This window comes from Streptomyces sp. NPDC001093, from assembly GCF_040298985.1.
Classification (GTDB): Bacteria; Actinomycetota; Actinomycetes; order Streptomycetales; family Streptomycetaceae; genus Streptomyces.
This window is the reverse complement of record NZ_JBEPBF010000062.1, coordinates 1-47,171: the sequence shown is the minus strand read 5'-3', so window position 1 is coordinate 47,171 and position 47,171 is coordinate 1. Positions and strand designations below refer to the sequence as shown.

41 protein-coding genes and 4 pseudogenes are annotated in these 47,171 nt (G+C 68.7%); 24 read left to right on the top strand and 21 right to left on the bottom strand.

Going from position 1 to position 47,171, the window contains the following annotated elements; all coding sequences use genetic code 11:
• The first annotated feature begins 230 nt into the window (after positions 1 to 230).
• Both ABT288_RS27575 and ABT288_RS27570 read left to right on the top strand, forming a co-directional pair.
• Positions 231 to 3,596 (top strand): lectin, encoded by a 3,366-nt coding sequence (locus ABT288_RS27575; RefSeq protein WP_351612963.1) that lies wholly within the window; start codon positions 231 to 233, stop codon positions 3,594 to 3,596.
• A gap of 383 nt (positions 3,597 to 3,979) precedes the next feature.
• The gene (locus ABT288_RS27570) at positions 3,980 to 4,918 is read left to right on the top strand and encodes a L,D-transpeptidase (protein ID WP_351612988.1); all 939 of its coding nucleotides are present in this window, start codon (positions 3,980 to 3,982) and stop codon (positions 4,916 to 4,918) included.
• Positions 4,919 to 5,801: 883 nt separating this feature from the next.
• On the opposite strand, the gene ABT288_RS27565 is transcribed toward ABT288_RS27570, so the two are convergent.
• Positions 5,802 to 6,020 (bottom strand): hypothetical protein, encoded by a 219-nt coding sequence (locus tag ABT288_RS27565; protein ID WP_351612960.1) that lies wholly within the window; start codon positions 6,018 to 6,020, stop codon positions 5,802 to 5,804.
• Positions 6,021 to 6,319: 299 nt separating this feature from the next.
• On the opposite strand from ABT288_RS27565, the gene ABT288_RS27560 reads away from it, so the two are divergent.
• Together ABT288_RS27560 and ABT288_RS27555 are read left to right on the top strand one after the other, a co-directional pair.
• On the top strand, positions 6,320 to 6,763 hold the full coding sequence (locus ABT288_RS27560) for a hypothetical protein (RefSeq protein WP_351612958.1): 444 nt from the start codon (positions 6,320 to 6,322) through the stop codon (positions 6,761 to 6,763).
• Between the two features lie 858 nt (positions 6,764 to 7,621).
• Complete coding sequence (locus ABT288_RS27555; RefSeq protein ID WP_351612955.1) at positions 7,622 to 8,209, top strand: carbohydrate binding domain-containing protein; 588 nt, start codon at positions 7,622 to 7,624, stop codon at positions 8,207 to 8,209.
• 661 nt (positions 8,210 to 8,870) lie between these two features.
• Here ABT288_RS27555 and ABT288_RS27550 read toward each other — a convergent pair.
• Positions 8,871 to 10,970 carry a HelD family protein gene (locus tag ABT288_RS27550; RefSeq protein ID WP_351612985.1) on the bottom strand — a complete coding sequence of 700 codons (2,100 nt, stop codon included), beginning with the start codon at positions 10,968 to 10,970 and terminating at the stop codon, positions 8,871 to 8,873.
• 1,151 nt (positions 10,971 to 12,121) lie between these two features.
• Here ABT288_RS27550 and ABT288_RS27545 point away from each other — a divergent pair.
• Complete coding sequence (locus ABT288_RS27545; protein WP_351612952.1) at positions 12,122 to 12,679, top strand: GNAT family N-acetyltransferase; 558 nt, start codon at positions 12,122 to 12,124, stop codon at positions 12,677 to 12,679.
• A 134-nt stretch (positions 12,680 to 12,813) separates the two neighbouring features.
• Entirely contained in the window at positions 12,814 to 13,335 is a 522-nt protein-coding gene (locus tag ABT288_RS27540) for an NUDIX domain-containing protein (protein ID WP_351612950.1), read from the top strand.
• Here ABT288_RS27540 and ABT288_RS27535 read toward each other — a convergent pair.
• Together ABT288_RS27535 and ABT288_RS27530 are read right to left on the bottom strand one after the other, a co-directional pair.
• The gene (locus tag ABT288_RS27535) at positions 13,314 to 13,562 is read right to left on the bottom strand and encodes a hypothetical protein (RefSeq protein WP_450859931.1); all 249 of its coding nucleotides are present in this window, start codon (positions 13,560 to 13,562) and stop codon (positions 13,314 to 13,316) included. The two genes, ABT288_RS27540 and ABT288_RS27535, sit on opposite strands and share 22 nt — an antisense overlap.
• Positions 13,563 to 13,861: 299 nt before the next feature.
• Positions 13,862 to 14,701 (bottom strand): patatin-like phospholipase family protein, encoded by an 840-nt coding sequence (locus ABT288_RS27530; protein WP_351612946.1) that lies wholly within the window; start codon positions 14,699 to 14,701, stop codon positions 13,862 to 13,864.
• 138 nt (positions 14,702 to 14,839) lie between these two features.
• Between ABT288_RS27530 and ABT288_RS27525 the strand changes: the two genes are divergently transcribed.
• Together ABT288_RS27525 and ABT288_RS27520 are read left to right on the top strand one after the other, a co-directional pair.
• Positions 14,840 to 15,496, top strand: coding sequence for a TetR/AcrR family transcriptional regulator (locus ABT288_RS27525; RefSeq protein WP_351612943.1), 657 nt, complete (start codon positions 14,840 to 14,842; stop codon positions 15,494 to 15,496).
• A gap of 683 nt (positions 15,497 to 16,179) precedes the next feature.
• Positions 16,180 to 16,572: a nuclear transport factor 2 family protein gene (locus ABT288_RS27520; RefSeq protein WP_351612940.1), complete on the top strand. Its 393-nt coding sequence runs from the start codon at positions 16,180 to 16,182 to the stop codon at positions 16,570 to 16,572.
• A gap of 288 nt (positions 16,573 to 16,860) precedes the next feature.
• Here ABT288_RS27520 and ABT288_RS27515 read toward each other — a convergent pair whose 3' ends face one another.
• Positions 16,861 to 17,325 carry an SRPBCC family protein gene (locus ABT288_RS27515; RefSeq protein WP_351612938.1) on the bottom strand — a complete coding sequence of 155 codons (465 nt, stop codon included), beginning with the start codon at positions 17,323 to 17,325 and terminating at the stop codon, positions 16,861 to 16,863.
• A gap of 46 nt (positions 17,326 to 17,371) precedes the next feature.
• Here ABT288_RS27515 and ABT288_RS27510 point away from each other — a divergent pair, with 46 nt between their 5' ends.
• From ABT288_RS27510 to ABT288_RS27500, 3 genes are all read left to right on the top strand, one after another.
• Positions 17,372 to 17,980, top strand: a complete 609-nt coding sequence (locus ABT288_RS27510; protein ID WP_351612937.1) for a TetR/AcrR family transcriptional regulator — start codon at positions 17,372 to 17,374, stop codon at positions 17,978 to 17,980.
• A gap of 304 nt (positions 17,981 to 18,284) precedes the next feature.
• On the top strand, positions 18,285 to 19,658 hold the full coding sequence (locus ABT288_RS27505) for an ABC transporter permease (RefSeq protein ID WP_351612934.1): 1,374 nt from the start codon (positions 18,285 to 18,287) through the stop codon (positions 19,656 to 19,658).
• A 26-nt stretch (positions 19,659 to 19,684) separates the two neighbouring features.
• Positions 19,685 to 20,188, top strand: a complete 504-nt coding sequence (locus ABT288_RS27500; RefSeq protein ID WP_351612931.1) for a hypothetical protein — start codon at positions 19,685 to 19,687, stop codon at positions 20,186 to 20,188.
• On the opposite strand, the gene ABT288_RS27495 is transcribed toward ABT288_RS27500, so the two are convergent.
• Entirely contained in the window at positions 20,076 to 20,594 is a 519-nt protein-coding gene (locus ABT288_RS27495) for a transposase (protein WP_450859939.1), read from the bottom strand. The two genes, ABT288_RS27500 and ABT288_RS27495, sit on opposite strands and share 113 nt — an antisense overlap.
• 51 nt (positions 20,595 to 20,645) lie before the next feature.
• Complete coding sequence (locus tag ABT288_RS27490) at positions 20,646 to 21,101, bottom strand: Lrp/AsnC family transcriptional regulator (RefSeq protein ID WP_351612982.1); 456 nt, start codon at positions 21,099 to 21,101, stop codon at positions 20,646 to 20,648.
• 123 nt (positions 21,102 to 21,224) lie between these two features.
• Here ABT288_RS27490 and ABT288_RS27485 point away from each other — a divergent pair, with 123 nt between their 5' ends.
• Positions 21,225 to 21,770: an RBBP9/YdeN family alpha/beta hydrolase gene (locus tag ABT288_RS27485; RefSeq protein WP_351612929.1), complete on the top strand. Its 546-nt coding sequence runs from the start codon at positions 21,225 to 21,227 to the stop codon at positions 21,768 to 21,770.
• Here ABT288_RS27485 and ABT288_RS27480 read toward each other — a convergent pair.
• Positions 21,699 to 22,704 (bottom strand): annotated as a pseudogene (locus ABT288_RS27480) (transposase); the annotation flags it as partial. The gene ABT288_RS27485 and the pseudogene ABT288_RS27480 overlap by 72 nt on opposite strands.
• 174 nt (positions 22,705 to 22,878) lie before the next feature.
• Positions 22,879 to 23,733: an alpha/beta hydrolase gene (locus ABT288_RS27475; protein ID WP_450859930.1), complete on the bottom strand. Its 855-nt coding sequence runs from the start codon at positions 23,731 to 23,733 to the stop codon at positions 22,879 to 22,881.
• 136 nt (positions 23,734 to 23,869) lie between these two features.
• Between ABT288_RS27475 and ABT288_RS27470 the strand changes: the two genes are divergently transcribed.
• The 3 genes from ABT288_RS27470 to ABT288_RS27460 all read left to right on the top strand — a co-directional run bounded on the left by ABT288_RS27470 (position 23,870) and on the right by ABT288_RS27460 (position 26,124).
• Entirely contained in the window at positions 23,870 to 24,346 is a 477-nt protein-coding gene (locus tag ABT288_RS27470) for a MarR family winged helix-turn-helix transcriptional regulator (RefSeq protein WP_351612927.1), read from the top strand.
• 1,234 nt (positions 24,347 to 25,580) lie between these two features.
• Positions 25,581 to 25,835: a hypothetical protein gene (locus ABT288_RS27465; RefSeq protein WP_351612994.1), complete on the top strand. Its 255-nt coding sequence runs from the start codon at positions 25,581 to 25,583 to the stop codon at positions 25,833 to 25,835.
• A complete protein-coding gene (locus ABT288_RS27460) occupies positions 25,783 to 26,124 on the top strand; it encodes a winged helix-turn-helix domain-containing protein (RefSeq protein ID WP_351612926.1) in 342 nt (113 codons plus the stop codon). The genes ABT288_RS27465 and ABT288_RS27460 overlap by 53 nt, the downstream gene beginning before the upstream one ends.
• A 115-nt stretch (positions 26,125 to 26,239) precedes the next feature.
• Here ABT288_RS27460 and ABT288_RS27455 read toward each other — a convergent pair whose 3' ends face one another.
• Complete coding sequence (locus ABT288_RS27455; protein WP_351612923.1) at positions 26,240 to 27,004, bottom strand: MBL fold metallo-hydrolase; 765 nt, start codon at positions 27,002 to 27,004, stop codon at positions 26,240 to 26,242.
• 629 nt (positions 27,005 to 27,633) lie between these two features.
• Between ABT288_RS27455 and ABT288_RS27450 the strand changes: the two genes are divergently transcribed.
• Positions 27,634 to 28,032: a hypothetical protein gene (locus ABT288_RS27450; protein ID WP_351612920.1), complete on the top strand. Its 399-nt coding sequence runs from the start codon at positions 27,634 to 27,636 to the stop codon at positions 28,030 to 28,032.
• Positions 28,033 to 28,048: 16 nt separating this feature from the next.
• On the opposite strand, the gene ABT288_RS27445 is transcribed toward ABT288_RS27450, so the two are convergent.
• Positions 28,049 to 29,005, bottom strand: coding sequence for an alpha/beta fold hydrolase (locus ABT288_RS27445; protein ID WP_351612917.1), 957 nt, complete (start codon positions 29,003 to 29,005; stop codon positions 28,049 to 28,051).
• Positions 29,006 to 29,248: 243 nt separating this feature from the next.
• Between ABT288_RS27445 and ABT288_RS27440 the strand changes: the two genes are divergently transcribed.
• Positions 29,249 to 29,644, top strand: coding sequence for a nuclear transport factor 2 family protein (locus ABT288_RS27440; RefSeq protein ID WP_351612914.1), 396 nt, complete (start codon positions 29,249 to 29,251; stop codon positions 29,642 to 29,644).
• 68 nt (positions 29,645 to 29,712) lie between these two features.
• Here ABT288_RS27440 and ABT288_RS50310 read toward each other — a convergent pair whose 3' ends face one another.
• Positions 29,713 to 29,934, bottom strand: coding sequence for a hypothetical protein (locus tag ABT288_RS50310; RefSeq protein WP_502972833.1), 222 nt, complete (start codon positions 29,932 to 29,934; stop codon positions 29,713 to 29,715).
• Between the two features lie 266 nt (positions 29,935 to 30,200).
• Between ABT288_RS50310 and ABT288_RS27435 the strand changes: the two genes are divergently transcribed.
• Positions 30,201 to 30,443, top strand: a complete 243-nt coding sequence (locus ABT288_RS27435; RefSeq protein WP_351612912.1) for a hypothetical protein — start codon at positions 30,201 to 30,203, stop codon at positions 30,441 to 30,443.
• A gap of 112 nt (positions 30,444 to 30,555) precedes the next feature.
• Positions 30,556 to 30,955, top strand: a pseudogene (locus ABT288_RS27430) (transposase family protein); the annotation flags it as partial.
• 11 nt (positions 30,956 to 30,966) lie between these two features.
• Here the strand turns inward: ABT288_RS27430 and ABT288_RS27425 are convergent.
• The 4 genes from ABT288_RS27425 to ABT288_RS27410 form a co-directional block, all read right to left on the bottom strand.
• Positions 30,967 to 31,740 carry a class I SAM-dependent methyltransferase gene (locus ABT288_RS27425; RefSeq protein WP_351612909.1) on the bottom strand — a complete coding sequence of 258 codons (774 nt, stop codon included), beginning with the start codon at positions 31,738 to 31,740 and terminating at the stop codon, positions 30,967 to 30,969.
• A gap of 591 nt (positions 31,741 to 32,331) precedes the next feature.
• Positions 32,332 to 32,700 carry a VOC family protein gene (locus tag ABT288_RS27420; protein ID WP_351612906.1) on the bottom strand — a complete coding sequence of 123 codons (369 nt, stop codon included), beginning with the start codon at positions 32,698 to 32,700 and terminating at the stop codon, positions 32,332 to 32,334.
• A 2,101-nt stretch (positions 32,701 to 34,801) separates the two neighbouring features.
• The gene (locus ABT288_RS27415) at positions 34,802 to 35,011 is read right to left on the bottom strand and encodes a transposase (protein ID WP_351612903.1); all 210 of its coding nucleotides are present in this window, start codon (positions 35,009 to 35,011) and stop codon (positions 34,802 to 34,804) included.
• A 403-nt stretch (positions 35,012 to 35,414) separates the two neighbouring features.
• Positions 35,415 to 36,161: a hypothetical protein gene (locus ABT288_RS27410; RefSeq protein WP_351612901.1), complete on the bottom strand. Its 747-nt coding sequence runs from the start codon at positions 36,159 to 36,161 to the stop codon at positions 35,415 to 35,417.
• 270 nt (positions 36,162 to 36,431) lie between these two features.
• Here ABT288_RS27410 and ABT288_RS27405 point away from each other — a divergent pair, with 270 nt between their 5' ends.
• Together ABT288_RS27405 and ABT288_RS27400 are read left to right on the top strand one after the other, a co-directional pair.
• Positions 36,432 to 36,998, top strand: coding sequence for a GNAT family N-acetyltransferase (locus ABT288_RS27405; protein ID WP_351612899.1), 567 nt, complete (start codon positions 36,432 to 36,434; stop codon positions 36,996 to 36,998).
• A 454-nt stretch (positions 36,999 to 37,452) separates the two neighbouring features.
• Positions 37,453 to 38,655: a serine hydrolase domain-containing protein gene (locus ABT288_RS27400; RefSeq protein WP_351612896.1), complete on the top strand. Its 1,203-nt coding sequence runs from the start codon at positions 37,453 to 37,455 to the stop codon at positions 38,653 to 38,655.
• Positions 38,656 to 39,019: 364 nt separating this feature from the next.
• Here the strand turns inward: ABT288_RS27400 and ABT288_RS27395 are convergent, their stop codons facing one another.
• The 3 genes and pseudogenes from ABT288_RS27395 to ABT288_RS27380 all read right to left on the bottom strand — a co-directional run bounded on the left by ABT288_RS27395 (position 39,020) and on the right by ABT288_RS27380 (position 41,785).
• Positions 39,020 to 40,522 (bottom strand): ArnT family glycosyltransferase, encoded by a 1,503-nt coding sequence (locus ABT288_RS27395; RefSeq protein ID WP_351612894.1) that lies wholly within the window; start codon positions 40,520 to 40,522, stop codon positions 39,020 to 39,022.
• A gap of 575 nt (positions 40,523 to 41,097) precedes the next feature.
• Positions 41,098 to 41,193: pseudogene (locus ABT288_RS27385) on the bottom strand (IS5/IS1182 family transposase); the annotation flags it as partial.
• A 214-nt stretch (positions 41,194 to 41,407) separates the two neighbouring features.
• Complete coding sequence (locus ABT288_RS27380; protein ID WP_351612893.1) at positions 41,408 to 41,785, bottom strand: winged helix-turn-helix transcriptional regulator; 378 nt, start codon at positions 41,783 to 41,785, stop codon at positions 41,408 to 41,410.
• Between the two features lie 83 nt (positions 41,786 to 41,868).
• On the opposite strand from ABT288_RS27380, the gene ABT288_RS27375 reads away from it, so the two are divergent.
• Together ABT288_RS27375 and ABT288_RS27370 are read left to right on the top strand one after the other, a co-directional pair.
• Positions 41,869 to 42,525, top strand: coding sequence for a nitroreductase family protein (locus ABT288_RS27375; protein ID WP_351612891.1), 657 nt, complete (start codon positions 41,869 to 41,871; stop codon positions 42,523 to 42,525).
• An 877-nt stretch (positions 42,526 to 43,402) separates the two neighbouring features.
• Positions 43,403 to 43,516 (top strand): annotated as a pseudogene (locus ABT288_RS27370) (IS21-like element helper ATPase IstB); the annotation flags it as partial.
• 102 nt (positions 43,517 to 43,618) lie between these two features.
• Here ABT288_RS27370 and ABT288_RS27365 read toward each other — a convergent pair.
• The gene (locus tag ABT288_RS27365) at positions 43,619 to 44,395 is read right to left on the bottom strand and encodes a class I SAM-dependent methyltransferase (RefSeq protein WP_351612888.1); all 777 of its coding nucleotides are present in this window, start codon (positions 44,393 to 44,395) and stop codon (positions 43,619 to 43,621) included.
• Positions 44,396 to 45,909: 1,514 nt separating this feature from the next.
• On the opposite strand from ABT288_RS27365, the gene ABT288_RS27360 reads away from it, so the two are divergent.
• A complete protein-coding gene (locus ABT288_RS27360) occupies positions 45,910 to 46,374 on the top strand; it encodes a lamin tail domain-containing protein (RefSeq protein ID WP_351612885.1) in 465 nt (154 codons plus the stop codon).
• A gap of 94 nt (positions 46,375 to 46,468) precedes the next feature.
• Here the strand turns inward: ABT288_RS27360 and ABT288_RS27355 are convergent, their stop codons facing one another.
• Positions 46,469 to 47,023 carry a DUF3761 domain-containing protein gene (locus tag ABT288_RS27355; protein WP_351612882.1) on the bottom strand — a complete coding sequence of 185 codons (555 nt, stop codon included), beginning with the start codon at positions 47,021 to 47,023 and terminating at the stop codon, positions 46,469 to 46,471.
• Between the last annotated feature and the right edge of the window lie 148 nt (positions 47,024 to 47,171).

Here is a 47,171-nt window from a genome sequence, read left to right as displayed (position 1 = left end):
CCGCGTTGACATCCGTTGAGCTCACGGTTTTAACGCCACCCGGGTGATGGGCAATGTTTTACGGCCGCTTCCCCCAGCGGCCTGACAACGTTGCCTGCCATGACGACGTCCCCGTCCTTCGGCACGTCAGCACCTGTGCGAAGCACGAACCGCTGCGGAGGCAACCGATGGTCCGACCCCGACGTTCAGCTGCGCCACGTAACCGCAAAAGACTCCGTCAACGCCTGGCCGTGATCTGCGTCCTGGGAATCGCCGCGCTCCCGCTCCCGGCGACCGGCGACGCCTATGCCGAGAGCGCCGCGACACCGGCCTTGGCGAAGGACCCCGCGTCCCTCGTCAACCCCCTCATCGGCACCTCGGGCGAGGTGGACACCTTCCCCGGCCCCGACATGCCGGCCGGCATGGTGCAGTGGGGTCCCGACACGACGCCCGACCGCCCCTCCGGCGGCGGCTACGAGTACAACGACGACAAACTGTCCGGTTTCAGCCTCACCCATGTCTCGGGTCCCGGCTGCGGCGTCGCGGGTGACCTGCCCGTCCTGCCGGTGACCGGCACGCTGCCGGGCGACCTCGGCAACGCCTCCGTCGGCTTCAGGCACGACGACGAGCAGACCGGCATCGGGTACTACAAGGTCACCGACGCGGGCGGGGTCACGACCCAGCTGACCGACACCACCCGAGCGGGCCTGGGCACCTTCACCTTCCCCGCGGGCAAGCAGGCGAACCTGCTGTTCAAGCTCAGCGGCGGCGCCACACAGGTGGACGGCACCCGCGTCCAGGTGGTGAACAAGCAGGAGATCAGAGGCTCGATCGACAGCGGCCACTTCTGCGGCGCGAACAACCGCTACACGCTGCACTTCGACATCAAGTTCGACCGGCCGTTCACCGCCGGCGGCACCTGGGTCGGCAGCACCGTCAACCCGGGCGCGACGTCGCTGAAAGCGGGCAAGGCCCGCCAGAACCTGCAGGCCCACCCGTCAAAGCCGCTGAAGGAACGGCACTTCACCGTTCCCGCGGCTCCGTCCCCGACCGTGCACGGGAGCGCCGGCAAGCCCTCCGGCACGCCGTCCCCGGCCCCGAGTGGCAGCGCGGCGCCCCGGACGTCAGCGACCGGCAAGAGCGCCACGGGCACCTCCGCCGAGCCTCCCACGACGGGCGCGAACGGCATGTACCTGACGTTCGACACCTCCTCCGACCCAACGGTGAGAGCAAAGGTCGGCATCTCCTACGCCAGTGACGCAGGCGCGGCGGACAACCTCGCCACCGAGATCAGGAACTGGAACTTCGACGCCGTCGAGCAGGCGAACCACGACGCCTGGAACGCGGTGCTGAACAAGATCCAGATCGGCGGTGGCTCCTCGGACCAGCAGACGCAGTTCTACACCGCGCTCTACCACGCGCTGCTGCACCCGAACGTCCTCTCGGACGACAACGGCCAGTACATGGGCATGGACAACCAGATCCACAAGCTGGCCAAGGGCCAGCAGGCCCAGTACGCCAACTACTCCGGCTGGGACACCTACCGCTCCCAGACCCAGCTGATGGCGATGGTCGAGCCGAAGGTCACCAGCGACGTGGTCACCTCGATGCTCAACGGCTACGACCAGACAGGCCTGTTGCCCAAGTGGGCGTCGAACAACGGCGAGAGCTACGTCATGGTCGGTGACCCGGCCGCCGGCATCATCACCGACGCGTACGCCTTCGGCGCGCGGGGCTTCGACACGGACAAGGCGCTCGCGGCCCTGCAGCACGAGGCCACCGTCCCGAACAACGACCGTCCGGGTGAGTCGGTGCGGGACGCCAAGGGCTACCTCCCGCTGGACGAGAACGACTACGGCTGCTGCAACTTCTACGGCCCGGTCTCCACGCAGCTGGAGTACGACTCCGCCGACTACGCCCTCGCCGCCTTCGCCAAGTCACTGGGGAGGACGGACGTTTACACGAAGTTCGCCACCCGCGCCCAGGACTGGATGAACGTCTTCAACCCGCAGACCGGCTACATGCAGGCGAAGAACAAGAACGGCCAGTTCGCGGGCGGCTTCACCCCGGGTACCTCCAACGGCTTCGTGGAGGGTACGTCGGCCCAGTACACGCCGATGGTCCCCTTCAACCTGCAGCAGCTCATCCAGGCACGCGGCGGCGACAAGGCGTACTCGTCCTTCCTGGACAGTCTCCTCGACAACATCACCGACCCCGGCAACACCAATGCCAACCTGAGCAACGAGCCCAGCGTGGAGATCCCCTGGGAGTACGACTACACGGGCCAGCCCTGGAAGACCCAGGAGGCCGTCCGCGAGGCCCAGCAGAAGCTCTACTTCAACGCTCCGGTCGGCTCGTTCGGCAACGACGACCTCGGCGCGATGAGCTCCTGGTACGTCTGGTCCGAGCTGGGCATGTACCCCGAGACCCCGGGCACGGACACCCTGGCGCTCGGCAGCCCGGCGTTCCCGGTGGCCAAGGTGACCTTCGCAGGCGGCAAGACCGTGCAGATCAACGCGCCGCAGGCGGCACCCGGGGCCCCGTACGTGCAGTCCCTCGCGGTCAAGGGCAAGCAGTGGAACACCTCCTGGCTGACGTACCAGCAGTTCAAGAGCGCGGGCACGGTCGACTTCACCCTCGGCTCCCAGCCGAACAAGTCCTGGGCGTCCGACCCGTCGGCGGTGCCGCCGTCGGACACCACCGGCGGCGACCGGGTCCTGGCCGCGACCGGCCCGTCCAGCGACGGCCTGGTGCTCCAGCCGAGCGCGTCCGGTGACGCCACGCTCGACCTCACGAACCTCGGCAGCAAGGACGTCACCGTCGACTGGAAGGCGACGGCGCCCTCCGGCGTGACGCTCGACACCACGTCCGGCTCGGTGACGGTACCCGCCTCGGGCAGCGCCGAGGCGAAGGTCCATGTGACAGCGGGCGCGAGCGAAGGGACGTTCCCGATCACCTTCGCCCTGACCGATCACAGCACCGGGGCGGCGCTCAGCGGCGCGTCCCTCCGCGTGGCCGTGGCCAAGGCCGGCGAGCTGTGGCCGTACGACACCAATGAAGGCATCTACCCCGACGGCGCGAGCTTCTCGGGCGGCTTCGACAGCGGCGGCTGGGCGTTCTCGCAGAACGCGCTGTCGGCGGCCAGCGTCACGAGCGGCTCCACCGTCACGGTCGACGGCATCTCCTACATCTGGCCGACGGTGACGTCCGGTCAGCTGGACAACCTGGAAATGGCTGGGCAGACCATCCCGATGCCGGCCGGCACGTCCGGTGCGTCGCTGGGCCTGCTGGGCACGGCGGCCAACGCACCGACCGACGGCAGCGGGGTCTCGGGCACGCTGACCGTCACCTACACCGACGGCACCACCTCGCAGGCGACGGTCGGCTTCTCCGACTGGACGCTCAACGCCGGTTCGAGCAAGCCGCTCGCGGGGGACACCACGGCCGTCACGACGGGCTACCGGAACACCGGCAGCGGGGGCCGGGACGGCGTGAAGACCTACGTCTTCGCCACGAAGGTCCCGCTCGACGCGTCCAAGCAGGTGGCGTCGATCACCCTGCCGGTGACGGGCTCGACAGGCACCGACCATCTGTTCGCCTACGGCTTCGGCCAGTGACAGACGGCAGACACTGACGACGGCGGGGCCGGTTCCCGAAGCGCGAGCCCCGGGACCGGCCCCACCGGCGTACCGCACCGCTCGCCGCCCTGCCCGGCCGGCATGCGGCGAAGCAATACCCTCTTGCCGGCGCTGGTTCAGGGATGTCCCGCTGAGTGTGCGGGGTGTCGTGTGTCCTGCCGCGAGTTCGGCCTTCCACCACGCCCCCGAGTGGCAGTGTGCACGGAGATTTGGGACACGTTTTACGCGACGCACGCAACTGCGGCCCACACCCTTGCTGTCTGATCAGGAAGTCGGGGCCGGATGGGCTGAAGAACGAGAGAACGGGGCAGGTCGTGGGACGGCGCAAGGGCGGCATAGGGATCGCACTCGTCACGGGTGCGATGCTGGTGGGCGTGAGTGCCTGTGGCGGGGGTGGCAGCGACAAGGCGAGCGGGAACGACGCAAAGGCGTCGGGCAAGCCGAGTGCGAGCGCCTCTCCGTCACCGACGAAGCCCGCGGGCCCGCCGATGCTGCTGGACACGATCACCCCGCAGCAGGGCACCACGGTCGGCGTGGCAATGCCGATCTCGGTGGTCTTCACCAACCCGGTGGCGGCGAAGGCGCGGGCCACGGTCGAGAAGCACATGAAGGTGAGCGCCTCGCAGCCGGTGGTCGGCGCCTGGCACTGGATGGGCGACCAGCGCGCCGACTGGAGGCCGAAGACGTACTGGCCCTCCGGCACGAAGGTGCGGATCGACGCCGACCTGAACGGCGTCAGCAACGGCAACGGACGCTACGGCGTGCGCAACTACACGCACACCTTCACCATCGGCGACGACGTGCGCGCGGACGTCTCGGTGACCGGCCACACCATGAAGGTGACCCGGAACGGCCGGCTGGTGCGCACCCTGTCGATCAATGCGGGCAGCGCCCAGTATCCGACGTGGAACGGCACGATGGCCGTCATCGACAAGGAGGAGAAGGTTCACATGACCTCCTGCAGCGTCGGCATCAGCTGCGACAAGGGCAGCCCCAACTACTACGACCTGACGCTGCCCTGGGACATCCACCTGACCCAGACCGGCACATACGTGCACTACTCGACCGGCGACCCCAATCCGGGCAGCGGCAGCGCCCGCGGCTCGCACGGCTGCGTCCACCTGTCCCTGTCGGACGCCAAGTGGTTCTACGGCCAGGTCAAGCAGGGCGACCCCGTCACCATCACCGGCTCGCCCCGTGCCAAGGCCCCGGCCGACAACGGCTACGCGGACTTCAACCTGGGATGGGACCAGTGGCTCGCGGGCAGCGCGTCCGGGGAGGGGACGACCGCGACCCTGTGATGCGCGGCGGTGGCGTCGCCAGTCAGCACTCGACGATGCTGACCGCGAGGCGACCGTCGTACTCGTCCTTCGGGCTGGTCGGAAACCGACCGGCCCTCCGGCACGCCCCACTCGTCCCACCATTGGTCGAGGTCAGCCGGCAGGCCACTGAACTCCCGCATGAGCGCCGTCGCTTCGCGTAGCACGGCACCGACGTGTCCCGCCAGTTCGCCGACGTCGCAGACGCTGCCGCGGGTCTGTGGAATGCCCTCTCGAGGACGAGTTCGTTGCCGTCCTCCACGGCGGCTCCGGCGTGGCCTTCGACCGGCGGCAGAGCGGGATCGGCCGCTGCGGTCCGCGATTCGGGGCCGGGAACGGTCTTGAGCCTTCACGGGAAGTCCGGCCGATGGTGGCGGCGATGCGTATCTGCTCGGCGCGTCCGGGGGGGGGTAGTGGCCGAAGAGCTCGGCGGACTGGTCGAGGTCGCTGGTCCGGCCGCCATGATCGGCTTCGGTGGTGGCTTGTGCTGCTTGGGCACGGCAGTGGGGGAGCACACGGGCGAGGAGGGGTGTGGGGGCCCCGGGGGAGTTGTTGTGCCAGGTCGGAGGCAGGCGCTGTGCGGGCGCGTTCTGGTGATGTGAGCGCGGGTGGCATCGACGACAGGGGCGAACGCCGATACGTCCACGTTCGGCGGCGACCCCGGCAAAGCCGGTCGGCCCGCAGACGGCGACGATCACCGGGACGCGCGGCAGCATCACCGGATTCCGGCGCACCACCAGCCGCAGGACGAATCCGCCGCACCGGAGCACAGCACGCCGGCCACCAGCGCATGGCGCGCCAACCGCCGCAGCGAACGAGCCGCGACCAGACGGACGAGGACCAGCAGCGCATGGTGGAACGGGAGTCAGGCGGGCCAGCCGGCCTGCGAGAACCTCCACAGCCGCAACGGCCGTACGGCGAGCACCTCGACACCACAGGCACACAGCGTCGCCGTGAGCACCTCCGCCCGCACCGGCAGTTGCTCCCTGCGCCACATCAGGATCACCGCCACGCATCCCACACCGGTCAGCCCCAGCCGCCCCAGCGGCCCGACCGCGGCCGCCATGACCGTGGCGAGCGGCACCGGCCCGGCCCATGCGGTGAGCGCGACGACCAGGTCGGCCCCTGTAACGCAACGACGCGCCCGGCCGACGGAAACCGGGCTTCGGCCTGAGATCCGGCCGTAATGTGAGCCGTATGGTCCCGGGCTGCGGTCCTGGGCCGGCCTCTACACGGCCATGGCCGTCCTGCCGTCGAGCCAGTTCGACGTGATCATCCTGCTGCTCGGCCGTCGTCTGCGGTCTCCACGCCAGGACGCGAGGAGGGTCCGACCGGCCAGGACCGCTCCGCAGGGCGTGGGAAGGCAGGCCGGAACACACCTTTGTGACAGGCACGAGCAACGCTTCGGCGGCGACCAGTAACTGGGGCTGCCGTTCGGACAGAACCGGCAGCTTCGCCGACGCGGGCCACGGTATCCACCTGGAATCCTGTATCGAGGACCAGTGGGGCAACAACGGCAGTGGCTTCTATGCCCGCATCGCCGTCACGCTCGACCCCGGCAGCGGCTCCGGCCACCCGGCCGTCTTCCCCTGCGCGCAACTGTGGAAATCGGACGGCTTCGGTGGCTGGTCCTATGTGCACGACTACGGCTGCATGGGCACGTGGTACGGGCCCGGCACCAACGACGCGATCTGGATCAGCGACAACGGTCAGAACTACCACCCTGGCAGCGGCGCGTACGTGGTGCGGGTGGGCTTCTGGGCCACCGTCAACGGCCACTACGGCTATTACGGGGACGTGGAGTGGCCGGTCGCCTCGGTGTCGTGACCACGGACGGCTTGTAGCGGCGCATGGACGAGGGCTCCTGGAATTCGTCCTTGCTGGGGCCCTCGTGCGTCACGAAGACGGGGCTTTGGTACTCACTTTCGGGTGAACGCCGTCTTCTGTACGTCACCTGACCGCCGTCGCCGTCGCCGTTGCAGCGGTTGCGTTTGTGGGCGCGGCGGCGCTGCCGGACGCGGCCGCGGGCCACCACCCCGGCTACTCGCGGCACCCCGCGGTCTGCATCAGCGGTGTGCAGTACGACTCCGCGGCCGGGACGACCGCGGCGACGGTATCAGCATCGGCGCAGGCAGGTGCGGGACGACGATGGCGACACCGCGACTCCGCGCAACGACCGAGGCCGTTTCGTCGACGCCGTCTCCTCGGGCGGCGACCCCGACCATCGCGGTGGCCATTGTGGCGGACATCGCCGCTGACCCGACCGCAGGCGGCACTGTCCGTTCTCGCAGCGGAAGGCCGAGTGTCTCGTGGGGGGGGCGTACTGGCGACAGTGCGCCCCTCCCGGAAACGCTTCCGTGCTCCGTTGTGTCCACGTGCGGCAACGCTGCTGTCACAGTTGATGATGGAAATCCTGGAGCGGCTTTCACGGGTAAGTCATCGGCCTCTATCTCTCAGCACGAGCAGGAGCGCGCCCCGCTTTCGCATCTGGCACCTGCTCGGGAGTAGACAGCGCTGCGCTGAGGGCTGGGCGCAGTCAAGGCGGAGGAGAGGCCGCTGCGGGGACGGAGCAGGACTGGCCGTCCCGGCGCCACTGCGCCCCACGAAATCGCTCCTTGACGGCACGCCTGTCGTGCCACTGCGACAACGGCAAGTAGCACCCGCCTCAACGGAAGGGGCATCAGCATGCCCAAGAACGGAACAATCGTCGACCTGTCCGACAGTCCGCGGGCCAAGCCCAACGCCTACTACACCGGGCTGGGCCAGGAACTGCACGTGGTCAACCCTCGCTTCCTGGGCCCGCACGTCACCGGCGAGTGGCTCAGGGTCGAAAGCAACCCCAGCCTGGACGGCTGGGCGGTCACCAGCGGCAACATCGACATCTTCAGCTCCGCGTTCGCCAGGACGGGCAATCTGTCCCAGGCCGTCAACTTCAACGGCAATCAGGCCGGCGAAATCCAGCAGGAACTCCTGACCACCCCCGGTTGCCGCGTGACCGTCAAGTTGCGGGCCGGCCACAACAACGGCGGAGACTTCGACAAGGACGCCAAGTTCTGGATCCAGGTCAACGGCGAGGCTTCCACCCGCGTCACCTACAACCTCGGTGCCCTCAAAACGCTCGTCGACGACCCTTACAAGGAGAGCTACTGGCATGAGGTCACCTACGAGTTCACTGCAGAAGGCCACGACGTCCTACAGCTCCACGGCGACGTTGACAGCGCCGACTACGCCGCCATCGCCACCGAGATCCGCGCCTATGAGCGCCGGATCTGAAGCGACGCCCGCCACCAGGTAGGCGGCTGGAGGCGGCAGCCTCAGCCACGCGCACCGGTTCGGGGGCGCAGGCGGAAGTGGCCACGGCCTCGTGCCCGCCGGCGTACGAACTGCACCGGACGCTCATTCACGGCCCGGGCGAACAGGGCGCCCCAGGCGGCTGGTCCTCGGTATCCGCGTCCCGCACGCGGTCACCTGTAGCGTTCCCTCCCTGTCGACAGGGCCCGGCGGCGGGTGCGCTTCAGTCGGCCGCGGGCGGCCGGGCCCGTGGCTTGTCGGGAAGCACAGGGCTGCCGCCGCCGTGCAACGGCCGGTGCTCGCGCCAGACGCCGATGGGCGGGCGCCGGCGACGGTGGTACGCGGCACGCGGGTCGTCGGATCGATGCGCGGCACCGCGCGGGAGGGCTGGTTCGGCGGTCCGGGACGGGTGTGCCCAGGTGCTCGATGCTCTCAGGCCGCGGTCGTGGTCGGGCGGGCGGCGGCCGGCTCCCGCGCGGGGGAGCGGACATGTGCCACCGGGGACTGGTAGCCGCGGGCCGAGTGTGTCCGCCGTCTCGCTCGCGGTGCCCGGCACGCAGCGCTGAGCCCCCCGGCCACGGCCATCGTCCTGGCTGTACTTCTGCGCATCCGCCGTGACGTCTGAAAGGGGCTTCGTTCACTCTCATCTCGCGATCTTCACGACAGGCGGGACGGTGATGGTGCACAGTCGCTTGGTGGCCCGGGTGAGGGCGACGTACAGGTCGCGCTCGCCCCCGGGGCGGGCGGCGGTGATCCCGTCCGGGTCGACCACGATGGCCGCGTCGAACTCCAAGCCGCGCGCCTGTGACGCCGGCACCAGTCGGGCATGCTGCTCGATCCCCGCAGCCGCGAGCTGCTCCGCCCTGCCATCGGCGCAGATCACCCCGACCAACTCGCCCGGGTACGCGGCCTCCTGCTCTCGCAGCTCCCGCACGAGGGCGGTGACAAGCGATTCAGGCGCCGCGGCAAGGGTTCGAGGCACCTCGCCGCGCCGGATCGAGCGGACCGGTGGACGACCCGGGGCGATCCGGGCGAGCAAGTCCCCTGTGGCGGCGAGGATCTCCTGCGTGGTCCGGTAGCTGACGGTCAAGGTGCGCAGGTCGAAGCGCCGTCCGAAGTGCGGGCCGAGTGCCTCCTTCCAGTCCCGGGCCACCGTCGCCGGGCCTGCCTGGGCGAAATCTCCGACCAGTGTCATCGACCTGCCCGGGCAACGGCGCACGATCATCCGCCACTGCATGAACGTGAGCTCTTGTGCCTCGTCGACGACGACATGCCCGAAGGCGTGCTCGGGCGGGCCGTCGACCAGGCTCGCCGCCTCGTCGAGAAGCGGCACATCAGCGTCCGTCCAGGGGGCGCCGGGCGTTCGCCACAGCAGGGCACGCTGGTCGGCGGTGAACTGCCGCAGGTACGCGGCCAGCGCGTCGCCGTCCGTCAGCAGGGCGCGGACCACATCGCCGGGCGTGAGCCGGGGCCACAGGTCCTCGACGGCTTGATCGATCAAGGCATCGTCCAGGAGGTCGGCGCGCACGGCGTCGGCGTCGAACTCGTCGGCACCTGTGGCGGGCGCGTCGTCAAGACCGAGGCGGCGCAGGTCCGCTGCCGCAGCCCCGTCGAGGTCGAGGCCGGTCAGTTGCGCGACCTCGGCGTCGATCCGTTCGAGTGCCTCGGCGCCGCTGCGGGCCAGCTCACGGATGAGGGCGTCGACCAGCAGCTCCTTGAACAGCCGACGCGCCCGGTTGTGCGCGAGACCACTGGTCTGTGCCGACTCCCGCGCCTGTGCGACATCCCCGTCCCGCAGACGAATCCACTCCTGCCCGACCCGGACGTCGAAGTCGCCGCCCGGGGCCTGCCGTGAGCGGACCACAGCGGCCAGCGCGTCGGCCAGCGCGGCACTCCCTTTCAGGCGCGCCACCTCGAAGTGCTCCGCGGCGTCCGGTACGACGCCGGCCAGTTCCTCGCACGTCGCCAGGACGACGTCGTTCTCCCCGAGCGAGGGCAGGACCTGGCTGATGTAGTCGAGGAACCGCGCGTTCGGCCCCAGTACGAGCACGCCGCGCTCGGCTGCCTTCGGGAACGCGTACAGCACATACGCGGCGCGGTGCAGCGCCACCACCGTCTTTCCGGTGCCCGGACCACCCTGCACCACGGAGACCCCGCGGTGCGGCGACCGGACGATCGCGTCCTGCTCGGCCTGCAGCGTGGCAACCGCCGCACCCATCCGCCCCGTGCGCCGAGCCTGGAGCGCCGCGGTCAACGGACCGTCGCCGACCACGTCCTGTCCAGTGGGCGCGGAACCGTCAAGCAGCTCATCGCTCACCCCCACCACCGTGCGGCCCGCCAGGCGCAGATGGCGGCGCCGCCGCAGCCCCATGGGGTGAACCGGCGTCGCCTCATAGAAGGGCCGTGCGGCCTCGGCCCGCCAATCCACCAGCAAGGGCAGCTCGTCCGAGTCCCTGTGCAGCCCCAGCCGCCCGATCCGCAGGACGGTTCCGTCCGCCAGGTCGATCCGGCCGAAGACCAACCCGTCCTCGGCCCCTTCCAGCCGACGGACCTCCCTCGCCAGCCGCCCGGCCGCCACCTCCCTCTCGTACGCTTCGCCCGCGCTGTCGGAAGGCGACGCGAGCACGCGCGCCAGCTGCTCCCGCGCCCCGGCCAGCCGCTCGTCGAACAGCTCGCCTATGACGGAAACCTGAACTCGCTCAAGCTCCACCTCGCGCGCGGCACCATCGTTGATCTGGGACAAGAAAAGGCCCTCTCGGCTCAACCCGCCAATATTTCGAGGCGCCACTATGCAGACCGATTCCGGAAAAGTAAACATTGACCAAACCAGGTGGAATGTGGCCTCCGATGCACCACCGCGCCCCTCTGCGGCTCTGGCGCCGGATTCCGCTTCCTGAAGGAGCTGTTGTTCCTGTCGATCGCGGACATCGCGATGCTGTCGATGGATGTGACAGTCGACATGGTGCGTGTTGACGCGCAGGGCACCGCGGTTGGCTCCGCCTGCCCGCGGTGCGGGTCCTGGTCGCCCCGGGTTCCGGCCCGTACCGGCGCCGCAGGTGGTCGGCGTCCAAGGGTGCGCCCACCCGCAAGGGCTGCCACTCCGGCACCGTCCTGGCGGACATCGAAACCCGCGCGGCCCGAATGATCTGCTCCCAGCCTCGGAGGCATGGAGTCCGGCCGCCTGGCTCGTCGTTCTACGCCGAGGGGGCCGGGGCCGGAGCCGCGCAGGCGGTCCCGGCCGCGGACCGGTGGCATTTCCGGCACAACCTGAGTGAGGCCGCCGAGCGGAGCGTCGCCCAGACCGCCACTGTCTGCGCATCCTGACCCCGGGGCACCTCAAGCCGAACCCGAACCCGAGACCGAACGGGCCCCACAACCGCCCGCTTCATCCTGTCCGCGAGGACACCGGCTCGCCGACCGGCCCCGGACCGGAGGAGCTGTTCACCGGTCAGTGGCAGAACCGGCCCTCCGTCCTTCGACGACTTCAAGCCCTGCTTGGACGACCGTTGGCTTGGGGGCTGCACCAATGCATGGAAACTGTGGGAGGAGATCGTGCCGCTCGGCCACAAGGGCAGCTACCAGCGCGTTTACGCATACCTGAATGACAAGGGCGCCTCCTGCTCTCCTCGTCGTCCGGATCCATCTGACCGTCAACGCAGCCCTCGACGAAGGAGAGAACATCGATCAATGCCTCCGCCAGAGCACGGGTAAGCGACGGGTACACGGGCATCGGAATCTCCGACCAGCCGCCCTTCGACCGGCGGGCCGCCTCCACGCAGTGACGTCATGTCAGTGCCTGTTGCACGACCTGGAGATGCCCGCTGAGCGGCGGTGCCCAGGTGGCATGATGCAGCGATGATCTCTTCGACACCTGCCGTAGTACCTGCCGGCCGGATGAGTCAGATCGAACAACCCGCGTTCCGGCTTGCAGGGAACGTGGAACTGCGCCCGTGGCGACAAGACGATGCCCAGACTCTCGTGGATGCCAGTCTCGACCCGGACATTCAGCAGTGGAGCCGTCCAGGGCGTGACGTCTCCCTGGAGGACGCCCGAGCGAAAATCGCACGCTGGCATGAGCGCTGGGTGTCCGAGCAGGCAGCGATCTGGGCCATCGCGCGGCTCGGTGAGCAACCGATGGGTTTGATCGGTTGGGGGGACATGGATCTCAAGGGCGGGAGCGCTGAGATCCTTTACTGGATGCTGCCGGTTGGTCGTGGTGGCGGAGTCATGGTCGATGCCACTGTGCGCCTCAGCCGGTGGGCGGTGGATGACCTGGGTCTGCACCGGCTGCGCCTCACTCATTCCGTAACCAACCCGGCGTCCTGTCGGGTTGCGACGAAGGCCGGCTTCGCCCTGGAAGGCACTATGCGAAGCGCCCTACTGCATGCGGACGGGTGGCATGACGAACACCTCCACGCCCGAATACGTGGCGATGAATGGCCGCACGGGTGAGAACGGGCATCGGTTGTCGACGAGTCTCAACAGCAGTCGTCAGAGCTGGAGGGATTGTTGTGCACGGCGTCCGCCGACGTCTCACGCAGTCCGAATCGCGGCATCCCGGTTGCGTGCGCCCGTAGGCTGTCTGGATGAACGGTCATTCGCTGTCGGAATCCAGCGCCGAACCACGTACCCGCGAGGCCGCGCTGCGGGTCAGTGCTCGCGCAGTCGTCGTGGACCAGGATGGCCGCGTCCTCCTCATCCGGCATCGCGATAACGACCGAGAGTTCCATGTTCTGCCCGGCGGACGTGTAGAGCCTGGTGAAACGGCCGCAGAGGCCGCTTGCCGGGAGGTGAAGGAAGAGACCGGACTGCAGGTCGACATCGGTGAACTGCTATGGGTCCGCGAGTACCTGCCGGACCGGCACCCGGCCAACCCGTATCACCGAACCCAATTGCAGCAACTTCAGCTGTACTTCAAAGCTCAACCGGCTTCGGACGTCACGTCGCCGGCAACGGCACCAGATCGCACACAATCAGCCGTCATCTGGCATCCCCTGGGCACGGTCAGTGAACTGGTCCTGCTGCCGCTCGGGCTGACGGCATCTCTCGCCGCACTTGGCACCGAACAGCCCGCGAACGGCTCCGTCTACCTCGGGGACATGCCCTGAATGTGACGCTCAGCCGGTTCGACGGGGATTGGTGCCCTTCCGGTGATGAGCGTGGGCGCGCGGGCGATGCGGGGTGTGTCGTATCCGGCGTGCAGAGCCACGCGGATCTCGGGGTCCCCGTGTTTCCACTCGGCGACGGCGACCAGTCGCTCGACGACCTCGCGGATCTGGGCGGCGGTGATGGCGGCACCGTCGGCGCCGGGTCCCAGGCGGACCGCGTCCAGCACGGCGGTCCAGGAGGCACGGCCGACCTCCAGCGGGGCGACGACCGAGTACGGCCGGCCCGGGATCAGCGCACCACTTCCGTGAGCGCCTCCCGCGGGGCACCCTCGTGCACCAAACTCGTTGAGTGTTTTTCATTCTCAGTCTGAGCTGGCCAGATGCAGGCTGAGGACGCCTTGGGCGAGGCTCATGAGCGGGTGGTCGGTGGAATACCCACTTACCAGGAGCATCATCGCCTCGTGCGGCCGATGACTTCAACTTCGCGCGGTCTAGGGCAGTTTGGCAACGTGCGCATCGACGCAGATCACCCCTGCCAGACGTCGGCCGCGGTAGGGGCCAGTGCACTGGCCTGGGCGTAGCCCGCGCGGGCGGCAGCCGGCCGGCGCGTGTCGTCCGCCATGTTGCGGCCCATCGCGCGGCGCGCGGCATGGTCGGGGGACAGCAGGATGACGCGCGCCCCGCCGTCGGACAGTTCCGCGGCCTGCTGCGAGGCGCTCGGATGCGGCCCGACCGCCCGGGGGACCGGCACGACCGCCAGCACCCGGCGATACCCGCGTGCGAGCTGGAGGTTGGCGGTCGAACGACTGCCGCCGTCCATCCAGCGCCGGCCCGCCACGGTGACCGGCGGCCACACGACGGGCACGGCGCAGCTCGCCGCGACCGCTTCGAGCAGTGTCACTCCGGAGCGTGAGTCGAACACCTCCAGTCGTCCGGTCCGCACGTCGACCGCGGTGATGCGCAGCTCCCGCCCGGGCCAGTCGCGTACGTTGCCCAGGAGCGCGCCGACCGTGTCGAAGACATCCGACTCCGGCCCGGTCCGGGCGCGCAGCGCCGCCCGGGCGAGGCGTTCGACGGACCGCTGGGGATGGCGGGAGCCGAGCGCCGCCCAGAGGAAGCGCGCTGTCTGGCGCGCGGTCACAGGCAGACGGACCGCGTCTGCTCCGGAGAGCTGGCGCTCGTACAGATCCGCGGCCGGGACGCCGCACCGCAGCCGGGACCCGAAGACGGCACCGGCGGAGGTGCCGATCACGACCTCGGCGCTGCCGAGATCGATCCCGGCCTCGGCGAGCCCGGCGAGCGCCCCGGCCAACCAGGCCCCGCCCACCGGCCCCCCGCCGCCGAGCACAAGTGCCGTGCCGGACATGCTTCCCCCTCCCCGTGAACGACCGGGGACGCCCCGCCCGCGTAAACCAAAACGGGGATCGGTCCCCGTTTACTCGGCTGACGATAGCATCCGTACCGGGGAACGCTCCCCGGTACGGGGTGAGTAGAGGGAGACACAATGGACGACCGTCCGCCGGTGGGACGCCGCGATGCGCTGCGCAACCGGAAGCTGCTGACGGACAAAGCCCGCGAGGTCTTCGCCGAACACGGCCTGGACGCCCCGCTCGATGAAATCGCCCGGCGGGCGGGCGTGGGCAACGCCACCCTCTACCGGCACTTCCCGACCCGTGCAGCGCTCGTCGACGAGGTCTTCCGAGATGCGCTCACGGAGACCACAGCAGCGGGCGAGCGGGCACGAACCGCCGAGGACGCGTGGACGGGACTGACGCAGTACCTGCGAACAGTGTTCGCGGGCCTGGCCGCAGACCGTGGCACCAATGACCTCATGACCACGAACCTGGAAGGCGTGACTTCCCTGGAGGCGATCCACGCCCACAACCGTGAAACCATCGACGAGCTGCTCCGGCGCGGTCAGGAGCAGGGAACCATGCGCCCCGACCTCACCACCGAGGACCTGCTCTTCACCCTGGCAGCACTGGGCAGGGCTGTTCCCGCGCTCACCACGGTCGCCCCGGAGGCCTGGCACCGCCCGCTCGCCCTGCTCCTCGACGGCCTTCGCGCCAGCCCGTCCGTACATCCGCTGCCCGCACCGGCCCTCACGTCCGACCAGCTCGGCAACGTGCTGCTCAACCTAGGCCCGCACAGGCGGCGTTGAGAGGCCCCTGACTCACACGGTTGCCCTGTCTCAAACAACAAGCTGAGAAGGCCCAGTCATGGTGTGAGCCATCCGTCAGGGACGCGGGGCTTTCTGGCCGTGCACGGCCGTGTATTCGGCCGCGGACCAGGGGCCGAGGGCATTGATGAGCATTCCGAGCACCGCCAGGTCGGGTGTCTGTACGGCCGATGGCGGCGGCGATGCGCATCTGCTCGGTGTGCTTGGGGGAGTAGCGGCCGAAGAGTTCGACGGACAGGTCGAGCTCGCTGGTCCAGCCGCCCCATCGGGGGGGCATGATCAGGGTGAATCCTGTGCGGGCGATGCGACGGCCGACGAGACGGCCGACGAGAGGGCTGAGGGCCCGGTGATCGGCGTCGGTGGTGGCTTGGGCTGCTTGGCACGCAAGTGGGGGACCACACGGGCGAGGTCACCGTTCGTCTCCCGGGCGAGGAGGGGCGTGGGGCGGTACCGCGGGAGTTCGACGGCCTGCGCCTCGGGTGTGGCGCGGGGCCGGGCACCGTTGCATCGAGGACCAGGTCGAGTCGGTTGTTCGTGTTGAGCTCGAATCGGCGGTCGGGGTTTACGTGGGTCGAGTGAGGTCGTCTGCCCGGGGCGTCCACCTCCCCGTGTGTCCTCCGCAAACTCGGATGCCTGGCCGGGCTTCGCTCTGTTAGCTGTTGAGGATGGAACCTGATCTCGTTACCGATGAGCGACTGCATGGAGTTCTCGACGAGCTCGTTCGTAGGGAACCGCTCTTTCACAGACCGGAGTTCGGAACGACAAGAGCCGATTTCGAGGCTATGACGGCGCCCGATTTCTGGGAGACGGGCGCGTCGGGGCGACGTTACAGCCGCGCCCACGTGCTGAACGCCCTTGAGGAGCGCTACAAGCAGCCGCCGACCGAGGATTGGGAGACGTCCGATTTCCATTGCCGGGAGTTGGCCGCCGACCTGTATCTCCTGACGTACACCTTGGTCCTCGACGGGCGGAGAACACGCCGGGCGACGATCTGGCAGCACGACGCCGGCGACTGGAAGATCCTCTACCACCAGGGCACCGTCGTTCAGGAGCCGTGAACAGTGCGTGGGTGACGCCGCACTGGTGGTTCGGCCGGGGCGACGAGCAGACCAGTCTCGATCCGGAATGCGAGTCCCGGCTCGTGGCCGAGCGGGCGATGGACCGGGACCCTGCGATGTGCGGGCCCCGCCCGGTTGGCCCTGCCACCATCATGCCTTTTCGTCGTGCCTTGTGACCGTGACCTCCCCGTTCCTGGACGCGTACGAATCTGGCGTGGAGGCGGGGCGGGGCGGCCCTGGCCTTGAATCGTGCGTTGGTTGGGCACAAGCGGCGGGTCTGCACCGCCCTCAGGAATCGGCAGCGGTGAGGTGGCGAGCCAGCTCGGTGGCCAGGCGTTGCATGACGGTGTGATTGGCCCGACGCATCGTGACCCGCACGATGGGGGCCAACAGGCGGTCGGCCAGAGGCGCGCGTGCCCAGGCGTACGTGAACGTGATGTGGCTCCCGCCGCTGCGCAGCGGTTCGATGGTGTAGGCGCCGTGGGCCAGGCGCCGGCCGCCCGCGCTGACGTTGCGTTCGACGATGCGCCCCGGCGCCTCGGCCTCGACGACCTCGATGGTGACGTCGGTCTTGGCGCCGCCCAGCGCGGCGGTGACCGTGGCGCGCGATCCGGGGCCCCGGCTGGGGCCGCTGTAGCGCCAGTTGGTCAGGTAGTGGTCGGTGAAGCGCTCGTGGTGAGCCATGACATCGAGGAAGTCGTAGACCTGCTCGGGCGTCTGCGGTACGTCGATCGACACGGTGACAGACTTCATGTACCACACGGTACATGCGGCATGTACCAATGGGTACACTCGTGGTGTGGTGAATACGGACGCCTCGCACTCCGAGGGGCAGGCCGGGCACGGCCCGCAGTCGGATCGGCGCGCCCAACTGGTGGACGCGGCTGTCGACCACGTCGCGGCGCACGGCATCGGGGATCTGAGCCTGCGCCGCCTGGGCGCTGCGATCGGCGTCAGCCACCGCATGCTGATCCATTACTTCGGGTCCAAGGAACAACTGTTCGTCGAGATCGTCCGCACGTCGGAGCAGCGCCAGCGCGATCTGATGTCCCGGCTCCGCCTGGAGCCCGGTCTCTCGCCCGCCGATGTCGCCCGGCGACTGTGGCGGCAGCTGACGGATCCCCGGCTGGCCGGTCAGGAGCGGCTCTTCTTCGAGATCTGCGGGCACGCGCTGCGGGGCCGCCCCGAGGCCGTCCCGGTCCTCGAAGGGCTGGTGACGGACTGGCTGGAGCCGCTCGTGGCCGCCGAGGTGGGGGCGGGGGCGGACCCCGCCGTGGCCCGGAACCGTGCCAGGCTGGGACTCGCCACCGTCCGTGGTCTCCTGCTGGACCTGCTCGCCACCGGAGACCGCACCGGCGTCGACGCGGCGATGGAGGAGTTCCTCCGGCTGTACTACGGCCCAGAGTGACGAAGCCGCCGATGACTGTGGCGGCCTGCCGCGTCATGTCAGCCGACCGTGCCACGTCGTACACCTCGATCCGGCCCGGGTACGCGGCAAACGCGCTCCACGGCAGACGACCGAAGCTCCTGACGAGGTCCGCGGACCCCAGCGAGCAACTGCCGCCACCGGTGGCGGCAGTCCAGGGCGGAGATCATGACGCGAGGCGAAGCGAGAAGAGGCGGCACAGGCGGCCAGGCCCCCTCCCTGAGCGACGCGCAGCAGCGCGCGGTCGAATCGGTGCTGAAGGGGCAGGCCGGAAACGCGGTACTACATGACCGAGACCGACGCCCAGTTCAGCCTGCCCGGCGCGGCGCAGAAGGCGTCCGCCGTCGCTTACGGCGACACCCCGTCCTCGAGCGGGATTCCGCTGATCTCCGGCCACTGGTACTCCGCCTCGCCAGGAGCCGCGGAGGTCGACGTGAACACCCTGTTCCTCACCGACACCGGGACCTCGGTCGGGTCGACGTACACACTGATCTCCGGCCCGCACCGGCTGACGTTCCGCATCGTGGGCGCGGTGTTCAAGACCGGCAGCCAGGCCGACCTGTACCTGAGCCCGACCACGCTCTCCCGCCTGGACCCGGGCGCGCAGCCGCAGCACTTCGACGTGGCCCTCCAGCCCGGCACCAGCGCGCAGGCGTACACCAACACAGTGTCCGCGGCGCTCGGCCACTCCTACCGGGCCACCTCGTCCCAGGCTTCGACCACGCAGTTCCTCGCCGTACTCACCTTGATCACGATGCTCACGGTCCTGATCACCGTGGTCGCCGGCCTCGGCGTGCTGAACACCGTGGCGCTGCAGATCCGCGAGCGAGCTCACGACATCGGCGTGTACAAGGCGATCGGCATGACGCCGCGTCAGACCCTCTCCATGGTGGTGTGCTCGGTCCCCTGCGTCGGCCTGGTCGCCGGAATCGTCGGAGTCCCCGCCGGAGTATTCCTGCACCATGCCGTGGTGCCGGTGATGGCGCACGCCGCGAACTCCGGGCACTCGCAGTCCCTGCTGTCGGTGTACTCCCCCGTGGGAGCTGATGCTGCTGGGACTCGCCGGGTTGGTCATCGCGCTCGTCGGCGCGCTCGGCCCTGCCGGCTGGGCGGCGAAGGCCGGAACGGCAAACTCCCTGCGCGCCGAATAGACAGCCGGGGCGGGGCGCGTGCTGGCCCCCAGGGAGCCCGTCCCCCGGCCTTGACCTGCAGACATGAGGCGGAGAAAGACGGTGGCAGTGGCTCAGGACATGGCCACCGGCACCCGGCGGGGGCCAGCGTACGGCCGGCGTCCGTGGCCGATCAGCACATTGTCGATCAGCAGCAGGTCGCCGGTGCGCCAGTCCACGTCGCCGGCGGAGGCGAGGCCCTGGTCGCACACATGGGTCCGCGTCCTCGCCCGGAATCGGCTCGCCGCTCGCGAAGGCCATGGACCGCGCCAGCGACTACCAACGGCCCCCGTCATCACTCGGCCTCACCCGACGAAACCGGACAGAACGCGGTCACGCGACGACCCTGGTCCGGTGCGAACCGGTCCGCACCGGACGACCCACATGTTGGGGCAATCGGGGTGAACAGGTCTGGCCGACCTTCGAGCACGGGGAGGGGAAATTCAAGGCTCTGGCCGCGATTCCGTGAACGATTGATCTTGCTGATGTAGGGCGGTCGGTGGGGCATTCTGGTGCGATGGATGATGCCGAGACGACATGGCAGTCATGGTTGTCTGGACTTGCTCCGTCGAAGCGGACTGTGGCGGAGTCGCTCCGGACGCAGTTTGAGGCGCTGGGTGCGGCGGACGCTTCCGACTGGGCGAGGTCGGAGATCGTTGAGAATCAGCCGCAGCTGGCACGCTTCGTGCTGCTCCGTTCGCTGTGGCGTGGTGCGATCGACGGCTGGGCAGACCAGGGAGCGTTGGAGCAGGTGGCGGCGGCCCGGCGTCTGCTGGACGCGGGGGCGGACAGGAACGACCTGGTGCTCCTGGCGCGGGCTGTTGCCTACGAAGCTGTCTTCGCTGTGGTTGACGAGTTGGATTGCGGTGGGGACGTGAACGTGTCCGGCGTGGATGTCGGCTGGGTGGTCACGGAGTCTGGTAACGACGGGTCGTCCACCGGTCGCCCCCTCGCTGGCCTTCACGAGGACTTGCTGACGATGGATCCGAGTGGACGCGAGGGCGCCGACCTGTGGCGGTAAGCCGCTGAGCTGGGCGATTACGTGAGTACGGCCGTGTGCGGATCCGGATGCGGAGAAGTCGGAACGAGGCCCGGCCGTACATGGCTCGCTTGATCGTTTTCACGCGGTTGACGTGGCCTTCGATTTTTCCGGAGCTCCACTCGTGGGTGAGGCCGGCGGTGACGGCGACGAAGTCCTGGCGGAGGAAAGCGGCGAACTTGGCGACGGGGGCAACGTCGGATTCCTCGGCCTGCCGGATCCAGGCAGGCAGCAGTTGGCCTCGACGACGGTTGCGGACGAGGTCGGTGAAGGCTCGGTCGAGGTCGCATGCCCGCGCGATGTCCGGGCATGCGGGGCGGGCTTGGTCGAGGTGCTCGGTCTCCTGGGTGCTGAGGCGGTCGCGGTTGCGCATGAGCCATGCGGTGATGCGGCGCGGGCTCGGGATCTCCGCAGGGTGGAGACAGAACCCGGCTGTGGTTCATGCCGTTGTGGACGGCGCCGTTGGCAGCGACTTGGGTGGGTAGCTGCGCAGGACGACGGAGGTGGTGACCGGTCCGTAGCGGGCGAGGGAGTCCACAACTTGCTCGAGGCGTCCGGCGTGAGAACAGTGCACGTCGAACAGCAGGCAGTCCTCGCCGGTCACGCGGAGGATCGAGACGACCTCGGGGGTCTGGGCGGCGAGGGTGAGTGCCTGGGTCAGCTGCGCGTGGGTGGTGCGAAGCCGGACGACGGCACGGATGTTCAGCCCGACGGCGGCTGGGGCGACGACGGCACGGTAGCCGGTGATGATCCGGTTCTTCTCCAGGCGCTGGATGCGGGCGCTGGCTGCCGGCTGGGACAGCCCGACCCGCCGTCCGACCTCGGCGCCCGTAAGCCGGCCGTCCGTCTGGAGCAGTTCCAGGATGGCACGGTCGATCTCGTCGAGTGATTCCATCGTTGTCACGCCCGCTTTCTTTGAGATCACTTGCTGAGCCGCAACGCTGCCGCTGATTCATAGACAATCCCTCCAGGGCGAGCCCACGAAGTGTGGGGACCACGACTGGAAAGGCGGTCAGCGATGGTCGCGTACGTCATCATCCCTGGGATCGACGGTTCGGACGACAAGCACTGGCAGAGCCTGTGGGAGAAGCAGTGGGGAGAATCCGCGGTCCGGATCGCACCAGCATCGTGGAGCATGCCGGACCTGCAGGACTGGGTTGCCGCCGTCCAGGCCGCCTACGAGGTCGCTTCCCGACGTGACAGCCAGGTCGCGCTGGTGGCTCACAGCCTCGGCTGCTGGGCGGCCGCTCAGTGGCTGGACCGGGCGCGCCCCGAGGGGATTGCGGCGTTCCTGGTGGCCCCGCCCCATCCTCAGGGCCCGGCGTTCCCCCGTCAGGCCGCATCAACGTTCCTGGACCTGTCCGCTCGCCCCTTGCCGTGCCGGGGCCTGACGGTGGCCAGCGACAACGACCCCTACTGCGACCCGACGACGTCCGCCTCGTACGCGCACGATTGGCAAGCGCAATGGCATCTCATCGGAAGCCACGGCCACATCAATTCCGACAGCGGCCTCGGCGACTGGCAGGCCGGCCTGGAACTCCTTCACGCGCTCGTCGGCCACTGAGATGAGCGGTCCGACGCGGAGGCATTGCCCGGTGGCGATGCCTCGCCAGGCCTTGAGCTTGTTGATCAGGCGCTCGACGGTGTTCCGCTCCTTGTACCGGCCGGCGTCGAGGCTGACGGGCCGACCACCCCGGGAGCCCTTCTTCTTCCGGTTGGCGGCCTGGTCCTTCTTCTCCGGGATGACGGCCTTGATATGGCGTTTGCGCAGGTGGACCCAGTTACCGCGGTATGAGTGGGCCCTATCCCCGGCGATGGAGTCCGGCCGAATACGGGGGCGACCGAGGGGCCCGCGGACCCGTATCCGCTTGAGTACAGGAATGAACTGCGGGCTGTCCGCGGCCTGGCCTGTGGTCAGGACGAACACCAACGGGCGGCATTTCCGGTCGGCGGCGAGGTGGACCTTGCTCGTCTGCCCGCCCCCGGAGCGTCCGAGGAGCGCGGCCTTCAGACGGAGTTTCCGCCGCCGTCGGACGCGCGCCTCGCCCCTCTTCCCACTCGGATCCGGTCCCGGCATCCTGCCCATTTTGTCCTTCGGAGTCGCCCCCTTTTGCCTGGCCTTCTCCTCCTCGGCGGCATTCTCCAGTGCGGTGATGACGTCCTGGCCCAGGTGCATCCGGCAGCGTCATGGTGAGCGCGCGCGGTGGTGGAGCCGACACTGACCAGGTACAGGTCCACCTCACGCCGCTTCGCGGCCTCTGCGATCAGTCAGTCCAGCAGGGCTTCGAAGACGCCTGCGTCACGCCACTGCCGGAAGCGGTTGTGGACGGTCGACCGGGCGATGAACTAGGCCGGCATCTCTCGCCACTGCCCGCGCGTCTTGAACCGCCAGATCACGCCCTCGAACTGCTGTCGCAGCTGCTCGGGGTACGGGCCATATTCGCCGATCGGCCGGTGCACGGCTCGACGAACGCCCATTGGCTGTCGGTCAGTTGCACTCACGTCACGCAAGAAGATCTGACATGGCCGCGTGAGCCACCGCCCACGGAGAACGCACCCCCGGGGTCTTGAACGGCCCTCGAAGCAAGATGGGGCGCCGGTCGCCAGGAATAGCAACGGCGAGCCATGACCCGGGTTTCGGACCGTGGTCCGTCTGCGGCCGTCTGCGGGCTTCAACCTGCCGACGTGTGTGCCGTGCCCCTGGTGCGGATGTGCTGAGTGAGAAAGAGAGCGGCGCGCTCCAGTGCCTCGTCGGCTTCGTCCAGGACGCCGGCGAACGCCTGGAAGACATGTGGAACGTCAGCGGTGATGTCCAGGATGACGTCCACTCCGGCTTCCCTCGCGCGCGTGGCCATGCGTGTGGAGTCGTCCAGGAGCACTTCGTTGGTGCCCGCCTGCAGAAGTATCGGGGGGAAGCCGGTCAGGTCGGCGAGGATGGCGGGGCTGAGCATGGGCTGGTGCGGGTCCTGTCCCGCAAGGTACATGGTCCCGGTGTGTTCCAGGCCCTCACGCGTGAAGAACGGGTCGATGCCCGCCTTGGTGTCCATGCTCTCGCCTGTCCGGGTCATGTCGAGTCCGGGGGAGAACGCCACGATTGCGGCGGGCGTGGGCAGGCCCGCGTCGCGGGCGGCGAGGCAGGTGGTGACGGTGAGGCCGCCACCGGCGGAGTCCCCGGCGAATGCGATCGCCGAAGGGTCTTCGCCGCTGTCGAGAAGTGCGCGATAGGCGCTCAGCCCGTCCTCGATCGCGGCCGGGAACGGATACTGAGGGGCAAGCCGGTAATCCAACGAGAATGCTCTAAACCCTGTTTTGATCACCAGGTTCCCCGTCAGCGACATCGCCGTCTCTGGTGAACCGACCACGTAAGAGCCGCCGTGAAAGTAGAGGATCGTCCCGGCCTTCGGAGTGCCGGCCGGCTCGACGAGCACCGCGGGCCGATCGCCGAGCGTTGCAGTCCGGGTGCGGATCCCGGCCGGGACGATCATTTCCCCCATCATCGCCCTGAATCCGGCGCGGAGCTCCTCCACCGACCGAGGGCCCTCCGGCTGAGGCCGTCGGACCATCGCGTCGATCTCCGCGCGCTGTTGCCTGCTCATTTTCGCCTCCATCGCAAGTGCATGCCGAGGAACTATATGCCTTGGCATGTAGGTTAAGATATATGCCATGGCATCCAAGTCAAGCGGTGGCCGGGTCGACCTCCCGGGCTTCTTCGCCGACCTCGTCCGCTGCGAGACGCGCCTCTACAACGCGCTGAACGACCGTCTTCGCGAGCGGCACGGGATCGTCACCTCGCAGTTCGAGTTCCTGCGCTTCCTGCGCGACCACCCCGGGTCCCGGGTGGCGGACCTCGCCGCTGAGTTCGCCATCGGGATCGGTGCGACCAGTAAGGGCATCGACCGCCTGGAGAAGCAGGCATGGGTCATCCGGCGAACCAATCCATCGGATCGCCGCTCTTCACTGCTGGACCTGACCGATGACGGCCGGCAACTCGTCGAGGCGGCGGAGGCGACCTTCACCGAAACGCTGGCCGAGCTGACCGCAGACACCCTCGGCGGCCCCTCAGGACTGGCCGCCGTGCAGATCCTCTCGGAGCTCCGCTCCCTCCTCGAACGCGACCAGATCGGCCTGCCTACAGGCTGACCGGCATGCGCATTCAGTGCGACTGTCCGTTGGCCGCGTGATCAGCGTTTGTTACGAGGGTGAATCCCCTGGATTCATCGCGACTCGATACGCACCCTAGCTCTGTCCCGACATGAGCAGACGGTAGCCGCAGTCCATGGACGCCCGGTCCAGTAGGTCAGCGTGGCTGCGGCCCCAGGTTCCCGAGCTGAGGTCTGCGCGCAGTCTGGCGATCGCTGGTTCGACCACGGACGGCGGAAGTTGGGCGAAGGTGGAGCCGGCTCGGCGGATGACGGGGTCGAGGTAGCACCCCGGGCGGCGCCAGTAGGCGATCTGGAAGCCGTCGGTGAAGTCGTGGGGATGGCGAAGGGCAGTACGGTGTGCGGAAGGTACTTCTCGATCAACCACAGCTCGGGCCGGTGCTGGGGATCCCACGTGAAGACGACTTGGGGCCGGGAGACGCGGCGCAGTTCGGCGAGGCCACGCTTGAGGGCGGGTCAGTGTTGAACCGTCATCACCGTCATCACCACCATCGCCGCGTCGAACCCGCCGTCCCGGAAAGGCAGTTGTTCGGCCAGTATCTTCCGCCGACCCGGGTGCTGCTCCAGCATGACCCAGGAGCAGGCCCACCGCGGTGGCCTCCGCGTCGGCCAGCTCATACGAGCCGGTGCCGGCGCCGACGTTGACGACCGTGTGTGCCCCCTGCCGGGGCTGACGGATCAGCGCGGCCAGGTGCGGGTCGGGCCGACGGATGTGCCGATGTGCCGATATCCGATGCCGATGCGGTCGTACGTCGCGGTCGGCACGTTTCCCCGGAAGCAGAAGCAGTCATCACCGAATCAGACCAGGGTGATCGCCGGTGAGGCGAGAGATTTGGGGTGAGCCGAATGTTGCTGCCCGGCTCAATGTGGGTGACCTGGGCTCGGTCCGGTTCGCCTGTTCGCCCCTGCCAGAGACCGTCCAGTGCCTGCGGGCATGGCGCAGTCCGGCCCGATACGCCGTGCACCAGTCGTTGATACGGCAGTCCGCCCCGCTGCTCCGGCAACTCGAACGGCCTCTGCTGCAAGCACTCGTCGGCCCGAACCGGTTCATTCCCCACTTCCTCACTCCTCCCCGCCGACGCCGAGCACCGACTCCGACGACGAATTCGCCGCTCTGCGTTCTACACCGGCGCGACGTGTGGCGCGCGAACTGCTCCAAGCCGCCGACGGCCACCCCTTGCGCCCGCTTCTGCAGGAAGCCCGCACCGACCCACTTGGCCTCCTGCGACGGATCGCCGACGCCCTGCAACGCCTACTGGCTCCTGGTGATCGCCCCGCACTGGCCCCGCATGTATGCCGTGCTGCGTGCCGACTTCCTTCACCGTGCACGCCGCCTCGCCGATGGAGGAGCGGCCGGCCCGTTCGACGACATCGACCCCGGCCTGGAGCGGCAGCCAGGTGCGGGCTTCCTGACCGTTGACGTGTTCCCGGCGAGCGCCACGACAAGGCCGTCGACGGAAGTGGGCTGACGTTCACGCCCCCCTGGTTTGCGACCACGCCGTCACGGTCGTCGACCTCACTCTGCCGCCGCGGATCTGGTATCCGGCCCGAGGTCTCGCCACGGTCTGGCACACCGACGCAACCGCTCCGCCGTCAGCGCTGGCCGACCTGATCGGTCGCACCCGCGCCCGCATCCTCACTCTGGTCAAGGAACCGGCGAACACCGCTGAGCTGGCTCACCAGCTGGACGCCGGCCCCGGCACGGTCAGCCAGCACCCCAGGGTCCTGAACCGGGCCGGACTGGTCACCCGGGCCTGACGGGCACCTGGTGCTGTACCTGCGCAACCCACTCGGCGACCAGCTCATGGCCTGAACCGGCCGGACGCTCGCCAGCCGGCAAACCCGTACCGGATTTCGCGCCGCGGCGGCGGGCCTATGCGCCGGAGGCGCCGAGATAGGTGTGTGCCAGTTCCCGCAGGCGGTGCCCGTCGAAGCTGCGTCCGTGGCCCGGGTGGGCGATGGAGATGTCCAGGTCCGCCAGGAGCGCCAGGCTGCGCCGATAGGTCGGCGGGTCGGATTCGGGGAGATCGTCGATGAGGTGGCCGTTGTAGATGACGTCGCCGGTGAACAGCGCGCCCGTGTGTTCCTCGAGGAGGCAGATGCAGCCGGGGGTGTGTCCGGGAAGATGCAGGACTGTCAGGGAGCGCCCGCCCACGTCGATGACGTCCCGGTCGTGGAGTGCGCGCTGCACCGTGAGCGGCTCCACGCGGTAGGCGCGAGGGTCGTAGCCGGTGTGAGGCAGAGCGTCGACGAGCAATCCAGGCAGGTCTTCTCCGGCCGGGTCCATGCCGAGTTCCGCGTAGAGCTCGGGGCCGTACAGGCTGGCGGGCACGCCCTGTGCCACGGACTCTGCGGCTGCTTTGTGGGCGGCCCGTTCGCGGAACTCGTGTGCTCCGCCGACGTGGTCCAGGTGTGCATGGGTGAGGACGACCAGCGGATCTCGCTCGAACATACGGGGGATGTGTCGACGCAGGCCCGCGACGCCCAGGCCCGCGTCCACGACGAGGTCGCGGTCCGTTCCGCGCAGCCACCACAGGTTGGCCCGCACCAGCTTGTCGACGTGCGGCTCGGTGATGCGGACGATGCCGTTGTCCAGTTCCTCCGTCTGGTACCAGTCGCGGGCCTGCGCCAGGCTCATCGGTCGGCCCCGCTCGCGACGACATGCCGATCGCCGAAGTCCACGTCCTGCCAGGAACGCACAGCAGTCACCTTTCTGATGACGAGAATCGGTCCTTCCCCCGCTAACGGGGGCGGTGGAGCCGTGCCACCGGCCCATGCTCTTTTTGCCGGCTGGCGGGCGAACAAGCCACCGGGGATTGGGGCGCGGCGGTCTGGCGCCGAGCGCGCGGGCCAGTTTCGGCAGCCTGACGTGTACCGGTTCCGGCTCGTCGTCCGCGACGTGGTGAATCCCGGGCTTGCCGCGTTCGACGGCCGCGACGCTTGCCGAGGCGGCATCGGCGATGTGCACCTGCGACCACCCCCCGCCATCGCCGCCGACGATTCGCGGACTTCCGCTTGCGGATCTGCCCGGCCATGGTGGCATCAGACTCGGAGCTCATGCCGGTCCGCGGGCCGTAAAAGCCGCCGTAGCGCAGCGCGATTTCCCGTCCCGGCTGATGCCGAGTCACCGGTCCTCCAAGTGGAGCGGCGCGGCCACTGCCTCCGCGCCGTCCGCGGGCGGGTTCGGCTCGATCCCCGGCCGCTCTCGTCGGTGACTGGGGCACTGGGGGCGTTCGATCCATATCGCGTGCTCTGCACCACGGACCCGTGGACGCCGATGGAGCATACGGCGGCGACCGGACGGTCGGTGCCTTCGGGGCGGAGCCGGTTGGTGGCGGCCGTCATCCGCTTCACGCACTTCACATCTGCGGGTTGGCTCAGTGCGGTGAGCTGATGGAGGATCACCTCGGGCTCGGCCTTGGTCACCGCGGCGGGCGCCGAGTCGGCATCGCGCGCATCGACGATGACCGGTTCTGCACCGAGCGCGCGCAAGGAACCGGTCTTGGCGGCCGAGTGCCTCGTGCCGACGATCTCCTGGCCGCGCGCCACGAGTTGGGCTACGAGCCGTCCGCCGATGTCGCGGGTCGCGTCGGCATCGAAGATCTTCATCGCATCTCCGTTCCTCATGCTGAGCCGCAACAGACGGGACACTCCGGCATCCCGTGATCTGCTGTGACGCGGTTCACCAGGCGGCCCGGCGCTCCGCGACCGCATCGTGCAGGAATTCCTGGATGATCGCGGTGGTCTCGTCGGGGCGCTCGTAGTGCGGCAGGTGTCCCACACCCTCGAGCGGGCGCAGGTCCGCGCGAGAGAAGACGGTGCGCAGGACCTCGTCCGGTGGCATCGGGGTGATGGGGTCCTGGCGTCCCCACACCACCTGGACGGGGACGTCGCACGCGTCCAGGAACCGGTACAGGTATTCCGCGCCGTGGATCGGGACGTTGCGGAGCGCGGAGAGCAGGCTGCGCTTGAAGCCCCGGTAGCGCAGTTCCGGCAGCAGACCCGCCTCGACGCGGGCGAGTACGCGCGGGTCGTGGGAGTAGCCGGGCAGGCGGGACTTCAACGCCCGGTTTCCGGTCAGCCGGAAGAACGGCCGACCGATCCCGGGCAGCATGGACAGTCGCAGTCCGAGGTCGAGCGGGGTTGCGAACCCGTCGGGGGAGATCAGGCAGACGCCGGCGACCCGTTCGGGATGGTGCACGGCGAACTCGGCCGCGACCGGGCCGCCGAACGCCAGCGCGACGAGCGTCACAGGGCGGTCGACGCCGAGCGCCTCCAGCAGGTCGATCATCTGTTCCTCGAACAGCGCCTGGTTGTAGTCGATGTCGGGACGGTCGCTGAAGCCGACGCCGTACCGGTCGAAACGGATGGTCCGGTACCCGGCCCGGGCCAGCCGTTCGAACAGTCCGTCCCACACCCACAGCGACAGGGTCGCTCCGTGGACGAACAGAATCGGCTCACCTGATTCGGGGCCGTCCAGCATGATGTGCGTCGTGCCGCGGGAGAGCCGGACGAAGGATCCGGGGGCATTCCGCCTGGCCCGGGCGTCCATGGGGATCGTCTCGCCATGGTGGCGGATCAACAGGACGGGCAGGGCGATCGCCGTAGCCGCGAGTGCGAGTCCAGAGCGCGGGCTCATGGGGTGTCACTCCTTGGTCGAGTTTTCCGTTCGCCCCCTAGGACAAGACAGCACCCCCTGCCGTGACATACCCCATCCCAGGAGGCATGGCCTCGCCACGGCCGATGTGCGCTGTGGTGTTCCTTGACCGACGGCGTCCAGCGGTACGGGTAGTGCGAGCACCAGGCTGCCGGCGCGTGCTGCGGCGGTGAACCATTTAGGGTCGATGGGGAATGCACGACAGTCGGTGACGAGGGGGAGGACATGTCCAAGAACAGCGTCGGCTCGACGGTCGCCGAACGTTTCCTTGCCGCGTTCCAAGCCCGGGACTGGGAGAGGCTGCGCGGCCTGCTGGCCGACGACGTCACCTGGACCATGCCGGGATCCGGCTCCATCTCGGGCACCATCCGTGGCAAGGAGGCGGTCGTGGGCAGAGCTCGGCACATCGCGGGGCAGGGACTGCACACCGAGTTGTTGCACGTGCTCGTCGGCGCACACGGCGCCGCCCTTTCGCTGCGCAACACGGCGACTGCCCCCGACGGACGCAGGCTCGACGAACACCTCGCGACCGTCCTGACCACCCAACACGGCCGCATCACGGCCATCGACAGCTACCTGTCGGACGTCGACGGCATGAGCGCCTTCTTCACCGCGCCCTGAGCCCGTCGACCCCCATCGCCCGCTCCTTGCTGGGTGACCGAGTTGTGGTTCGTACAGCATGCTCACTTTCAGCAGCTGGTCGACGACATCGCGGCACGCGTCGCCGTCCTCGGACGCCTGACTGTGGCAGCAGACCGGCATGCGTATCTGGAAGGCGATTTTCTGCGGCGGTAGTCGCTCTTGTCGGTGCGTTTGCCCTGGCCGAGGGCGGTGTGGGGCGTGACGGGCCGACCGTCGTGGAGGATCTGGACCACGGTGGCGGTGGAGCGGACGTCGAGATTGTGTTCGATCGGCCTCCACGGAACCGAGTAGAGGGTGCGGTCGACCTTGACAGGGGATGTCCGGGCCGACCGTGGCCCTCGGCCATCGGGCCGGCATTCCCTCGTCCGGCGACCTGCTGGTTCCAGGCCCTGGCTTCGGCCTGCCGGGTGCTCGATCGAGCTGAACTCTTGACCTCGCCAGAACGAGTCGCGGACCTAGGTCGGGCTGGTCGGCGGCTGCTCCGTATGCTGCGCTCGAGGTGACATGTCTTGCGAGGGTGTGCACGGTATTCCCCATGTACACGCATATGGACCGGTCGAAGAACGTCATTTTGCAAACAGGCACAGTTGGTGCTGCCGTGGCCTTTGCTCTTGCGGTAGGCGTGGCGACGGCCGCGTCCGCTGGGGCCGTGCCGCTCACCGCTCACGTCACCCCAGAGGCAGCGGTTGCTCGGACCGGCCCGACCGGCATTCACAGAGACAACGAGAACTGCCTCCTGACCGTCCAGGTACCGTTCTGCCTGGGCATTGGCGAATAGGGAACCGGGCCGCGTCGTGTCGGTGCGGTCAGCAACAGCTGATGCACGTCCCGCGCAGATGCCCGCGCGCCTCCGTCGCTGGACCGCTTGCACCACTCGGCGGGGCACCCCCGGACGCTTACGGGACGGCGGCCTGAGCAGCGAGATCCATCTCGTCGGTGAGGGCGGCTTCCGCCCGCTGGCCCTGCTGGTTCACTCAGGGCCGGTGGGGCGATGCCCCGCAGCTCGTTCCGTCATGAAACGCATCCGCGTCGGCCGGCGGGCGGCGGACACCCGCGCACCCGGCCCGGCCATCTAGGCGGCGACAAGGCGTACTCCTCCCGCCGCAACCCTCGCTGCCTGCGACGCCGCGGGATCCAGCACACCATCCGCGAGCCGGGGAGTCAGCGGGCCGACCGGCGTGCCCGGGGTAGCAAGGGCGGCTGTGGTTCGACGAACGCGCCCGCATTTTCCACGGCACCGGCACCGGCACCGTCACCATCGCCTCGATCCGACTCTGGCTCCGCTCGTGATCCGCGACCGGCTAGTCGTCCGAGTCGGTCGCCGACGGTGGTACCTCGACGACGAAGAACAGGAAGCAGGTTTTGGTCGAAAGGTCATGGAAGTCGTCGGGGAACAGTTCACGGGCGGCCGGGTCGGGCTGCGGCTCGCTGATGACGGAAAGACGGAAGCCGGCCGTGGTGAAGGCATCGGTCATCGCGTGCAACGGCTTGCGCCAGAACCTCATCGGGACGGACTGCCCGTTGAACGTCCAGTCGAAGGTATAGCTGGTGGTCGCGAAATAGTCGGGCCGGGGATCCTGGATCGTGTAGGCCACGAAAGGGTGGTCCACCGACGCGATCAGCCGGCCGCCGGGCCTGAGCACTCGCCGCAACTCGGCCAGCGTCGGCCCCCAGTCCTCCAGGTAGTGCAGCACCAGCGACGCGACCACATCGTCGAACGCACCGTCGGCGAACGGTAGTCGGTCGCTCAGGTCGACCCTGTGCAGGGCCACGTCGTCACCCAGCCGCCGTCTGGCCAATGCCAGCATCGCGGCGCTGGCGTCGATGCCGGTGACGATCGCACCGCGGTCGCGCAGTGCAGCGGACAGGGGGCCCGAGCCGCAGCCGGCGTCCAGGATCCGACGGCCGGCCACGTCTCCGGCGAGGGCCAGCATCGCGGGCCGCGCGTAGTACGCGTTCACGAGGTTGTTCTCGGTCTCCGCCGAGTACGCCTCGGCGAAACGGTCGTAGTCATTCACCCGGGCCGGATCTGCAGACTGGGCGAGACTCTCGGGCACATCGGTTACGCGGTCCATCGTCGCAGCCTAATAGTCACATGATCTACGGCACAGGCCCCGGATCCACCGGACAGGCCCCGGTTCTACCGCACAGGCCCCGGTGGAGTCGCGCTTCCCTCGCCTCGGTGCCGTACCCGGGGTGCAGCAGCGGTTGCCGGCGGTCGACGCAGACGAAGTCCCCAGGACCCTGCCCCACCTCACTGTGTCTTCCCCGGTCACAGATCGGGATGCCGGCCGTGAGGTCAGTGAGCTCCGCGGCGAGCGCGCGTCCAGCGAGATCCCACGGTGGCGTGTCCCGAGTTTGGCACCCGTGTGCTGTCAGAATCGCGTGGGGTTCCTGGCGGGTGAACTCGCCGGCCAGGGCAAGACCAGCCTCGCGGCCGAGGCGGGGCGATTCATCTGGTGCTCAGGTCTGGAACCCGATGATGCCGGAGCCGGGCTGCCGCGCCGCCGTCACCTCCAGTCCACACAGTCGGACAGGGCGCTTTCCACCTCTGGTTGCAGCGGGTGATGCCGGGGCCGCCGTGGTCAACCGCCTGGAACCGCTCCAGCACTGTAAGGCACTCCTCGTGCGTTCATTGAAGCTGCGCCATCTTGACCGGAACAGCGTCACCGGGCCGGGATCGGCTGAGTGAGGTTCACCGGGTTGCCGTCGGGATCCTGGATGTGGGCGACGCGCTGTCCCCACGGCATGTCGTTGGGGCCGCTGCGGACCGAGCCGCCCAGCGCCGCCACCCGGCCGAGCGTCTCGTCGACGTCGTCGACACCGATGCTGAGCAGGATCCGCGACGCCGCCGCAGTGCCCGGGTTCGCCTTGGCCACCAGCCCGAGGTCGGTGTCGCCGATGCGCAAGCCGAGGTAGAAGGGCGGGCCTTCCGCCGGTACCCGGAAGATCTCCTCAGCGCCGAACAACTTCGTATAGAAACCGAGCAGAACGTCAAGGTCGGCAGTCACGATCACTGGCTGGATGGTGGACATGGCACTCCTGTCGAGAACGGTCGTGTCGCTGGGTAGACCGTTCGAGGATGGTGAACTCATCGGCAGAACCACCCCGCCGGACGATCTACAACACAGACTGCCGCCCACGACCGGCACGAGCACCCCGAAACGAGGTCACGCCACCCTGCTGACCAGCCATTTCAAGATTTCAAGATGGCGGAGCTTCATTGCCCCCAGCCCGGACAGTCTGACCACGGCAGCCCGCCAGGCGTCCCCTCTGACATGCCGAAGTCCCGGACCGACACAGCCGTGACCTGCAGGGCCTTCAGCACGTCGTCCACCGCCTGCAGCCAGCCGGCTGCGCTCGCAAAACAGGGGACACCGACCAGAACGGTATTCCTGTCACCGAACGGGGTCAGGGGCATCAGCAGGGGAGGGGCGGCACGGCCGGGAAGACCGGCGGTTGGCTTGGGCTGTGACCCACGGAGATTCGGATCCCACGGGTATGAAGAAGAGACAGAGGATCGGCACCCAGCAGCCCTCCCTGCCGTCGCGAAGACTGATCGTGACGCTGTTCGCCACATCGCTCACGTCCTTCGGCGCCTTCCTGGTCTTCTTCCTCCCCGCGCACCCGCTCGTCAGCGACCTGCGCTCCCGGAAGAGTGTCCAGTTGGGCAGAGTCCACGTCCTGACGGAGGGACAAGTTCGGCAGTACGGGCAACGTCAGGGTCCGGTTCAACGCCCCCAAGGGCGAGGTCGACACAGCGCTCAGAGCCTGGGGTGGCAGGCGCCCTGACGGTCTCGTTCCCGGCATGACCGTGTCCGTGACCCACGATCCGCATGATCCGACCCGAGTGCTGACGACGGCCTGGGTGCATGCGGCATCTGCCGACTGTGACACCACCGATGCTCGTGTCACTGGTGATGGGTGTGCTCCTGCTGGCCGAAGCGATGCTCGTGACGATACGGCGTGGGGCCCCGCACATGGCGGGAGTGCAGCCGGAAGCAGCGCGCAGCACGGCTTTGTTCACGAGTTACGGTTCTGGCTCAACTTCCGTGGTGCACGAAAAAACGCCGAGTGACAGACGCGGGGTAGAAGACGACTTCTCCCGCGCGGCATACCGACCGTCAGCCGTCGGGCTCTTCCGCTCTTGTCTTGCTCAGGAGTTGCTTCGCGGCCTCGACCGCTTCCCTGTTGGGTTCGTCGACGGCGACGCCCCAGGACTCCTCAGTTGGAGCAGGGCACTCTCGCACGCACGCCCTTCCTGTCGCCAGCGATTTCCGCTGCGTCCGCCGGACGACCAGGACTTGAGGGGACTCCCTTGCGCTGGAGGGCGAAGCCGGCTCGGCCGAACATCTCGCGCTTGAGCATCCTGATCTGGCTCAGGTGCCCTTCGACAGGCGCTGAGTTCCTCGGCAGGGTGAGGCCGGAGATGGCGGCACTGTGGTTGCGGTCGATGCCCGCCGCGAGGGTGTGGAGGCTGGGCAAGGCGTCTTGCCGGACGGCGTCGAGCCAGTCGGGCGGCGCTCGCCCTGGCGCTCGGGAGGCTGGGCGGTCACGGGCCGCGGCGAGGTGCGCTTCTTGTGCAGATGGGCCCGGACGCGCTGGTAACTGCCCTTGTATCCGAGCAGGACGCCTCCTCCCAGGGCTTCCAGGCGTTGGTGGAGCCCTCGCTCCAGCGGTCGTCCAGTAGGTCCTGTACTCGTTCGTCCAGGACAGAAGACCGGTTCTGTCATTGACCGGTGAAGAGTCCTCGAGGGTGGCAGCGTCGGCGTACTTCTTGACGGTGTGACTGTCCATGCGGAGTTGCCGCTCGATCGCGCGGCAGCTCTGCCTCGCCTTCAGCCACGCGTGGACGGTGGCCTGTGTAGTCCGGGTGCGGTCGGCGAACCGGTGGCAGGCCGGCCATGGCGAGTCGGACGCCTCTTCGTCGGGATTTTGTCGGGGCTCGGACTCAGGCACTTCGGGGACCAGGACCCTCAGGCACCGGCGGTGATGTGCGACGGTTCGTTCGGCGGTCTCGGTCGGGCTGTGCCACAAGTGCTATCGGTTCGCGACCTGGACCGCCTGCGGCGCCCCGCCTGCGGCGCCTTCCGCGAAGAACGGGGCGCGGTCACGGCAGACGACTTCGACACCGGGTCACTGGGCCAGCCACGCGGCCAGCGTCGGTGCCTCCCGGTCGGTCAGCAGATCGACAGGTCGGCGGGTCGCCATGTCGATGAGGACGGTGCCGTGGTGACGGCCTTTGCGGGTTGCGTACTCATCGACCCCGATCAACCGCGCCGAGGGCACTACCGGCTCAGGAATGGCGTCGACCAGGCGCAAGATCGTGCTGCGGCCGACGGTCACCCCGAAGACGTCGGCCGCATGGGCGCCGACCCGGCCTGCCGGGGCGAGACCGACGGCGGCCCAGTGGCACGCATCTGCTCGGTCCGCCGGCCATGCCTTCGGGGCAGGCCGGATATCTGCTCGACGAAGGTGCGTCGCGCGCAGGCCGAGTTCTCGCAGGCGAACCGGCGGACACATAACCGCGGCACGACAGTGCGTCCGGCGCTCGGTACATCGGCGGGAAACCGCAGGCAGGACCCGTGAACACGACTGGACCATGTCGCGCATCCGGTGGCTTCGCCGGTGAGGCGGCAAGCCGTGAAGCCGGTCATGGCGATGTGGACCATGGCGTCGGGGCGTCCGGAGACGGTTTCGGAGTCGCGGGCCAGCCGGCGGTGGAGCATCAGCCGGCCATGTCGAACTTTCAGTGTTCGGCGGCGGCGCGGAATTCCTGGGTCAGGGAAGCGATCTGCTGGACATCGAGGCCATCAGTCACGTTGCTTACGAGTCCGCCGACGGTCCCGGAGTCGGCCCAGGCACAGAGCAGTTCGACGTTGTTCCGTCCGCATCGCATCTTCCCGCCGACCGAACCAGGATTGACGACTGTGGCGTCGGTGATGCGCGCTCCGGCCATGAGATTTATGTCCTCGTAGTCAGCCGAGTACTGGGCGAGCTCCTGCGCGAGCTGCGGATCGGTGGTGCTGGTTTCGCTGAAGGCCTCTACCACGGGCTGAGTAGGCTTGCTTGCGGTGGTGTAGAAGACGGCGGCGTAGTGCTTGGGAAGCTTCCCGGCTATTTGAGCGTTGAGCCGGTCTGCTTGCGTGCCGGTCATCAGCCTGTACCTGCCGAGGGTGGTCGGCGGGGTGATGGTCAGATTCGTCGGCCCCTCGGATGCAGCGCTGCCGAAGTCGTCGGACCGGTGCATGTAGGGCACGGCCATCGCCACGGCCGCCACGACGATGGCCACAGTGCCGATGACGACTCGACGGGTTCGCTCCCGCGCGAGCTTGGCCGTGGTCTCCAGATCCTCGGGGATCGTTACCGGTTTGGGCTGACGCCACTTACGGGTCGCCGTCCAGAGGATGACGATGGCGATGGCGGCCAGGATGAACGGAGCCAGGACCTGTCCTGCCTGGTAGGCATCCGAATGTGTGTCGACAGCGGCAGACATGGAGAGAGACTAGGAGGCCTGAATGAGCATGTCCATGCCGTCACGTTTCGATCCGCTATCGATCATGTTCCAGAGTGAGGCACACCGGTCTTCCACGACCCGAAGTGTTCGGGTATATCGCGTCACGGCATTGGACGAGGAACTTCAAGGGTTGTGAATGAGGAGGGTCGTTCGTCGGCTGGCGAATGAGTCGCGCGTCCGGATGCCGCAGCGGGTAGGGGCTGCGGACCATCGGCGTCGGGACAGAACGTGGCGGCATATGATCGGCCGGTGAAGGACACCGTCTTACTACGTGTGAGTGCATTGCCGTCCGCTCCCGCCCTCGTTCTTCGTCCCTGGTCCATGGAGGACGTTGCCGCACTGGTCGAGGCGTGCCAGGATCCCGCACTGCGTCACTGGACGAACTCTGCCGTGGAGAACGAGGCTGACGCGATGCGCTGGGTCCAGGACCAAAAGCGGAGATGGGCGGCGGGGACCCGGTTCGGCTTCGCCGTGCTGGAAACGCAATCCGATTCAAACCACGGACAGTTGGTCGGCAATGTGGCCGTCAAGGACGTAGCAGTCGGCAAACCTTCGGCTGAAGTGGGCTACTGGACCGCGGCGCACGCCCGCGGTCGGGGTGTGGCGCCCCGCGCTCTGGAGATTCTCACCGACTGGGCTTTCGACACCTTCGGGGCCGGCGGACTGGAGCGTCTCGAACTCCTGCATCAGGTGGACAACCCGGCCTCATGCCGGGTGGCACAGAAGAGCCGGTACGACTTCGACAGAGTGCTGCCCGCAGCGCCGCCGTCCTTCCCGCTCGATGGTCACCTGCACACACGGTGCAGGGACGCCTGAATTCCGTTCGCTTTCTTCGGATCGGGTGAGGCTGCTCATGCAGCGAGGGTCTCGGGGCCTTTCGATGAGGAGGCCGGGTTCGACGCGCATTCCGGTACCGACGAATGCGACGAGGTAGGCGCATTCACGGCCCGGCCTGGGCGGACTCGGCGAGCTTGAAGACGATGGCCAGCCCGGCCGCGCGGCTGCGACGCCCTTCGTAGCGCAGGAGAAGGAGCAGGCCCGCAAGGCCGTCGCCGCCTTCGCCGACAGCACGGCGCCAGCGAGGACTACCCCAAAGCCATCAAGAAGGGTACGGACGACGAGGACGAGCTGCTGGCATTCTTCATCCCGGCTGATTTGCGGGGGCCAGCCCCACCTGGCGCCCGGGTGGCTGCTCTATCGATCGTAAGGGCGTGGGCGGGTTGACTGGCAGAAGCCAGGACAGAGTTGGGTCGAGTAGCGAGGTGTCAGCGTGGTGGGAAAACGTACGGCAGCCGTGGCCTGCATGGCGGCACTCATGGCGTGCGGGGTGGGCGAGATGCCGGCCGGGGCGCGCTCGGCGGGCGGCGCCTACCCGGTGGGGGAGCTGCCGCGGGATCTGGCGGCGGTACGGACTGCCGCCGGCGGCGACGTGAACGTGGTGGCCCGGGTCGATGGGCCAGGCGGTGCTGTGCTGCGGGCACGGTACGGGACTGCGGGCGTGGGCTCGACCGCGCCCGTGCCGTGGGACCCGGAGTTCCGGGTGGCGAGCATCAGCAAGACGTTCACGGCGGTGGTGGTGCTCCAACTGGCCGCGGAGGAGCGGCTTTCGCTGGACGACACAGTGGAACGATGGCTGCCGGGGGTGGTCCACGGACACGGTAACGACGGCTCGCGGATCACCGTACGCGACTTGCTCCAGCACACCAGCGGCATCTACGACTACATCACCGATCCCGCCATACAGGACAAGCTGCTGAACCATTTCGACGAGAGCCGGTACGACGCCACCCCACCCTCCCAGCTTGTCGCGATCGCAATGCGACATGCCCCGCTCTTCACCCCGCCGTCGAAGGGTTCGCCACGCCGGTGGGCGTACTCGAACACCAACTACCTGCTGGCAGCGATGATCGCGGAGAGGGCGGGCGGCATGGGCTGGCGGGAGCTGGTCGAGAACCGGATCATCGCCCCGCTTGGCCTGCGGCACACCTATGTCCCCGGTGAGAACCCGTATCTGACAGGCCCCCACGAGCGGGTGACCATCGACGGCCCCGGGGGCGTACCGGTGGACCTCACCGAGGAGAGCTATCAGCACACCGCGGACTCCGGAGTGGTGAGTACCCCGTCGGACCTCGACACGTTCTTCCGCGCACTGGCCGCCGGTCGGCTCCTGCCCGCCACGCAGTGGGCGCTGATGCGACAGACGGTCCCCTACGACGACCTGCCGGTACCGCCCGCGGGCAAGCGGGGCGGATATGGACTCGGGTTGCGGGTCGTGCCCCTGACCTGTGGGGGCGTCTACTACATGCACGAGGGCGATGGCTTCGGGGTGTACGGACGGCCGGCGGTCAGCGCGGACGGTCGGCGGGCGGTGACCGTTTCGGTGACGTCCACCACCGCGCTCGTCAACGAGGACCGGCTCAACAAGGCCGTGCAGACCCTCACCGACCATGCACTGTGCGCGGTCCGGCGCTGAAGCGTGTCTCGGGCGCCGTGGTGGTCCCGGCACAGTCGACGGCGTCAGGCGCGGAGCACGGCTAGACCACTCTTCGCGCGGTCTGTATGGAGTACTTCGACGTCGCGCATGGCGACGAGGATCTTACCGGAGCGGGTCGCCATGACCACCTGGGTCCGCAGTCCTTGTGCGGGCAGGGGCGGTGCTGCAGGCAGTCGGAGCGCCCGCAGCACCGCGTCAACGGCTTCCGTCGGCGGACGGAGTTCCTGGACGAGCAGAGGCAGGGGCGTTTGGGAGTCCCGGTGATCGAGTGAGCCTGCAGGTGTTCGCTTATGTGTAGGAGTACAGAGCCACATACGGTGAACGTGCTGCGGAACGTGGCTGCTCAGTATCGGCGCAGCCGCGGCCAGAGCACGGGCCATGGCTGGTCCGGCCCTGCGCAGAGCACCACGGCCGCGTGCTGCTCCTGGTTCGCGGTGCCGTGCCCGTTGTCGACGCGCGCCACCGTGTGGCAGGCGTGGAAGTGCTGTTGCAACTCGGGATAGTCCGCCGGGTGGACGAGCAGCACCGGTCCGGTGGCGGTGGCCGAGGGCGGGCCCCAGGCGTGCAGGCCCATGTGGCCGGAGTACGGTGCGGGCAGGCCGAGGGCGGGCCCGTACCGTGCGATGGCCCCGGCCTCGCCGTAGTTCGCGGTCAGCAACACGGCGGTGGCCCGCTGGTCGGCGGGGATCGCCTCCCAGCCGGTGGCGGTGGCGCTTACGAGCTGGGGCCAGCCGACCTCCTCGCCGAGGTCGGGGTCGACGGCCATCGGCACGCTCAGCTCCGATGCGGGCAGCACCGGCAGGGCGGCCAGCGCGCTGGTGAGCAGGGCCGCGAGCATTCCGCCTGCCAGCTTGGCGCGGTGCTCGCGGATCCAGTGGGCGTAGGGCTCGCAGCCGGCGGCACTGATCGCGTACAGCAGCGGAATCGGGTAGTACCCCTTGCCACCGCCGGCCAGCACCAGCAGGCACAGCAGCACCCAGGCCACCGCGATCGGTCGGGCCCAGCGCAGCTCCGGTCGGCGCGACAGCCGGCTCAGCCCGGTCAGCCACAGGGGTGCCAGCACCGGCGAGAACTGGAGCAGTTGCATCGGCAGGGCGAGCAGGCGCCCGCCGATCCCGACATCGGCGCTGATTCCGTGAGCTACCGTCAGCTCGGGCCAACCGCGCACGGCCTGCCACCACAGGGTCGGGATTGCGAAGGGCAGCGCGGCGAGGACGGCGGTCAGCGGGCCCAGCAAGGCGCGTGGACGTGGTACGAAGAAGCCGCGCGGTCCGGCCGTCAGCGCGCCCAGCGCCAGGGCCGGCAACAGCCCCAGCACCAGCAGCTTGTTCAGCAGCGCGATCCCGACCAGCGCTCCCAGCGAGGGCCAGTAGCGGAATTCGCCCGTGCGCAGGAGTCGGAGCGTCAGCAGAATGATCGCCAGCCAGACCGTCAGGTCGAAGGTCGCGGTGGAGAGCAGGTGGCCGATTCCGAGGGTGTAGCCCGAGCAGGCCGCGGCTCCTGCCGCGAGTACCTGCCCGCCGCGTCCGGCGCCCAGCTCCCGGGCGATCAGCGCGGTGAGCGTGATCGTGACCGCGGTGAGCAGGGCGGGCAGGATCCGCACGCCGGTCGGGGTGGAGCCGAAGAGCTCAGCGCCGAGCCTGGCCAGCAGCGGGGTGAGTGGTGGCTGGTCCGGGTAGCCCCAGGCCGGGTGCCGGCCGGCGAGCAGGAAGTACAGCTCGTCGCGGTGGAAGCCGTAGCGGCCCGACAGCGCGATCAGCAGCGTCGCGGCCGCAGCCGCGATCCCCCCGACCGGCCCCGCTGCGAACCTCCGCAGGCACGGCTGCGCATCCCCCCGCATGTGCATGTCGGCATTCTGACAGTCCGGACGGGGTCGGAGAAGGTCCCAGAAGACGGACGATGGATCGCTCTCTGCTGGTGAACGTTGAACCGCCCCGGGTCTGATGGAGGCTCCGGACTGTCCCGAGTTGGGTGGAGTCATCCTCGGTGCCGAGTTTCTGGCCGATACCGGCGGCGACATGACCGGTTTTGGCACCTCCCGACCTGCTCGCTGGCTCCGGTGGCGCCGCCCCGTCCCGCGCGACCCCGGCACGATCAGTGGCAACCTGCTCCGCCCACGGCGGTACAGCCGTCGGTTCCAGCGCGTCTTCTGCACCTCCGCACTGTTCAGCATCCGAAGGCGCGACGACCCCCGCCGCTTCTACGACCGCAAACGCGCCGAGGGCACACGCCGCACCCAAGGCGTCCCCGCTCTCGCACGCCGCCGCGTCAACGTCCTCTGGGCCCTTCTGCGGGACGGACGATGCTACGAACCCAAGCCGCCCGCAGCCTGCGCGGAGTCTCGGTGAACACCGGCCGTCCTCACGATGGTGGCTGCGTTCAGCGCGGCCGGGCAAGGCGATCACCACCCCGCCGGTCGGATGCGGCTCGGACGAGCGGGTCCCCATACGTGCGTCGGCCTCCGCCTTGGGGTCGCACCGGAGCGGCCGGGATCACCCGCTGGAACAACTCCCCCACCCGTCCGGAACCGGCCGCTCACCATCGCAATCAGGACAGCCGGCCTAGTGATCAAGCCAGTTGAGACGCCGCCTGAATGTCTGAGGGCACTCCAGTTCTGTCGGCGATGACCAACTCGTACTTGTGTCGTGCCTGGCCCCGGTGGGCGCGAACGTTGCCTACTGACGGGGAAGGTTGGCCAGGTTCGGTGGGGGAGACGGGCGAGCGTGGCGGGTCAGGCGTTGTGTCGGCTCCGGGCTTGTTCGATCTCGTTGATGTGGGTTTCCGCCCACTGCCGGAGCGCGGTGATGGGCTCGGCCAAGCTGCGGCCGAGGGACGTGAGGTCGTAGTCGACCCGGGGCGGGATGGTGGGGTGGACGGTGCGGGTGACGAACCCGTCGGCTTCGAGACTGCGCAGGGTCTGGGTGAGCATCTTCTGCGAGACACCCTCGATGCGTCGGCTCAGGTCGGTGTAGCGCATGGTGCCCTCGAGGAGGGCGTCCACGATGAGGACCGTCCACTTGCCTGCGATGTGGTCGAGCACCTGACGGGTCGGGCACTTCGCCGAGAAGGCGTCGGCCGGTAGCCCGGAGGACTCCACCAAGGTCTTCATGAAGGGAGAGTAACGCACCAATTAGTGCCCTCTTCCGCATGGAGAGTCGCTCTCCAATAGTGAGTGTCATGACACCTCACACCATGTCTGTCGCCGAAGCCATCCGCACCCGCCGCACGGTCCGCCACTACCGCCCCGATCCGATCCCCGCGGCCGCCCTCGACACACTCCTTGCTCTCGCCATCGAGGGACCCACCAGTTGGAACCTCCAGGACCGGTCCATCGTCGCCGTCACCAGCGACGAAGGTCGTCAGGGCCTGGCCTGGGCCACCGGCGGACAGCCTCAACCACAGGAAGCGCCGCTCATGCTGGTCTTCGTAGCCGAGCCGCTGGCCTGGCGCGACGACCACAGCGACGTTTACGACCAGGCTCGCCGCAGGGGAGCGTGGAGCGAGGAGTTCGTCACGATGTTCTCCGCAGCGTCGCAGGCGTTCCAGACAGATCTCCAGGAGCGTGGCCTGCTGCGGGAGTACGCGGTCAAGGACGCGATGATCGCGGCCAGTTACGTGATGCTCGCCGCCACGGAGATGGGACTTGCCACCTCGCCGATGAATGGCTGGGACGAGACCAAGGTGAAGAAGGCGATCGGCATCGGCGATCGCGGCGACCTGGCAATCGCGCTGCTCATGTCCGTCGGCTATCCGGCAGAGGAACGACGCCACCCCGGTCGTCGGGCCCAGGAATGCAACGTCTTCCACGAGTTCTACGGATCGCCCAGGAATGCCACTCGCGCTGAGTAGGAATCGGCCGGGCATGGCATCCACCGGCCCCGTCCCGCGCACGTCCTGGCCGCAGCCCGCGTCCGCCATTCCGAGGCGCGTTCTGGTGTGTCGCTGCTGTACGGTCACCCTCCTGCTGACACTCAGGGCCTGCGCACGCGCGACGGCAAGTGGGGGCGATGCACCCCCCCCGCATGGTTGATCCGGTCCTGCCGTCCCTTCGCCGGGGCGACTCAAGTGACTCAAGGAGTGGGCCGACTGACTCAAGGAGCTGACCGACGCCATCCGGCTGCGAGCGGTGCTGTACCGGGCTCCCAAGCCGCCACCGGCCCGGTGCCATTCGCGGCAGTACCCGCGGTGGGCGGCGGTGTCGGTGCGGTTCTCGCGTCCGCTCCGACGCCGCGCCCGGTGAGCGCGGCGCGCTTCTGCCTGCGTGCTTCGGCGGTCAGGCCGTCCCGCTTTGCGGCCACCGTTCCCTGGTGAGCAGGTCTGAGGGGCCGTACCGTGCAGGCTCGGCTCCGCCGGGTGCGTCCAGGGACTGGCGTACCGCCGTTAGCTGTTGGGCAAGGTCGGGGTGAGCGCGGCGCAGCCTGCCGAGGTCGGCTCTTGGCTGGGAGAGCTCGCCCCGGAGGATGCCCTCCGCAGCCCTGTGGGCCGGGCCATGACCGGACGCCGTCGCTCTGGAGGCCCGCAAGGCAGCCCAGGCCGAGACCGAACCCGGCCCCGGAGCAGGCCAGCTGGCTCCGGCAAGCCGCCGACGACGCTGCCCTCCTTGCACGAGTGGCGCCTTGCTCATCTTCCGCCGGACACCATGCCGCTGCCCTCGGTGCCCCCCCATGACCAGTTGCTGCGACGCGCGCCGCGGAAGCGGCGGTGACCACCGTGACGTAGAAGCGCAATGACCCTGCCCCGCCGGCGAGGATTGACTGATCAGGCCGCCGACGCCGCCGTCGACAGTGCCTGCCGCATGCTGCGGCTTCCGTCGAGCCGCAAGGAGTTCCCCGACATCGCCACCGGCACCGACTCCTACCGCCTTGCCGGCACCCGGGCTCGGGCCGAGGAACGCGCCAAGGCCGGCTGACACCTGCCATCCCACGCCGGGCGGTGGAATGACCTACTCGCCGGCGCGGGCCACAAGCAGCGGCTGGAAGAAGCCCGTCTCGCGCGGCATCCGCCACTCAGGGTCGACAAACCCGGCCTCGGCTGCGAAACCGGCCAGCCGGTCTTGGCCGAGCGCCCAGTAGGTGGTCCGGCGGACCTGGACGCGCCATTCTCCGCCTGCCGGAAGGAGCTGGAAGTGCTCCAAGTCGTAGTGCTCGCCGTTGTCGTGCCAGTGCCAGAGCTGGAAGGTGACCGTTCGCTCCCCGCCGTCGGTGCATTCGTCGATCCAGTGGACTTGCGGAGGCATCGAAGTCGGGCGGTCGCGCAGCAGGTCGTCATAGGGACGTGTGCTGACCAGCAGCAGGCCAGCGGGTCGCAGCACGCGGCGCATCTCGGCCAGTGCGACGCGCACATCCTGCTCCGTCAGCAGGTGAGGCAGCGAGTTGTCGGCGCAGACGACGGCGTCGAACCGGCCACCGGGAAACGGGAGGCGCCGCATGTCGGCAGCGGCCGCGCGCAGGCTCAGGCTCCGGAGGGCGGCCTCACGGGCAGCGCGGGCGGCGGCACGAGGGCTGAGGTCGGTCCCGGTGACCCGGTGCCCGCGCAGGGCCAGGCCGATCGCCTGCGTGCCGATGCCGCAGGAACAGTCAAGCACCGCCACACGATCCCGACCGATCAGGGCGTCCAAGGCGTCCCCCTGCCGACGGATGCTCGCGTCCCAGTCGGGGTAGATCAGGTGGTAGTCATCGGCCAGTTCGTCGTAGAAGCGCGCCACTGACGTCTCGGGCATGGCCCGAGATTACCGTGCCGATTCCCCGGAGGTGCTGGTCGCCCCGTGATCGGCGCGAACCTCGTCACCGACGACAGTGCCGCCATATTTCCCGTGAACTTCCGCCAGCGCGCTGATCGCCAACTGCTGTCGACACTCATCGACAAACGCTGCCGCTGAACGTGAACGAAGCCAATCAGGCCGGTACGGGGTACCACTCCCGAACGTCGGGTCATCGTAGGCGGCCGACAGGGGGCGGAGGATCGACCATGAGTCGGCGGACGCCTTCTACGCCCAGCTCGAAAGCTCGACTCGGACAGTGCCGACGGGGGTTGGTCGACCGACGGTCTGACCGGTGATTTCAGCCCGCTCGGTATCGGGCTGACAGGCATGGCCGGGGCCATGGACGCATGGGTCGAGCTGCCGCGCGCCCGCTTCGCGAGGGATGCGTACGACGGCAGTCCGCCCTACGTGGTGCGGCTGTCCTATCGGCCCCGGGCCTCCACTCCGCCGGCGGAGGACGCTGGCGAGAACGTACGGCTCGCGACGGCGAAGGCTGCCGTTCTCTCGCCAACCGGGCGGCCTCATCACTCGATTGCAAGGCGGGGCTTCCTCAGCCGAGCTGCCGCATGACGCTCAGTCGACGTCGCAGCCGTTCCCCCGCGGGCGGCGATGTGGCCTGCCAACGTCGGCGCTGCCGCCGAACGCGGATGTGGAGCAGGAGTCAGGGCGACCGGACAGCCCGTCAGCGTCTGTACCCTGCACGGGGGTGGGGGCGACCTCGACGTCATCACCATCTCCGACGACCTGGGACTGGCCCAGTCCAGACCGTCGCAGGCTTGCCCGCACGCTCCGATCCGGGCGGCTGCTCACACCGCGGTACGACGGGTACGACGGGTGCGCCGGGTGCGCGGGGTCATGACGGGACAACGCGTCCGGCGCCGATGACGCTCCATGACCTCCCCATACCGTCGATCATGGGGGCGGGGTGTACCCGGCCCCGTGTCAGGAGGTTCTCGGGTCATCCGCAGCTGTGCTGGGGCCCTTCTCTCCTCCTGGGGCAGCCTGACTGGGGCGGCCGTGGCCGGTCTCCGGGCCGGTCGCAGCCCGTTCATCGCGGCAGAGCGGTCGCCGGCGGGCCATGCTCGGCCAGGGGAGTCCGAGGGATCGGAGGAGGGGCTCGTTACTCACTTTCGGGTGAACGCTGTCGTCGTGGTGGGATGACGGGCCCGGCCAGACGGTTGCCTCAGGCCTGTATGTGCAAGGCGCCTGAGCCTGACATGGATTCAATTCGGTACATACAGGACTTAGATGGTTGTTACAGGTGTAAGTAACGGGAATTTGCAGGATTGGTAACGCCCTACGCATTTCCCTCACAGTGTGGGGGAGTCGGGTGCAGGGTGTGGCTGTGCGGCCGACCGGCTGCACACCAGCACAACACATCCAGCTGGCCTGCGGTTTTACTGCCGCTTCCGGCCCGGGTGTGGGCACCCTTGAAGGGGGACCTCGTGTCCGTTTCTTCTTCTGTCCGTCGCGTGACCGCCGTCGCCACTGTCGCGGCTGCTGTCGTGGGCGCGGTGGCGCTGCCGGCCGCGGCCGCCGACCACCGCACCGGCTACCCGCGTCACACGGTGGTGTACATCAGCGGTGTGCGCTACGACTCCCCGGGCCGCGACGACCGCTCCAACCGCGCACTCAACAAGGAGTGGGTGGACATCACCAACTCGACCCGCCGAGCGGTGAACCTGGAGGGCTGGACCCTCTCCGACGAGGACGGCCGCACCTACACCTTCCACCACGTCTGGCTGGACGGCCGTGCCACGGTCCGGGTCCACACCGGCTATGGCCGCGACACCCGTACGGACGTGTATCAGGACCGGCGGCGCGAAATGTGGGAGAACGACGGCGACACCGCCACCCTGCGCAACGAACGCGGCCGCATCGTCGACGCCGTCTCCTGGGGCCGCGACGACGACCACCGTGGCGGACACCGTCACTGACCTGAGGGTGGGTGACGCCGGCTCATAGCCGCCTCCACAGCGCGCAGGTCGCCTTCTCCGGGTGCGGAGGAGGCGACCTGTGGTGTGTGGCGGGCTATGTGAACCAGTAGCGGACGCCGTGGTGGTGGGGGCAGGTGCCCTGCCCGTGCCGCGAGTAAGACAGCGAGGCGTCCACGCACGTCGCGGTCTCGTACATGTCCTTGGGCTTTTGGTGGTGCGTCCGGCCGCACACGCCGGTGGTGTCGGGGATGCAGCGGTGGGCGGTGTTGTCCCGGTGAACGTGCTCGGTAAGCCAGTCGAGGATGATGGCGGGGTGTTGGCCAAAATAGAGGCAGTGCAGCCCGGCCCATCGAGGCCCAGAGCTGTCCGAGTGCGCTCGGCGGTAGGCACCGTGGTGGTGCTCTGGCAGGGGGCTCTTGAGGCCGTAGGGCGAGAACACCTTGTCGAGTGGACAGTGGATGAGGACATCGCATGGGCAAGGAACGCCTGGCCAAGTGCCTCCGGTTTCCCTGAGTTGCGGGAAGACGGTGACCGCATTGTCTTTCGTGGCCGGCTGAGCCTCACTGAAGACGGCGGGGGTGTCCTGGAAGTGGACGGCGCACTGATCCAGTTCGATCTTGCCGACCCGCCCCCGCCCGAAGCTGTCCACGGGTCGTGGGTCGAGGTCCGTGTCGCACAGGACGTCGTCACCGTCTGGCCCTACTAGGGCCTGTGTGAGGTCGTGATCAATTTCGGGTTCTGGTCCCGTGCGGGGACAGGACCTGGTAGGACGCTGGGTGTGACACGTAGGCAACTCA

What these genes read in the sequence shown, in the direction of transcription:
- ABT288_RS27570 (WP_351612988.1), top strand. Translation starts at nt 3,980, where the DNA reads ATGCTGGTGGGCGTGAGTGCCTGTGGCGGGGGTGGCAGCGACAAGGCG.
- ABT288_RS27555 (WP_351612955.1), top strand. Translation starts at nt 7,622, where the DNA reads ATGCCCAAGAACGGAACAATCGTCGACCTGTCCGACAGTCCGCGGGCC.
- ABT288_RS27545 (WP_351612952.1), top strand. Translation starts at nt 12,122, where the DNA reads ATGAGTCAGATCGAACAACCCGCGTTCCGGCTTGCAGGGAACGTGGAA.
- ABT288_RS27540 (WP_351612950.1), top strand. Translation starts at nt 12,814, where the DNA reads ATGAACGGTCATTCGCTGTCGGAATCCAGCGCCGAACCACGTACCCGC.
- ABT288_RS27530 (WP_351612946.1), bottom strand. Translation starts at nt 14,701, where the DNA reads ATGTCCGGCACGGCACTTGTGCTCGGCGGCGGGGGGCCGGTGGGCGGG.
- ABT288_RS27525 (WP_351612943.1), top strand. Translation starts at nt 14,840, where the DNA reads ATGGACGACCGTCCGCCGGTGGGACGCCGCGATGCGCTGCGCAACCGG.
- ABT288_RS27520 (WP_351612940.1), top strand. Translation starts at nt 16,180, where the DNA reads ATGGAACCTGATCTCGTTACCGATGAGCGACTGCATGGAGTTCTCGAC.
- ABT288_RS27515 (WP_351612938.1), bottom strand. Translation starts at nt 17,325, where the DNA reads ATGAAGTCTGTCACCGTGTCGATCGACGTACCGCAGACGCCCGAGCAG.
- ABT288_RS27505 (WP_351612934.1), top strand. Translation starts at nt 18,285, where the DNA reads ATGACCGAGACCGACGCCCAGTTCAGCCTGCCCGGCGCGGCGCAGAAG.
- ABT288_RS27500 (WP_351612931.1), top strand. Translation starts at nt 19,685, where the DNA reads ATGGATGATGCCGAGACGACATGGCAGTCATGGTTGTCTGGACTTGCT.
- ABT288_RS27490 (WP_351612982.1), bottom strand. Translation starts at nt 21,101, where the DNA reads ATGGAATCACTCGACGAGATCGACCGTGCCATCCTGGAACTGCTCCAG.
- ABT288_RS27485 (WP_351612929.1), top strand. Translation starts at nt 21,225, where the DNA reads ATGGTCGCGTACGTCATCATCCCTGGGATCGACGGTTCGGACGACAAG.
- ABT288_RS27470 (WP_351612927.1), top strand. Translation starts at nt 23,870, where the DNA reads ATGGCATCCAAGTCAAGCGGTGGCCGGGTCGACCTCCCGGGCTTCTTC.
- ABT288_RS27455 (WP_351612923.1), bottom strand. Translation starts at nt 27,004, where the DNA reads ATGAGCCTGGCGCAGGCCCGCGACTGGTACCAGACGGAGGAACTGGAC.
- ABT288_RS27445 (WP_351612917.1), bottom strand. Translation starts at nt 29,005, where the DNA reads ATGAGCCCGCGCTCTGGACTCGCACTCGCGGCTACGGCGATCGCCCTG.
- ABT288_RS27440 (WP_351612914.1), top strand. Translation starts at nt 29,249, where the DNA reads ATGTCCAAGAACAGCGTCGGCTCGACGGTCGCCGAACGTTTCCTTGCC.
- ABT288_RS27435 (WP_351612912.1), top strand. Translation starts at nt 30,201, where the DNA reads ATGTACACGCATATGGACCGGTCGAAGAACGTCATTTTGCAAACAGGC.
- ABT288_RS27425 (WP_351612909.1), bottom strand. Translation starts at nt 31,740, where the DNA reads ATGGACCGCGTAACCGATGTGCCCGAGAGTCTCGCCCAGTCTGCAGAT.
- ABT288_RS27420 (WP_351612906.1), bottom strand. Translation starts at nt 32,700, where the DNA reads ATGTCCACCATCCAGCCAGTGATCGTGACTGCCGACCTTGACGTTCTG.
- ABT288_RS27410 (WP_351612901.1), bottom strand. Translation starts at nt 36,161, where the DNA reads ATGTCTGCCGCTGTCGACACACATTCGGATGCCTACCAGGCAGGACAG.
- ABT288_RS27395 (WP_351612894.1), bottom strand. Translation starts at nt 40,522, where the DNA reads ATGCACATGCGGGGGGATGCGCAGCCGTGCCTGCGGAGGTTCGCAGCG.
- ABT288_RS27380 (WP_351612893.1), bottom strand. Translation starts at nt 41,785, where the DNA reads ATGAAGACCTTGGTGGAGTCCTCCGGGCTACCGGCCGACGCCTTCTCG.
- ABT288_RS27375 (WP_351612891.1), top strand. Translation starts at nt 41,869, where the DNA reads ATGTCTGTCGCCGAAGCCATCCGCACCCGCCGCACGGTCCGCCACTAC.
- ABT288_RS27365 (WP_351612888.1), bottom strand. Translation starts at nt 44,395, where the DNA reads ATGCCCGAGACGTCAGTGGCGCGCTTCTACGACGAACTGGCCGATGAC.